The organism is Arenibacter flavimaris, assembly GCF_030291335.1.
In the GTDB taxonomy this organism is placed as follows: domain Bacteria; phylum Bacteroidota; class Bacteroidia; order Flavobacteriales; family Flavobacteriaceae; genus Arenibacter.
The window spans coordinates 1-57,671 of sequence record NZ_JASWIM010000020.1; the positions used below are offsets into that span (position 1 = coordinate 1).

The following is a 57,671-nucleotide window of genomic DNA, read 5'->3' on the forward strand; positions in this document are numbered from 1 at the left end:
ACGATTTCCCTTAGCCTTGCGCTGTTCCGATGGGCGCCCGGAAAATATTCTAGGGGAGCCGTTAAGGTCCATGCGCTTTTGGACCTGAGAGGGAACATCCCGTCCTTTATACTGGTAAGCGATCTGCACTTATTTGGTAGTGGCACACGTAAAACATTCCTTAAAAAGCGAGCTGTCTATTTATGAGATAATCCAAATATTAGGTATCTCCGCCATAGACAAGACTCCTTTGCAGGAGTTGCTCACCGAACCGAAATCAAATCAAAATGTCAATGAACAGATGAATTTATTTAGCGATTAAATTTTAACGCATCAGTACTAATCATAGATATTGAATGCTTCTTCTAGAGGAATCACGTTCAATCAAGGACGACTTCTGAATGGTTGTTTTGCCCACAGGAGCAGTAGCACTGGGTGTATTGTTTATTTCTTCCAATAATAATTTTGTAGCTATTTGCCCAATTTGAAAACCCGGCTGATCAATAGTGGTCAGGGAGGGATCTATTATCCCAGAAACAGGCTCGTTACTGAACCCTACAATCGCCACTTTTTCCGGAACTTTTACTCCTTTCTTCTTGAAATATTTCATTGCACCAATGGCTGCAACATCATTGGCAGAGAACAAACCATCTATTCTAGTTGGTAAGGAAAGTAAAGTTTTGGCACCCTCTGCCCCGTCATTTTCCATTAGGCTGGAACGCAGTACCAATTCGGGTCTAAAGGGAATTTTATGTTTTTCCAAGGCCTTTCTATACCCTTCAGTCCTATTTCTATAAATAGCCAATTCCTGGGGCCCGGAAAAATGCCCAATATTTTTACATCCGTTCAGAATTAAATGCTCCGTGGCATCAAAACCGCCTTGAAAGTCATCGATTAGCACGCTACTTATACCTTCAATCTCACAATGCCTATCAAAAAACAGAAATGGGGTGCCATTGTTTTTCATGTTCAATAAATGGTCGTATTCAACCGTTTCCATGGAGACGGACAACAATACCCCGGCTACCCGGTTTGCCAATAAGGTTTCCACAATCTTACGTTCCCGTTTCAATTGCTCCAAAGACTGACAGATAATTACATTATAGCCCGCGTCATAAGCGGCTTCCTCTATACCCGAAATAACGGATGAAAAGAAGTGCCGGGATATTCTAGGAACGATCACCCCAATGGTATTGGTTACGCTTTTACGAAGATTTGAAGCCAGTACATTCCGTTGATAACCTAATTCATTAGCCTTGGCCAAAATCTTTTCTTTGGTCTTCTGGCTCACCCTTGGACTGTTGTTCAAAGCCCGTGAAACTGTAGAGGCATCAATCTTCAAGGCCTTGGCAATATCGTGTATGGTTGTTTTATTTTCCATAAATAATGAGTATCTTGACGTTTTTAAGCAAATATACACATTCATTAATACAATCGATTGTATTTTGATTAATTTTTAATACCTTTACGAACTGGCCATAGAAATACTGCTTTATTCGCTGCGATTTAAAACTTTTAATTAGATATTTAGAAACATGAACAACAATTACGAGGTTAGATATGCCTGCTCTCCAAAGGAGACCAAAGAGTTGACCACCGAAGGACTTAGAAAGGAGTTCTTAATCCAAAATTTAATGGAAGCAGACACCATCAATTTAGTCTACACCCATTTTGACAGATTTATAATTGGAGGGGCCGTACCCCTTAAGACCTCATTAAAATTACCCACCATAGATCCATTAAAATCGGATTATTTTTTGGAACGAAGGGAGATTGGTATCATCAATGTAGGCGGGGCTGGTTCTGTCACCGTCAATGGCCAGAAATATGATCTGGATTATAAGGAGGCCTTATATATAGGAAAAGAAAATGAAGAGGTGAGCTTCAGCAGTAACAGTGCGGATAAGCCTGCCAAATTCTATCTTAATTCAACCCCTGCCCACAGGGTATTCCCTATCAAAAAAATAAGTCGTGCCGATGCGGAGATCGTGGAAATGGGATCTATGGAAACCTCCAATGCCAGAACTATCAGGAAACTGATCGTAAACAGCTTGGTAGAGACCTGCCAGGTGCAAATGGGAATGACGGAATTAAAACCTGGAAGTGTTTGGAACACCATGCCGGCACATGTACATGACCGGAGAATGGAGGTTTATTTCTATTTTGAGGTCCCCGAAGAGCAGGCCGTTTGCCATTTTATGGGACAACCACAAGAAACTAGACATCTCTGGATGGCCAATAACGAAGCGGTAATTTCCCCGCCATGGTCCATACACGCTGGCTCAGGAACCAGCAATTATACTTTTATCTGGGGAATGGCCGGTGAAAACCTGGATTATGGAGATATGGACCACTGCAAGATAAAGGACTTAAAATAACCCTAAGAAAACTTAACTATGTCATTGAATCTATTTGATTTAACAGCTAAGACCGCTCTGATTACGGGAGCTACGCATGGCCTTGGAAAAGCCATGGCCATAGGGCTGGGAAAAGCAGGTGCCACCTTGGTCATTAACGGCGCCTCCTCCCAGGCCAAATTGGACAAGGCCGTTGCCGAATACAGGGACTTGGGGCTAAATGCCCATGGCTACCTCTTTGATGTTACCAATGAGACCAAGGTCAAGGAAAATATTTCAAAAATTGAAAAAGAGGTAGGAAATATAGATATCCTGGTTAACAATGCCGGAATCATCAAAAGAATTCCTTTGGAGGAAATGGAGGTTTCCGATTTTGAAGAAGTGGTAAAAGTAGATTTGGTGAGTCCGTTCATCGTCTCCAAACACGTGGTAAAGGGTATGATTGCCAGAAAGGAAGGCAAGATCATCAACATTTGTTCCATGATGAGCGAATTGGGCCGAAATACGGTAGGTGCCTATGCCGCGGCCAAAGGCGGTTTAAAAATGCTCACCCGTAATATGGCCACGGAATGGGCCAAGCACAATATTCAGGTCAATGGAATAGGACCGGGCTATTTTGCCACGGCACAGACCGCCCCTATTAGAATTGATGGGCATCCGTTCAATGATTTTATAGTGGGCAGAACACCAGCCGGTAAATGGGGAGATCCCGATGACCTACAAGGTGCTGCCATATTCCTAAGTTCCAAGGCCAGTGATTTTGTAAATGGACAAATAGTCTATGTAGACGGAGGTATCTTGGCCACCATTGGGAAACCTGCCAATGAAAGTTAAAAAACAATCATGAAAGCAATTTATAAAACAGTTCTTTTTTCCGTTATGGCGGTGCTGCCCGTTGGCTGCTCCGAAAAAGAAATGTCCACTACCATCACGGTAAAAAATGTTCTTGACCGGGAAAGGGCTACGGAGACCGTTGAACTCACCAAGGCTATGTTAAAAGTGGACAACCTAACTACGGTGGGCATTAAGAATCTGAAAACCAATACCCTCGAAATTATCCAAATGGTGGATAATGATGGGGATGGGACTATGGATATGATCCTATTTCAACCCAGAATGAAGGCGAAAGGGGAAAGCAAGTTTGTAGTGGTCACAGTAGCACCAGGGGAAAACCCAACGGCGGAGGAGCTGTGTTACTCCCGGTTTGTTCCGGAACGTACGGATGATTACACCTGGGAGAACAATAAGGTTGCCTTTAGGGTGTACGGCCCCACCGCGCAGAAAATGATAGAATCAAATATACCGGGCGGCACTTTATCCAGTGGTGTAGATGCCTGGTTGAAGCGTGTAGACTACCCCATAATTGACAAATGGTATAAAAAGGAACTAAGTGGAACCGGCAGTTACCATAAGGATACGGGCGAAGGTCTGGATGATTTTCACGTAGGCGCAAGTCGTGGGGTTGGAGGAATTGCCGTCAAGGTAGACAGTACCTACTACTTTTCCAAAAACTATACGCAATGGCGTACCATTACCACCGGACCATTTAGAACCAGCTTTTATTTGGCATACGAGGCTTGGGATGCCAATGGAAAAACTATTAAGGAATCCAAAGTTATAAGCTTGGACCTAGGGCAAAATTTATCCAAATTCAAAATCAGCCTAGAGGGTGTAGACGATATTTATGCCGGACTCACCCTACATGAAAAGGACGGGGAAGTAAGCGGGAGTATGGAAAAGGGATGGGTTAGCTACTGGCAGCCACATGGGATTTCGGAATTGGGTACCGCCATCCTTGCCCCCACGGATACCTTCCTCGATTTTGAAAAGTATGATGTTTCCACAATTGACCTGAGCAATGCCTATGCCCATTTGAAAGTAAAAGACAAGGAAGTAACCTACTACGCCGGTTTCGGTTGGAAGAAAAGCGGGCAATTTAACAGCAAAGCGGATTGGGAGCAGTATTTGGACGCCTTTTCCGAACAGCTCCAACACCCCTTGGAAGTTACCGTAACTCCATAGGGATTCGCATTTAAAATACACTATATTGAGCCATACCTACATGCACATAACAATGTCTTGGGGGTATGGTTTTTTTTTGATAAAATCCCAGCTTTCCCACTTCTAAAAACAAAAATATTCCGAATTCTAAGTCATTGGAGATTGTGATTTGATAAAAATTCAGAATTTTCTTATATTTTAATCTGTTCATTATACTTTTTTTAGAATAATAGAGTTAAGAACTAACTAGACAAGGTTTTATATATTTCCATTGGTCCGTTAAATGAAATGCGAAGGATAAAGCTCATCTAAAAAAGGAAAATAAAGCCCGCTATAATATAGCAGAAATACTAACCTCGAAAAATATGAAAACAAAACTCGATTCCATACTCTTAATTGATGACGATAATGCAACAAATTTCGTGCACAAATTCATTCTTAAAAAAACAGAATGCGCCAAGAACATAGTTATTACCGAAAATGGTCAGGAAGCATTGGAATATCTCCATTCCAAGGAAAATGAAACTGCGCCAAAACCCAATATCATATTTTTAGACATTAACATGCCCATTATGGATGGTTGGCAATTTTTAGAGGAATATGAAAAATTGAATGAGAACACACAAGGTGACGTTGTTTTGATAATGCTAACCACTTCTTTAAACCCTGATGACATAAAGAAAGCCGAAAACTACACTACAATTAATGGTTACAGGAACAAGCCTCTAACTGTAGAAATGATTGAAGAAATAGTTGAAGAATTTTTTGTGCCCTCGATATAAAAATAGTGTTGCCCTTTACAATACAAGAGTCCGCATTGATTTATAAGTTGTTACAATTTGATAATTATAGTAACATACAACAGTTATAGGATCATACATACAGCTTTCGATATTTTTCCGCTTACCTAACAGCTTGGAAAATCACAACTTCATTTTAATCTTCACTAAAAATATGGGAAGTTAAAAAGTTATTTTTAAAAAATTATATGACCATAACATTAAAGGCCATTAAGTCCAGAAACATTAAAAATACTAGTTTATTGGTATTGGCAATAAGTATAACCGTAATTGGTTTATGGCTGTTTAATATTCAAGCAATTCTAAATATTGTACCAGGGGTTCCTCCCATGGCATTTATTACTGCACTTTCCTTCTTTCTATTAAGTGCAGGGGTATTGGCCTCACAAAGAAAATCAACTCCTTTTTTAATTATAAACAGGGCCACTATTACTTGTGTTCTACTTTTTGCCCTACTAACAATTGGTCAACATTTTTTTGGCAATTACTTTGGCGATAACATCTCGTTTGTGAATGACACCAATGCTATAAAATTGCTGGGTACAATGTCCCTTGCTACTGCAGTTTGTTTCTTTTTATTGGGAATTTCAACTTGGGGAATGGATTCGAAATCCGAAGGGCTAAGAAGATTTGCCAATTTCATTTATTTCGCAGTTATACTATTAAATTTTGTTATCATAATTAACTTCATATTAAATATTCCAAGAAATGCTGCCAGTTTTCTGATACCCATACCAATTCACACCTCTTTAATTATATTCTTGTATACTGGTTATTTATTCCACAAGAATGCCCCTGTAGGTTTGAACAAATTGATATTGGGAAAATATGCGGGCAGTAAGGTAATAAGAACGGTGGTTCCCTATAATTTTGCTGCAATTATGGGTATGGGTCTTTTATATTTATACCTAATCAACAATAATATAATTGATGTAAATACAGGTTTTATTATATATACCCTCATTGCTGTTTTTGCGGCCGGGGTATACCCTTTTGTAATAGCCATCCAATTGAACAAGTCACAATATGACAAGAATTTGTTTGAAAAAGCCTTTCGTACTTCAATACAAGAAACGAAACTATATAAAGAAGCTTTGGATAATAGTTCCCTTGTAGATATCACAGATGCGAATGGCGTTATTATTTCGGTTAATGATAAATTTTGCAAGGTTTCCAATTATGACCGGGAAGAACTAATTGGAAAATCGCATAGAATCATTAATTCCGGTCACCATTCAAAGCAATTTTTCACGGATTTATGGTCGGAAATAAAAAAGGGGGAAATTTGGATAGGAGGTATTAAAAACAAAACCAAGAATGGTAAATTCTATTGGGTACATACGGTAATCATTCCTTTTAAAAATGAACTTGGGGAAATTTACCAATTTTTAACCATTAGGCAGGACATAACCAAACATACCCAATTGTCTTTGCAATATGAGAACCTTAAATTAAAGAATAAGGAAATTGAACAATTTACATATATTGCCTCCCATGATCTACAAGAACCACTGAGAACCGTGAAAAGCATGATCTACATTTTACAGGAACAATACTCCGATAAATTGGATGAAGATGCCCAATTGTCGTTAAATTTCATGACCGAGGCAACCGATAGAATGAGCCAACTTATAAAGGGGCTTTTGGACTATTCCAGAATTGGAAAAGGAAAAGAGCTGATGACTTTTGATAGTAATGAAACCATTCGCGAAATTACCACTGATCTTACTACTATTATAGATAGGGAAAATGCCCAAATTACCACTGATAAGTTACCCATTATAAAGGCTTACAAGACAGAGGTCCGACTTCTGTTTCAAAACTTGATAAGCAATGCTATAAAATTCCAAAAAAAAGGAAGTTCACCTAAAATTCACATAGGTGTACAAGAAGATAATGACTATTGGAAATTCTCCGTAACAGACAATGGTATAGGAATTCCTGAAAAAGACCATCGAAATGTTTTTGCAATTTTCCAACGACTCAATAAACGAAATGCTTATGAAGGAAGCGGAATTGGCCTTGCCCATTGTGAAAAGATAGTTCATTTGCATGGAGGCGTTATTTGGGTAGATACCAATCAAAATGAAGGAAGTATATTTTACTTTACGATTCCGAGAAATTTAAATTAAGGAACTATTCTGCTTTTTTCATCCCACCTTCGCTTTTGCCCCCATATAAGTATTTCACCCTAAATCATAAGAACCATTAAAAACACAGGAAATAACTATCATGGACTTGAAGACATGGATACATATTAATCAAGAACGAACCAGTGGGATTTCATCGCTGGGGTCAGCCTAAATCATATATGCTTGGAAGTTCAAATTTGACAAACTTGCGCTTTCAGCAGGTCGGTATCCAATACCAAATAGGTTGCAGGGATATCCATTAGCTTACCTCCATGATACCCCATGATGGCCCCTGGATTGATCAGCAGGGTGTCGCCAACCATTTCACCGTTGACTACGGTATGATTATGTCCATAGCACACTATGTTATACCCTCCATTCTCCGCCATTGCCCTGGCTTTTTCAGGGTAGTGGTTCATGGCCAAGGATTTACCACCCAAGTCGCCTCTAAAATATTCTCCGTGAATATGAATATTCGGATATTTCTTAGAATTCCCTATGATAGCCTCAACATCCCCATCGTTATTGCCCAATACCAAATGGATGGGATTGGAATACGCACGCCCCAATAAATGTATGACAAAGGGCGAACAAAGGTCACCACAGAACAACATCGCTTCCGTAGCCTGTAGTTCCGGCATGGACAAGGCCTTTTGTAGGTTCCAGATATGGTCGTGAATATCGGAAATTACGGTAATCTTCATTTGCAGTATCTATTAGTATCATTAGTGTTCTAAAAAAGCAGCTCTACTTTTAATCCATCCATTAACTAAACTAAGCTCATTTTTTAGACATTTTAGGAAAAATTATAAGCATGTCTATTTTTATTATTTTGCCTATGCCACACCACTTACCTGAAAAACCATTAAATTCACTCTCGGGCGCGAGCCTTAGTTTCAGACACTTGGACAAGTATCTATCAAGGACAAACAAATGTAGTTAATTTTAATATGGGACCCTATAAGACTTTTGTGACCGAAAGGTTAACCCTAAAACCCACCTCCGCAGAGGACGCAGCTTTTATCTATGAACTGTTCAACACCCCCAAATGGCTTAAAAACATAGGTGACAGAAATATCAACTCGCCCGAAATGGCAAAAGAGTACATCCTAAGCAAGATGAAGCCTCAACTTGAAAGACTTGGATATTCCAATTATACCCTCATAAGAAAAACGGACAAGGTAAAAATTGGATGTTGTGGATTATATGACAGGGAAGGATTGGAAGGCATCGATATCGGTTTTGCCTTTTTACCCCAATATGAAGGTCAAGGTTTTGCCTTTGAAGCCGCCGACAAATTAAAAAATATAGCCTTTGATGAATTCGGGCTCCATTCCCTTAGTGCCATAACCTCCAAACACAATGTGGCCTCCCAAAGATTGCTGGAAAAACTTGGTTTGGCATTGGCGGGAACAACAACGCTTCCTAATGGTAAGGAAGAATTGCTCTTATATAAAATTGAAAAATGAATTTTTACCATTCCAAAGAACACCGTATTCTGGGCCAATGATGGCATTCAACTAAATAGGTAGAGACCTTTTTTGGAAGCCTTTCCTTATGTTGGATTTCATTATGAGCTCCAGTCCCTATGGATACAGATAGATTATGAGATTGGGTATTGGCCATGTCAAGGAATCGATTCTTGAAAGAATTCTTGCCCTAAACAGATATTATTTACCAAAAATAGTTGAATTTAGAGCTTACCTAAAAAGGGTACATCAACGCGATGAAAGATTTTTTTGAACACTTCAGACATGAATTTGAATTGCCCTTGGAAAATCCGGTGCTCATATTTTCTTTGATTCTGTTTATTATTCTGTTATCGCCCATTCTGCTGAAAAAATTAAATATCCCCGGCATTATTGGTCTAATTATTTCCGGGGTGGCAATAGGGCCATTTGGACTCAATATTCTGGAAAAAAATTCGGCCATTGACCTTTTTTCAACTATTGGACTATTGTATATCATGTTCATAGCTGGTCTGGAATTGGACATGAACCAGTTTAAATCCAACAAAAACAAAAGTCTCGTATTCGGATTCTTTACTTTTATTTTTCCATTGGCCATTGGTTTCCCTGTTTGCTATTTCTTTTTGGAATATGACTTTAATGCCAGTTTTCTTACTTCCAGCATGTTTGCTACCCACACCCTGGTGGCATATCCAATAGTGAGCAAATTGGGAGTTTCAAAAAACCAGGCCGTAGCCGTTACCGTGGGCGGCACCATCTTAACGGACACGGCCGTACTTATTATTCTAGCTGTAATTATGGGTAACAGTCAGGGGAGTCTGAACATGGCCTTTTGGATTCAATTGGGAATTTCATTAACTATCTTTTCTGCTATTATGTTCCTTATAATTCCAAGGATAGCGAATTGGTTTTTTCGCAAATTGGAAAGTGAAAAACACTCCCATTATATCTTTGTCCTTTCCATTGTATTTTTTGCCGCATTCCTGGCCGAAATAGCAGGAGTAGAACCCATCATTGGTGCCTTTGTAGCAGGATTGGCCCTAAATAAACATATACCCCATTCTTCGGCCCTGATGAACAGAATACAATTTATAGGCAATTCCCTATTTATACCCTTTTTCCTGATAAGTGTAGGAATGTTGGTTGACATTAGTGTTATACTAAAGGGGGACACAGCACTTATTGTAGCGGGAACACTTTCGGTGGTTGCCCTTTTTGGCAAATGGTTCGCGGCTTTGGTCACTCAACTAGCCTTTAAGTACTCCAAAACCCAACGACAACTTATTTTTGGATTGAGCAGTTCCCATGCCGCAGCTACCCTAGCGGTTATTTTAGTGGGATATAAAGCCAAAATTTTAGATGAAAACATTCTGAACGGAACCATAATACTTATTTTAATTACCTGTGTTGTTGCCTCTTTTGTCACGGAAAAAGCCGCCAAGAAACTCGTGGTCGGGACAGAAGACGATTCTACAGGACCCCTGAAGGTAAAGGGTTTGGATAGCGAGCATATTTTACTGCCAATTGCCAATATTGGAAATATGGATAAACTGCTCGAATTTTCCATTTTTATCAAAGGAAAAAAATCGGCCAATCCCTTATCGGTCCTCTCAGTAGTTTCCAATAATAATGAAGCCGAAAACAATATTCTAAAGGCTAGAAAAAAACTGGAGGAATATGTGGAACAGGCATCCGCCACTGAAACAAAAGTAAGTATCATTGCTACCATAGATCACAATGCAGCTAGCGGAATTTCCCGTATTTCAAAAGAAATAATGGCGGATATTATTGTTTTGGGGTGGCCAGAACGGACTGGATTTATAGACAAACTTATTGGGGAAAAGGTGGACAGCATAATAAGCAACACCGATAAAACGACTATTATTTGTCATTTTGAAAAACCCTTGGCAACTCACCAAAGAATGGTAATTGCGGCCCCTCCCTTAACCGAACACGAGAAAGGTTTTGGTCTTTGGTTTGGCAAGATGGCAAAATTGGCTCAGGAATTGAGTATCCCCCTTCAGCTGTACTGCAATGAACCAACTTTAAAATCCATACAAAAAATGGTCAAGGATGCTAAAATATCGGCTGCAATAACGGCCAGTCACTTTAACGATTGGGATAATTTTCAGGACCTCTCCGGCAACGTACTTGAAAATGATTTGTTTGTTTTGGTTTCTGCCCGTGAGGGAGCTGCCTCTTATATGGCTATATTGGAAAATCTCCCGTCCAAAGTGGAAAAATATTTCCCGAATAATAGTCGGCTTATCATATACCCACAACAGTTCGTATATAATATTACGAATAAGCGTTATGATCAGATCAACCCAGATCCCCTCAACAAAGGAATTGAAACCATACAGAAGATCGGCAAGGGCATTGGCAGTATTTTTAAAAAGGATAACAAGGAATAATTTACAGTATGTGTCCTATAACCTAGCAATTAGCCTTAGTATTCTGGAGGTCCTAGAAAGTTCCGCTTTGAAAACCACAAAAAGTTGCACTTCGCTATACTTCGAATCGACCCAATCAACCTAAACCACATCAGGGAGTGGCTGCGCCCATCCCTCAAAGCTCCGCTTTGAAAACCACAAAAAATTGCACTTCGCTATACTTCATATCCACACAATCAACCTAAACCACACCAGGGAGTGGCTGCGCCCATCCCTCAAAGCTCCGCTTTGAAAACCACAAAAAGTTGCACTTCGCTATACTTCAAAAAAGAAGCGAGCTTCATTTTTGAAGCTCGCTTGCACAACCACTTTTTTGTGGTTTATCCGTGACCACGGAGGGATTCAAACCCCCGACCGCTGGAGCCGAAATCCAGTGCTCTATTCAGCTGAGCTACGTGGCCATTGGTTAGTTCTCGGTGGGAAGTAACAGTAAACAGTCCTACATTTAGAAACACTGTTCGCTTCCACTGCCTACATTTACATTAAATTCTTTTTTACAATAGTAGATATAGTCTTCCCATCTGCCTGTCCGGCCAATTCCTGGGATACGATCCCCATTACCTTGCCCATATCCTTCATCCCTGATGCCCCTATGGCATCAATGGTCTGCACCACTACCTTTTCTATCTCTTCCTCGGTCAATTGCTCTGGAAGAAATTTTTCGATGATCAGGGCCTGTGCCAATTCCGGCTCCGCCAGATCTTCGCGTCCCTGCTCTTTATAGATGGCCGCACTATCCTTGCGCTGCTTTACCAATTTCTGGACCAGCTTTACTTCTTCTTCTTCAGACAGTTCCGTACCTGGTCCAGTTTCTGTCTGTGCCAACAATAAGGCTGATTTTATAGCTCGTAAAGACTCCAATGCCACACTGTCCTTGGCCCTCATTGCCGCCTTCATATCTTCCATTACCCTCTGCTGTAAACCCATATCTTTTTTTTAGCCCTGCGAAGATAAAAATAAACCCGAAAATAAAAGCTATTTTCGGGTCTAAACTTTAGTATTTATAGTTCTGCAAACAGTACTAGTCTACATTGTCATGCAAATACGAGTTGTTGGAACGCAATTGTATATCATCATTACTATCCTCACTTAGGCTTGTTCTTGAGACTTTGCTTTCCTTGGGATTCTCATTTAAGTTTATCCCTTGTCTCTTATATGCCGGCTGTTTGGATATTTCATCCAAATTGCTGAGACTATTCTGGAATTTATAATTAAAGTCCTTCAGTTTTCTTCTACGTTCGTCTGCGCGTTCCTTTAACAATATTTCAATGGGGGTATTAACAGGATCTTCGTCCTCCACATTCACCCTCTGTTGGTTCGATTCCTCTCTTGCAACGGTACGCTTTTCAAATATCAACTCGTCCTCGATAATTCGGGGCTCAAACTCCTCCGCCTTGGATTGGGCACCAGTAAGTTTCTTTTCCAACTCCATATAATCGTCCAAACTATAGCGCTTCTCCCCGTTCTTATTATATTCCAACACAGGTATTACCTCTACGTGGTCCTTTACCTCAAAATCCTTTACCTCTTCATCCAAATCGAATGTAATGATGTTCTGTGCCTCCTCTTCCTCTTCTACAGGCTTTTTGGCCAAAGGCATATCAAAGCTAAATTCGAACTGATCTTCCTCCTCCAACTTGTTGGATACCACCCTTGGATCCACCACTTCCATATCCTTGATCTCATCAGAGGCATTTATAATGATAAAATCGTCCTGGACATTTTCCGCCACCACTTCTTCATAGAACACATTAAAATTCCTAATAAAATTAGTGGTTGGTATCAAATCCATTTTTGATTCCTCCTGTACCTGGCTGGCATTAACCGGAGTCGTTTTAATTTCCTCTTCTTCGACCAACTGGTGAACAACATTCTTTGGAGTAAGGTTGTGCTCCGCACGTTGTTCATCTTCTAACGTATGAATGATTTTCTTGGATTCCGTATTTACTATATCATCCTGTTGATCTATATTAAAACCCGTGGCAATAACCGTAACTGCGATTGCCTCGCCCAGTCCCTCATCTTCACCGACCCCCATAATGATATTGGCCCCAAAACCAGCCTCATTTTGAATATGGTCATTAATCTCTCCTATTTCATCTATCGTAATTTCCTGAGCTCCGGAAACGATCAGCAACAATACATTCTTTGCCCCAGTAATTTTGTTGTCGTTCAGCAATGGGGAGTCCAAAGCCTTCATTATGGCCTCATGCGCCCTTGAAGAACCAGAAGAAATGGCCGATCCCATTATGGCCGTTCCACTACTGCTCAATACAGTCTTGGCGTCACGTAAATCTATGTTCTGTGTATAGTGATGTGTAATTACTTCTGCAATACCACGAGCGGCCGTAGCCAACACTTCATCCGCTTTGGAAAAACCAGCTTTGAAACCCAAATTACCATATACTTCCCTTAATTTATTGTTATTGATGACAATTAAGGAATCTACATTGGCACGTAATTTTTCTATTCCCAACTGAGCCTGTTGGCAACGCATTTTACCTTCAAATTGAAAGGGCATGGTAACGATCCCCACTGTAAGAACATCCATTTCCTTTGCCATTTTTGCAATGACAGGGGCAGCACCAGTACCTGTTCCCCCGCCCATACCGGCAGTAATAAAAATCATCTTTGTGGTAGTATCGAGCATTTGCTTGATCTCTTCCATACTTTCAATAGCGGCCTGTTCCCCTACTTCAGGATTGGCACCAGCGCCCAATCCTTCCGTCAATGAAACCCCCAATTGTATCTTATTGGGGACGGGACTATTTTGAAGTGCTTGTGAATCGGTATTACAAATCACAAAATCCACACCGTTGATACCGGCCTGGAACATGTGATTTATGGCATTGCTACCGCCACCGCCAACACCTATGACTTTTATTACGTTACTCTGATTTTTGGGTAAATCAAAGGAAATACTTTCAAATTCAGTGTTCTTGCTCATATTTTCTATTTTACTGGTTTACTATACTTTTCTATTTTATAATCTATTCCGCATTATCCAAGAAATCCTTCAATTTCTCGGACCATTTATCGAAAATAGATTTACGCTCCCTTTTTGGAGCCGTTTTGGTGTGGGTGTGTTCTTCCCCCGTAAAAACTCCGTGATCATCTTCCTTATCCGCGACTTCTTGACGCGCCTCACTTACTTTGGCCTTGTTCTGCACAGCATTCATCAACAGTCCCACCGCCGTGGCATATAACGGACTGGCTATTTCCTCATCCGAATCACCTGCCAAATGCTCATTTGGGTAACCGATCCTAGTGTCCATTCCGGTTATATACTCTACCAATTGCTTCAAATGTTTCAACTGGCTCCCACCACCCGTAAGTACAATTCCCGCAATCAATTTTTTCTTTTGTTCGTCGTGACCATAATTTTTGATCTCAACATACACCTGTTCTACGATTTCCACCACCCGGGCATGAATAATCTTGGAAAGGTTTTTCAACGTAATCTCCTTTGGCTCACGTCCTCTCAATCCAGGGATGGAAACAATTTCATTGTCCTTGTTTTCCCCAGGCCAAGCCGAACCAAACTTGATCTTTAAAAGCTCTGCCTGCTTTTCAATAATGGAGCAACCTTCCTTGATATCTTCGGTAATTACATTGCCTCCAAAAGGAATTACAGCGGTATGACGTATAATTCCATCCTTAAAAATGGCCAAATCCGTGGTACCCCCGCCTATATCTATCAGCGCTACACCTGCCTCTTTTTCTTCCTGACTTAAAACTGCATTGGCCGATGCCAATGGTTCCAAGGTTATATTACCAAGGTCCAGTCCCGCACTCTTTATACATCTCCCCACATTGCGGATAGAGGAGACTTGGCCTACAACTACATGGAAATTAGCTTCAAGCCTTCCCCCATACATCCCCATAGGCTGTTTTATCTCGGCCTGTCCATCTACCTTGAATTCCTGTGGTAGGACATGTATAATCTCCTCCCCAGGAAGCATCACCAATTTATAAACCTGGTTACAAAGCTTTTCCACATCATCCTCATTGATGACTTCTTCAGATTTGGCCCTAGTTATATAATCGCTATGTTGTAAACTTCTTATATGCTGTCCTGCAATACCCACTACCACCGAACTGATCTTGAGACCGGAATTGCCTTCCGCCAGTTCTACAGCTTGTTGGATCGACTTAATGGTCTGTGTAATATTATTGACCACCCCGCGGTGTACACCCAAACTTTTAGATCTGCCAATACCCAAGATTTCAATCTTGCCATACTCATTTTCCTTACCAATAATGGCTACAATTTTGGTGGTTCCAATATCCAACCCCACTGAATAATTACCTTGTTCCATATCTTAAATTTTGGTGCACACTACTTGGTTATTAAATTCTAAACTCACCCTGTTATAATCGTTCAACGTTTTATCCTTATTCGCCTTCGTATAAAAAGCTTTAAAATTGCTGAACTTTTTCTCCAATTCTTCCACATGTCCCAAATCCACCACAAAATCCTCCATTCTAAACTTCAATTGATACTTTTCCTCCTCTGTAATATGAACGCCAATTATATTCTTTCTCAAAAATTCATCAGAATTTATATAAGTCAAAATCTCGTACACTCCCTCCGTACTTTTATTGGTTATTATTCCTGTAATTATTGGTACCCTCGCGGAATGGTATTTAGAAAATGGCATACGTTTCCCATCCTCATCTATATAAAATTTTGCAACTCCCTCAACTCTTCCGATTGGTTTACGCTGTATGACTTTAGCCACTAGATCCCCGTTTACCGTAAGGTAAACTTGGGCTTTTTTCACCATTTCATTAGCCTCGATAGCTTTTTCTATAGTATTCAAAACTATATCTTCTTTGGGCAGGTTTCTAAGGTCTCCAGAATTTTGTATTAACAATTTATTAACCGTTTCCTGGGTCATGTAAAGATTCTGGTCCCCGACAAAAACAATTTCAATATTATCTACTTTTTTATGCTTGTTCCTAGTACTGGAAAATGCATAAAGACCCGTAACCACAAGTAACAAAGCCCCGAATTTTATGAAATTCCAATTAATTTTCATTTCTATTATTTTTATTGTTTGTTATGGACAAGATTTAATTCCCTTTTAATTTTGGGCACTTCCAATCCAATATCTCCAGCTCCCAAGGTTATTAAAACATCGGGGGCTTGGGCCATTATTTCTGAAATCAACTCTGACTTTTCAATTAATTTTTTCTTTGGACATGTAATTTTATCCAACAGCCATTGCGAGGTAACCCCTTCAATTGGTTTTTCCCTGGCCGGATAAATATCCAACAGCAACAGACTCGGAAAATTGGACAGACTTCTTGCAAATTCATCCACAAAATCCCTTGTTCGGGAAAACAAATGCGGCTGAAAAACGGCCAATACATTTTTACCGGGATGCATTTCGGAAACTGCCTGGAATGCAGCATCCAATTCCGTTGGATGATGTGCATAATCATCTATGAACACAAAATCGGAATTCCTTATCTGGTAGGAAAAACGTCTTTGCACCCCTTTAAAAGTAGCCAACGCCCCGGCCAAACCTATTGGCGACGAACCGGCCTGAATTGCCATGGCATAAGCCACCAGACCATTGAGCAGGTTATGCCTACCCGGTTTATTAAACCTGACCGATTTAAGATTGGCCTCCGGAGAGTCCAAATCAAAAATATAGGTGCCCTGATCAATTTTAATGTTTCTGATACAATAATCGGAACCATCCTCAATACCGTAAGTGATTCCCTCTAAAGGCAAACCATTGCGAACAAACAGCTTCCCATTTGGCTTTATTCGTTTTACAAAATCTGCAAACGACTTTTGAAGCTCCCCACTGTTGCCATATATATCCAAGTGATCTGCATCCATTGAAGTAATACAAGCCACATTTGGCGATAACCGAAGAAAGGAGCGGTCAAATTCATCCGCCTCTACCACCGAATATTCCGAACCTTCCAACAAAAAATTGCTATTAAAGTCTTCCGAAATCCCTCCTAAGAAAGCCGTAATGGGTGTCCCGGTCTCTTTCAATAAATGAGCCAGAATACAAGAAGTAGTTGTCTTGCCATGAGTGCCGGCAACTGCAAAGCAAAAGGTATCACTGGTAATCAATCCCAAAACCTCGGAGCGCTTTTTCACTTGAAAGCCATGGTCCATGAAATAATTATACTCCCCGTGATCATTAGGTACGGCTGGGGTATACACCACTAAGGTATTGCGGGGATCCAAGTACGCCTTGGAAACCAATTCCAAACGATCCACATAATGCACATGGATACCCAAATCCACCAAATCCTGTGTAAGCGGAGTTTCGGTCTTATCATAACCCGCCACATTCTTACCTATAAATTTAAAATATCGCGCAAGGGCAGACATACCAATACCTCCAATACCTATAAAGTAGACGTTATGTATTTCTTTTATACCCATTTTCTTATTGTTGCACCAATAATTTTTCTATTTCATTTACAATCTCCCTGGTAGCATTGGGCATAGCCAAATTCTTGATATTGGCCCCCAACATATTGCTCAAGGTCTTGTTGTGTATCAAATCCGTAAAGACCTTTTCAAACTCAACATCCAACTCTACCTCTTTGACCATTATGGCTGCATCCTTTTCTACCAAGGAATTCGCATTTTTTGTTTGATGGTCCTCCGCCACATTTGGGGAAGGGATAAATATCACGGGCTTGCCCACGATACATAGCTCGGAAACCGAACCTGCCCCTGCCCTGGATATAATAATATCTGCTGCCCCATAGGCTAAATCCATCCGATCTAGGAAGGCAACTACCTTGACATCCGCACTTTCATATTTCTTATATTCCTCATAATAGAGCTTGCCACTTTGCCAAATAACCTGAATTCCCTGTTCCTGAAAAAAAGGCAGACTCTGTTCAATAAGCACATTTACACGTCTTGCGCCTAGACTACCTCCTAAGACCAACAATGTGGTCTTACCCTTCTGCAATCCAAAGAAATCCAAGGCCCCAACTTTATTTTCCACCATTGAGACCAAATCGCCCCGTACAGGATTACCTGTCTTTACGATTTTATCTTTTGGAAAAAATTTCTCCATGCCATCATAGGCAACACATATTTTGGCCACTTTGTTCGCCAATAATTTATTGGTCATCCCAGCAAACGAATTCTGTTCCTGCAACACACACGGAATTCCCTTTCCCGATGCCACCTTCAAGAGGGGACCACTGGCAAAACCACCGGTACCCACAACGGCATGGGGTTTAAAATTCCGTACTATGTTTGCTGCTTTTATCAAACTACTTATCACTTTAAAAGGAAACAATAAATTTTTCAAAGTGAGCTTCCTTTGCAACCCACTTATCCACAAACCTTCAATTTTGTACCCAGCCTGGGGTACCTTTTCCATTTCCATTCTATCTTTTGCCCCTACGAACAAAAATTCAGCATCGGGATACCTCACTTTCAACTCATTTGCAATGGCAATGGCAGGATAAATATGTCCGCCCGTTCCTCCTCCCGATAATATAAACCTATAACTGCCCACTTAACACTTCTAAAGGGTTGGTCTCATCAATTTCCTCCGATTCGGATTGCACCTGTTTGTTGCTGGCACTCAAAATAATTCCTATAGCCAAACAGGTCATCCAACTTGAGGTTCCTCCACTACTGATTAAAGGCAAGGTCTGGCCGGTAACCGGAAAGAGTTCCACAGCCACTGCCATATTGATCAACGCCTGAAACACTATAGGAAGTCCAACCCCCAAAACCAAAAGCTTTCCAAATACGGTTCCATTACCATTGGCCACAACCACAATTCTAAAAAGCAACAACAAATAGAAGAACATCAGCACAAAACCTCCCAAAAGTCCGTACTCCTCTACAATAATGGCATAGATAAAATCCGAGGAACTTTGTGGCAAAAAATTCTTCATTACGCTCTTTCCAGCGCCATTACCCACTATTCCGCCCGTTGCAATGGCAATTTTGGCCCTCTCTATTTGATAATCGGCCTCCGTATCCTCCGGGTTGGAAAAGCTTTCTATTCTGCTCATCCAAGTATCCACCCTATTCGGAAATAAATCCGGCACTGCCTTGGCTGTCAAAATAAACAGCGTAAGACTCAATATCCCGGCCCCAACGATACCCAACAGGTATTTAAAGGGATACCCTCCTATAAAACAGAGCAATAACACCATGGAGAATATAATCCCGGCCGTTGAAAAATTTGCAGGTAATATTAGCACTACCACTAAAAAAACCGGCAACCAAAGAGGCAGAATACTCTCTTTAAATGTTATGGTCCTATCCTTTATTTTTGTTAAATACCTTGCCACGTAGATCATTAAAACTACCGCTGCCAAGTTGGATGTTTGAAATGTAAACCCAACAATGGGAATACGTATCCACCTACTGGCATTGGCCCCACCTATGACCTGTCCTTGCGCAAGCGTATAAAGCAATAAAAGCAGTACCACGGGCATTGCAATCAAGGATAATCCCTTAAAAAAGTGCGTGGGAATACGGTGAACCCCGTAAATAATTCCAAATCCCATTAAGAGAAGTATGGCATGTTTTACCAGGTAACCAATGGCAGTGCCATTGCCCACCACATATACCAAGTTACTGCTGGCACTATAAACAGGCAAAAACGAAAATAAGGCCAAAAGGGCAACCACTGCCCAAATAGCTTTATCTCCATTAATTTTGTTTAAGAATCCGAACACCTCTTATAATTTTTTAATTGCTGCTTTAAACTGATTTCCCCTATCTTCATAATTTTGGAACAAATCGAAACTGGCACATGCCGGCGAAAGCAAAACCGTATCTCCCCGTTCCGCTATCTTATAGGCTACCTTCACAGCCTCGTCCATTGCAAATGTTTCCACAACAAGGTCCACTACGTTTCCAAAAGCATCCTTTATTTTTGAATTATCCATCCCCAAACAGATAATAGCCTTCACCTTTTCACGGACCAAAGGCATTAACTCCTTGTATTCATTTCCTTTATCCACCCCTCCTACAATCCACACTGTAGGGGTTTTCATACTGTCCAAAGCGTAATAGGTAGCATTTACATTGGTAGCTTTGGAATCGTTTATATACTGAACATGATGAATTTTAAGTACCTTTTCCAACCTATGTTCCGCTCCTTGAAAATTTTCTATACTTCTGCGTATAGTCTCCTTTCTAATGCTAATTAATTTAGCCGCGGTAATGGCAGCCATGGTATTCTTTACGTTATGTTTTCCTTCCAAAGCCAAAGCATCTGTACTCATCTCTATAGTGTTATTATGTATCTTAATAATTATTTTTTCATTCTCTAAATATGCCCCTTCCTCCAATTTCCTTTTAATGGAAAAGGGCAGTAATCTTGATTGGATCGGGTTCTTTTGCAACCACTGAACTATTACGTCATCATCGGCATCGTATATTAAATAATCTTCCTTGGTCTGGTTTTTAGCTATTCTAAACTTGGACGCTATATAATTTTCAAATTTGTACCCATACCTATCCAGATGATCTGGAGTTATATTGGTAAGGATGGCGATGTGCGGCTTAAAATCCACTATCCCGTCCAATTGAAAACTACTTATCTCCAACACATAGTAATCAAGGTCCCTTTCTGCAACCATTCTTGCATAACTATCTCCAATATTCCCTGCCATTCCCACAGCCAACCCAGCTTCTTTCAAAATGTGGTTCGTCAGCATGGTAGTGGTGGTCTTTCCATTACTACCGGTAATCCCAATAATGGTTGCCCCAGTATACCTTGAGGCAAACTCTATTTCGGAAATAATGGGAATTCCCAACTCCTTGAGCTTTAACACCAAGGGAACCGTATCCGGGATGCCGGGACTTTTCATGACCAGATCGGCATTCAAAATTTGCACCTCAGTATGTTGCTGTTCTTCCCAATCAATCTCAAAATGTTCAAGAACTTTTTTATATTCCTCTTTTATGACGCCCTTATCGGAGACAAAAACTTGAAACCCTTCCTTTTTACCCAAAATAGCCGTTCCAACACCACTTTCTCCACCTCCCAAGACAACCAAACGCTTCATTCTAACGCACCTTTAAGGTTACAATCGTTATTACCGCCAACAGAATTCCAACAACCCAAAACCTGGTCACGATTTTACTTTCGTGGTATCCTTTTTTCTGGTAATGATGATGCAGTGGTGCCATTAGAAAAATTCTTTTCCCCTCTCCAAATCTCTTTTTGGTATACTTAAAGAACCCCACCTGTAACATCACGGAAATAGACTCTGCAAAAAAGATTCCGCACAAAACGGGTATCAGCAATTCCTTTCGGATAATGATGGCGATAACCGCAATTATCCCACCAATGGTCAAACTTCCCGTATCTCCCATAAAAACGGTCGCAGGATAGGCGTTGTACCAAAGAAATCCTACCAAGGCCCCTACAAAGGCCGCGATAAACACCACCAATTCCCCTACTCTGGGAATAAACATGATATCCAAATAATCCGAAAAGATAATGTTACCTGAAACTAGGGTAAAAATGCCCAGGGTAAATACGATAATAGCCGAAGTCCCAGCAGCCAATCCGTCTATACCATCGGTTAGATTTGCCCCGTTGGAGACTGCCGTTACAATAATTATGATTATGGGAATAAATACCAGCCAGGCATATTCTTCCATGCCATCTCCCATCCAGGAAATAAAACGGGCATAATCCAGCTCGTTGTTTTTAATAAATGGCAAGGTGGTCATGGTAGATTTAATTTCCTTGCCAGGTACTTGCTGCACCGTATAGTCCTGGCTAATTTCGGTCCTAGCGTGCTCTTTCATGGTTACCTCTGGATGGAAATATAAGGTTGCACCCACCATAAGGCCCAAAATTACCTGCCCCATTACCTTGAACCTTCCTTTTAATCCTTCCTTATCCTTTTTAAAAATTTTGATGTAATCGTCCACAAATCCAATAATCCCCATCCAAATGGTAGTGACTATCAACAGGATGACATAAATATTGTCCAAGAAACGCGCAAACAATAGTACCGGTATCAAGGTGGACATAATAATGATCAACCCACCCATGGTAGGGGTTCCCGCTTTTTGCTTTTGGCCTTCCAGGCCCAGATCCCTTACGGTTTCGCCAATTTGCTTATATCGTAAATAATTAATTATTCTTTTTCCATAGACTGTTGCCAACAACAACGAAAGCATAACCGCAATTGCTGCCCTAAACGTTATAAATTGGAAAAGCCCTGCCCCTGGCAGTTGATAGTGTTTTTCCAAATATTCGAACAAATAGTATAACATTCTTGGGTTTATTGTTTTTTGTTGTTTTCTTTAATATTGGCGACTTCCATTCTATTTATTTAAGTTGACCAACAACTCCTTCACTATTTTATAATCATCGAAGTCCTCCCTAACCCCATTTGTTTCCTGATAGGTCTCGTGGCCTTTGCCAGCAACCAGTATAATATCGTGGGCGGCAGCCAATTGACAGGCGGTTTTAATTGCCTGCTTACGGTTGACGATAGACAGTGTTTTATTTACATTTTGCGCTTCCACACCAGCTTCCATCTCCTCTATAATAATGGTGGGCGACTCCGACCTGGGGTTGTCAGAGGTAAAAATGACCTTGTTACTCAATGTTGTTGCGATATGACCCATAACCGGACGCTTAGACTTATCTCTGTCACCACCACACCCCACGACGGTGATGACATTTTCATTTCCAGTCCTCAATGTATTGATTGTATCAAGTACATTTTTCAAGGCATCCGGTGTATGGGCATAATCAACAATAGCTGTAATTTTTTCTTTAGATATATAATGCTGAAACCTTCCGTCTACATTTTCCAATTCGCTTAGCAGACGAAGAATTTCCAATTTTTCCAACCCCAACAAATCCGCAGTGGCGTAAATTGCCAACATATTATAGGCATTAAAATCCCCTATCAGTTTGGACCAAACCTCATTGTCATCGATCTTCAACAATTGGCCATTGAACTGATTTTCCAATATTTGGGCCCTATAATTGGCATAGGATTTTAAAGCATAGGTATACTTTTTAGCACTGGTATTCTGCAACATTACCAAGCCGTTCTTATCATCGATGTTGGTAAGTGCAAACGCCTTTTTGGGCAACTGGTCGAACAATTTCTTCTTAGTATCCCTATACTCTGCAAAAGTTTTGTGATAATCCAAATGATCGTGGGACAGATTGGTAAAAATAGCTCCTTCAAATACCAGGCCTTCCGTTCTTTTTTGATGTATTCCATGGGAACTGACCTCCATAAAGCAATACTCTACCCCTGCATCGTTCATCAATTGCAGGTGCTTATTGATTGCTAGGGCATCGGGAGTGGTATGGGTGGTGGCATATTCCTTATTATCTACCATTATCTTTATGGTGGATATCAATCCTACCTTAAAACCGGCCTTTTTGAACAATTGATAAAGCAAACTACTAACAGTGGTTTTCCCATTGGTTCCAGTAACTCCCACCAATCTTAAGTTCTTGGAAGGATTACCATAAAAATTGGATGCCATAATAGCCAAAGCTTTATTGCCGTTATCAACCTCTACATAGGTTACCCCATCGTCCAACTTCTTGGGCAGTTCTTCACAGACAATTGATGTTGCTCCAGATTCAATGGCCATTTCAATGAACTGATGGCCATCGGAAACAAGACCTTTTATAGCCACAAAAACATCGTCCTTTCCAACCTTTCGGGAATCAAAACAGATATGGTTCACCATGATGGAGGTAGATCCGCTTACCGCAGATAGACCAACCCCGTACAATATGTCCTTTAGCGTCCTCATGATAGCACCAATACTATTTTATTAACCTTTTTCAGATCTGTTCCCTTGGCAATTGATTGTTTCTTCACCTTTCCGTTCCCCTTCACCTCCACTTCTATTCCCAAGTTTTCAAGGATCGATACGGCATCCATTCCACTCATGCCTTCTACATTGGGGACTTCATTATATTTTTTATTGGAAGCTGCAAAGTATCGTTGAAAGTCTTCTTCCGAGTGCTCGGTTTCCACATCATTAACATCTACCTCATCCACTAAAGGAGAACTTGCATAGATCTTTTGGGCAACCGATTTGAACACCGGACCCGAGACATCGGCTCCATAATAACCCACACTTTTGTCCGGCTCATGAATTACCACAATACAAGAATATTTAGGATCGTCCGCAGGAAAGTAACCCGCAAATGTGGAAATATATTTCATGACCTCCGGATCTTTGGAGACATAATTCTTCTGTGTGGTTCCTGTTTTTCCTGCCATGGAAAAATTGGGCGAATACAGCCCATGCCCGGTACCGTGCTTTTTTTCCACAACATTTTTCAGCAGTTGTTGCACCTTGTGCGCTGTTTCCTTGGAACAGATAGAGGGATTGATAACCTCTTTCTCAAATTTCAAAATGGTCTTATCCCACTCCTTCACCGCTTTTATAAGCCTGGGCTTCAACATTTCCCCGTCATTGGCAATGGCATTGTAAAAAGTTAGGGTCTGCAAAGGCGTAAGCGAAACTTCATACCCATGGGACATCCATGCCAAGGAAACACCGGACCAACCTTTATCCCCAGGATATCGGATTACCGGGGTCCCCTCCCCATTGATCGGCAATCCCAATTCCCTATGAAGGTTCATATTCATTAGACGGTTGACAAATTTTTCCGGATTGTCCTTATAATTGTTATTGATGATTTTTGCAAAAGCGGTATTGGAAGACACCTCAAATGCCTTGGCAGCAGTTATTTTACCATAACCACCGTGCTTGGAATCCCTAACGGTCCTGTTATAGACCTTAAAGGTTCCCTTTTCGGTATCAATGACGGTATTGGTATCTATAACCTTATCTTCCAAGGCTACCACCATGGACATTAACTTAAAAGTTGATCCAGGCTCATGGGACTCCCCAATGGCATAATTCAGTCGCTCATAATATTTACCTTCGCTTGTTCTTCCCAAATTGGAAATGGCCTTGACCTCCCCCGTCCTGGTTTCCATTACGATTACGCAGCCATGTTCCGCGTTATATTTTTCCAACTGCCCCAATAGGGCATGATGAGCAATATCCTGTATATTAATATCGATGGTGGAAACTACATCATAACCATCTTTGGGCTCTACAATATTATCCCAACCAATAGGCTTCCATTGTCCTTTGGCTATTTTTTGCTTTAACCTCTTACCTTCCACTCCTCTCAGATATTGTCCAAAGGCCCCTTCCAAACCAACCCTGGTATAGTACCCGTCCTCATCTACCCTTTCATACCCAACACTCCGCTCCGCAATCTTCCCCAAGGGATGCTCACGTACAATTTTCTGCTCTATAATAAGGCCTCCTTTATACGGACCTTTATTGAAAAGCGGAAATTGTTTTACGGCGACATATTCCGAATAATCCAGATTTCTGGCGATCAAGGCGTATCTATTCTTATTGGCTTTCGCTTTTCTCAACAATTGCTGATAATGGGAAGACGAATTGCCCAACAATTTGGCCAAGGCCTCGGACAAGGGCTTAACATTCTCCTCAAAATCCCTTTTCCCAACTGTTTCCGCATCAAACCGAATAGTATATCTTGAAACCGAGGTTGCCAACAAACTACCATCATCAGAGTATAGATTGCCCCTTTTGGGAGCAATGGTGAACATTTTCTCCGTACGGTCCATAGCCAGTTTTCGATACTTCTCCCCTTCCACCATCTGTATACTGACCAATTTGACCAAAACGGCAATTGCGAACAGGAAAAGGAATCCCGCCACAATATATAATCTGGTCAATATGTTTTTTTCCGTTACAGGCACTATTGTTCGGTTTCGGTTTTAACTTTTATTTTTTTTGGGGGAGTTTCAGACGGAAATAAGCCATCTTGCTCCAAAATTCTCAATACAGTGGACTCCAGTTTTAACTCCTGCATATCGGACCGCACATCCACAAACTCACTTCTCAATTCCTTAACCTGTTCGTCAAGGGCAGCAATTTTATGAACCTTTCCATCGGCACTATGGGAACTGGCAATCATCACCGTTGCCAAAAAGGAAACATAAATGATAAACATCCAGTTCTTGGGAGCTCCTCCGCTCACCAAAAACTTTCCTTTTAAAATATCCAATATCCCGTTTTTCATTACTCAAAAATTATCCAACTTTATACCTTCTTATACTATTGCATTACTGCTCATGCTATTGCGAACAATCCATTTATGCCATATTTCGATCTCAAACCCGCTCCGCAATTCTTAGCTTGGCACTCCTAGCCCTATTGTTCAACTTTATTTCCTCCTTGGAAGGAACCACCAAACCTCCAACCTTTTTTAAAGGAACTTCTATGTTACCGTAAAAATCCTTTTCCGGCTCCCCTTCAAACTGTCCTGCCCTAATAAACCTTTTCACCAGTCTATCTTCCAAGGAATGGTAACTTATTACGCTCAACCTCCCCCCTTCGTTCAACAATTCCGGCACCTGTTCCAAAAACTCCTTAATCACTTGTATTTCCTGGTTCACTTCTATCCTTATAGCCTGATAGATCTGTGCCAAAATCTTATGCTCCCTATGCTTTGGTAAATACTGCCCAAGCACTTCTTTCAATTGATCGGTAGTTCTTATCGGTGTATTTTCCCGCTGCCCGATAATGGTTTTTGCCATTGCATTGGCATTTCGCAGGTCTCCATACTCAAAAAGCACCCTCCTCAACTCATCATACCCATAAACATTTACCACATCAAAGGCCGATATCTGGTTCTTTTTGCTCATCCGCATATCCAGATCGGCATCAAAACGGGTAGAAAATCCTCTCTCCGCCTGATCAAATTGATGGGACGACACGCCAAAATCGGCCAAAATCCCATCCACTTTCCTTATGCCATAGAACTTCAAAAATTGTTTTATATATCTAAAATTTTCATTGATCAACTGAAATCGCCCATCATCAATTGCATTGGGCAATGCATCCTCATCCTGATCAAATGCCAACAGTCTTCCATTCTCCCCCAGCCTTTTCAATATCTCCTTGGAGTGTCCGCCTCCGCCAAAGGTCACGTCCACATAAACTCCATCCTGTTTTATATTTAGCCCCTCAACGGACTCCGTCAGCAATACTGGGTTATGATAGATCATCATCGTCGTCCCCCATTACTTCCTCGGCCAAACTTGCAAAGTCCTCGGCTGTTTCCTCCAATACCTTTTCATAATTGTCCTTATCCCAAATCTCAACAATGTTAATTGCCGAACTCAACACCACCTCTTTTGTAATTCCAGCAACATCCACCAAATTTTTCGGAATCAACAACCTACCGGTAGCATCTATCTCCACCACCTTTACCCCGGCAGAAAACCTTCTTATGAAATCGTTGTTCTTTTTCTTGAACCGGTTCTTTTTGTTCATTTTTTGCATCAGTAAATTCCACTCTGCCATGGGATACAATTCCAAACAGGGTTGAAAAACCGAACGCTTTACCACAAAACCATCATTAATTACGGGAGACATCTGATTTTTGAGCGCCACAGGAAGCATCACCCTTCCCTTAGAATCGGCCTTACAATCATATGTTCCTATGAAATTAATCACTTAAAGTAGCTGGTTTTTAATTTAATAACTCAAATATATAGAAATTATTACCACAATTTACCACAAAATACCACTTTGTTAATAAAATACCTACTTTATCGACCAATGACACCCAATTACGCCTTAAAAATTCCACCGAGCCACCACAGCAACAAAACTTTCAACAAAAAATTTATCATTAAATATCACCGTTCCTAAAACTTGTCTATACTTGCATAATAATGAAATGCCTATATTTGCCAACTAAGATCAGAAGCTATCCTTAATGGAAAAAAAGATAATTAAAGAGGGGAAATACCGATATATTGAAATGGGCGAAGGAACGCCTATTATAATATTACACGGTCTTATGGGGGGATTGAGTAATTTTCACGGGGTCATGAATTATTTTCCACCCAAAGGCTATAAGGTATTGGTGCCCGAGCTTCCTATTTACGACATGCCTTTGCTAAAAACAAACGTAAAGAGCTTTGCCAAATTCCTGGAAGGGTTTATAGAACACAAAGGCCTTAAAGATGTAATTCTACTGGGGAATTCCCTAGGGGGACATATTGGTCTCCTCCACACAAAATTGTACCCCAAAAAAGTAAAGGCACTAGTCATCACAGGTAGTTCCGGACTATACGAAAGTGCCATGGGAGATGGTTATCCCAAGCGTGGCGACTATGAATTTATTAAAAAGAAAGCCCAGGACGTATTTTATGATCCTGAAGTAGCTACCAAGGAAATTGTGGACGAAGTATTTGCTACGGTAAACGATCGTATTAAGCTGGTAAAAACGCTGGCCATCGCAAAAAGTGCCATTAGGCACAACATGTCCAAAGATTTGCCACATATGTTGACCCCTACCTGTATTATATGGGGAAAAAACGACAGTGTAACGCCTCCCAATGTAGCTGAAGAATTCCATTCACTGCTTCCTGATTCCGATTTGTACTGGATAGAGAAGTGCGGGCATGCCCCAATGATGGAACATCCTGAGGAATTCAACACTGTCCTGGACGCCTGGCTGCAGAAACGAAATTTCTAAACCAGTCAATACCAATAACCTATAAAAGCGAACCAATGAAAATTAAGTCGGCCGACTTTGTTATGAGCAATTCCAACGTAGCAAATTGCCCTAAGGACCATTTGCCGGAATATGCATTTATTGGTCGCTCCAATGTTGGCAAGTCCTCCTTGATCAACATGCTGACCCAGAGAAAAAATTTGGCCAAAACTTCGGGCAGACCTGGAAAGACACAGCTTATAAACCATTTTAAAATAAACGAAAATTGGTTTTTGGTAGATTTACCCGGCTATGGCTATGCCCGTGTATCCAAAAAAGACAAAAAAACCTTTCAAAAATATATCACCGATTACTTTATTGAGCGTCAGCAATTGGTATGTGCATTTGTTCTGATCGATATAAGACATGAACCCCAAAAAGTGGACATGGAATTTTTGGAATGGATGGGGGAAAACCAGATTCCTTTTTGTATGATTTTCACCAAGGCGGATAAATTGAAACCAAAGGCCATAGAAAATCACGTCAATGCCTATATTAAGGAATTATTGGATGGAGTTTGGGAAGAGGCCCCCAATTATTTTGTTACCTCCTCCAGCAATGGCATGGGCCAAGAAGAATTGCTCGGTTTTATTGATGAATTAAATACCAACTTCTTCAAGACAGTAACCTAGATTTACTTGGCGTTTACCGATGTCTTTATTTGTGCCAACTTGGTCTGAACGGTCAGAATAAGATCCTCCTGACTTTCCATGGCATTGATCTCCGCTTTACGTATAAACCCTGTAAGTTTACCCGCTTTTAAAAAGAACACCTGCGGAAAGGCTTCTTTGTTCTGTTTTTCTTGCGAATACCGTTTTTTAAACTCGTCCCTGTGAAGAAATTCCATATCCACACCGGCATGCCGCCTAAATTCCTTCCATTTCTTATTTTCGGAAAAAAAGCCATAGGTTATGGCGCACAGCTTACAATCGTACGAATTGGGATCCAAGGTTTTATGGATACTGTCCAAAAGGGCATTGCCATATCCGGAATTGGCATTATACACGAACACAAGTCGCTCCGCTTGATTACCATCCATCATTTTAAATTAAGAATTGTTGTTACCAACTTAGTCGGCCAACATCTAAAATACTTAATGGAATAGTGCTTGAAAACACCGGGAAGGGTAAACAACCCATATGCCACTTACTTTTTCAACTCCAATTTTTCGGCAAAATAATCGCAAAAATCTTTCATCGTTGCCGTCATTTTTTCATCTTGGGTAGCCTTCATGAAAGTATCGGACAGGGAAACCAATGTTTGATGAAAAAACACTTTCATTTCATCGACCGGCATATCCTTTGTCCATAGATCAATCTTTAATGATTCCTGGTTTTTACTATCCCATACGGACAGGAGCATTGCTTTGGCTTTTTCATTATCTATACCACCATCCTGGGCAGACCATGTCAATTCCTCAGGAACCCTATTCTCATCCAATCCAACTTTTAATGTAATTTCTGATGTATGTAGTTTTGCCATTACTTTTTTTGATATGTTTGATCTTCTACAGTTTTCTGGGCTTATATCCCGATCTTTTAAACAATTCCTCTTCAGGTAAGTTCAACATTTCCTGTAAGGTAATATTATTATTGCCCATGAAGGCTTTTACTATTTGCCAGCCAATATAACGCCCTATTTTACCTGGAGATTCATTATCCAATTCCAGTTCAAACTTGGAAAAAGGGGCCGGGTCCAAAAATTTTGGCCCCAATTTACTATTGGTACTGTACAACAATTCGCGTTCTATGAAATAACGCCAAATCTGTTCTTCGTTGACATTCGCCCATTCCAGTTCCTCCGGGGCATAACCAATTATGACCGCTTCATTTTTCCGAGGCATAAGCTGCTGCATTAAATACAGCTCTTTCCCGTAATAAACAAGTTGTGACAAAAAAGTGCGGTCACGTGGTTGCACTACCACTGTTTTGGCAAACGCGCTTGCCATATCCCGGGTCATATATTGTTTATCCAAATCGTTGGCGATATATTTGGAAATACCCTGATAAAACTTATGGGAACTTCCCAAATAATTATCGAGACCAATAAGAAGTAGGCTATCCGTTAAAATTATCCTGTTGTTGTAATCCACTTCCGAGGTAACCGTAACAACCTTTGGTACCGTATAATCCGGGAAATAATATTTTATATACCTAAACAACCACTCTACATCTTCCTTTTCACTTACAAAGTCGGGAAAGGACTTCCCTACCTCCTCCATAACTTCCAATTGCAGGGAATCCTGCAATTTGGCTACCCAAACACTATCCGAATACATCGCAGGAAAAAGATATGGGTACTTTTCTTTTAAAATCGGAATATCCCCAGGCTCCGCTTGGGCAAATTCCCTATCGAACCGAAAAACCTTTACATCCACGTTTATTTTAGCAACCTCATCGGCCACTTTATCGCTACCCTCACAACTGCAAAAAATAAAAATTGGAAGAAAAATGAGTAAAAGTACCTTTCGCATGCTAAAGTAATTGGGTTAATGTTTTAAATATTAAATTCTAGGCTTTATTTTTACCGTGCAAAGTTAAGTTTTTAAACCTTATAAATTGTTCAGATGCAGACCGAAAAAGTTATAGACTATATTGTGACCTGGTTACGGGATTATGCCAATAATGCAAATATAAAAGGATTTACAATAGGAATTTCGGGAGGTATAGATTCTGCGGTAACTTCAACCCTATGTGCCAGAACCGGCCTACAACTTTTATGTCTGGAAATGCCCATTCATCAGGCCGAAAACCAAGTTACCCGTGCATCCAACCATATTAAATGGCTTAAAAAGCAATATCCCAATGTTGAAAGACTGGAGGTAAACCTTACGCCCACTTTTAATAGTTTGGTGGAGGCACTGCCTGCCGTTGAAAATGAGGAAGACCGATTTATGTCCTTGGCGAATACCAGGGCCAGGTTGAGGATGACCACCTTATATTACTTTGCCGCATTGAACAAACTATTGGTGGCAGGAACCGGTAATAAGGTGGAAGATTTTGGCGTTGGCTTCTACACCAAATACGGGGATGGCGGTGTAGACTTAAGTCCGATCGCCGATCTACTTAAAACCGAAGTATACGAAATTGCCAAGTTCCTTGGTATTAATGAGGACATTATAAAGGCTGCGCCTACAGATGGCCTGTGGGGCGATGACAGAACCGACGAAGACCAAATAGGAGCTAGCTATCCAGAATTGGAATGGGCCATGCAAATGGAAGAAAAAGGAAAACTGGATACGGATTTTTCCGATAGGCAAAAAGAAGTTTTTCAGATTTACAAAAGATTTAACCGCGCAAACAAACATAAGATGGTTCCTATTCCCGTTTGCGAAATACCAAATTCGCTAAAATGAACCTCTCACCTAAGAACCAAGTGATTAAATCGAAAAAACATGCAAAAATTTTTAATATTCATTAAAAAAATCAAGCTTTGCTTATTCAATTAGATATTTTAACCCTACATTGCATGTCAGTATTTTTAGACATGATTATTGATGTTGAAATCTAGAAAAATAACCTAAAATGATCAAAATATTAATTGCTGATAATCATCCTATAGTTCGGATGGGTGTAAAACAAGTCTTGGAGTCGGTTTCCGATATTCAAGTAATCGCCGATGCATCTACAACCACGGAATTATTCAAAAAACTGGAGCTTTTTACCCCAGACGTAATTCTATTGGAAATGGACATCCCCGAAATTAATGGTATTGCAACCCTTAGAAGAATAAAAAAGGAGTATCCCAATATTCGAGTTTTGATCTACAGCGGTCAGTCTGAGGATGTTTATGCACTAAGTACCATCCGTGCCGGAGCCTTTGGCTACTTGTCCAAAACATCGGATATAGATTATATTATCAGTGCTATAAGAAAAGTTAGCGAAGGCAATATGTTTATTACCAACGAACTGGCGCAACGTCTTGCCTTTGATGAAGGCACACAAAAACCAAGAAGGTTCTTTAGAAAGCTTTCCACTAGGGAAGTTGAAGTCCTTAAACTCTTGGCAAGCGGGAAGCGAAATAAGGAAGTAGCATTGGGCCTTGATCTCAATGAAAAAACCGTTAGCACCTATAAGGCACGTTTAATGCGTAAACTAAATGTTGACAACTTAGTGGATTTACTACAGCAGGCCAAAGCTCTGGAACTGTACTAGATATAATATAACCAATCAAGAACAAAAAAGACGGTTTGCCTACCTTATAGGACTTCCGTCTTTTTTTTATTGTATTCCTTATACTTAAGAAAGAACCCTGTTAAGTTTTTTGTTCAACAATACATTCAGCTGTATATAGTTCATAATCTCTTCCATGATTTCCGTATTTCCTTCCTGATTATTCAAGGTATTTTCCTGAAGGGAGCCTATCCTCTTTTTGATCAAATAGCATCGCAGGGTTAAAATAGTTTCGCTCACCAACTGGGAAATGCCTACTTTTTTATCTTTTGGATATATATCCTTTCGCTCCCACTGATGCAGAACGTACTTTTCCTCTTCCATTAAAATAGAGGAAATTTCCGATGCCAGCTCTTGGTCCAAATTTGCTATAAAAGTGGTAATGGAAAACATTTCCTTCTCATTCAGGTCTTCCATCAATCTATAGTAGATATTTCTGAACTGCTCATTTGCCAGCTCAATTTCATCATCTTGGAGATCCAGGTAAATCTTTTCGTATACTTTGGCATCCAAGGACTCGGGCTCCAGTTCCAAATCGCCCTTTTCATTTTCCTTTAAAACCAGGTCCTCAAATTGTTGCTCCAAATCCCCATACAGCAGCAACATCTCTATGATCTTACGTTCCAGTTCATATTGTACGTCTACCTTTTGCCGTAAAGGTTCGTTTTTTACCACGTCAAAAGCCTGTTGCTCCTGTTTCACCTTTTTATTGGCGTCCGCTACATCTTTTTTTCCAATCTGAGCTAGGGTGTTGAACAGAACAGCCTCGGAAATATTCATAATCTGCGCACACTCCTGTATATATATTTCCTTTTGTATCCTATCCGGAATCTTAGAGATGCTGTTAACTATATCCCTTACCGTATCGGCCCTTTTAATAGGGTCGTTAGCCGCTTCCTCTACCAACAGGGATGCCTTGAATTGAATAAAGTCTTTTGAATTTTCTTGAAGATATAATACTACATCCTCATAATCATTGTTCTTGGAAAAACTATCCGGGTCTTCCCCTTCAGGAAAAGTACACACCTTTACGTTCATTCCCTGTTCCAGGATGAGGTCTATCCCCCTGAGGGATGCCCGTAACCCTGCTGCATCCCCATCGAACAAAACCGTTATATTCTTGGTGAGCCTATTGATCAATCTGATCTGATCTGAGGTCAAGGCCGTTCCACTGGAAGAGACTACATTGTGAATACCGCGTTGGTACATCTGAATAACATCCGTATATCCTTCTACCAAGTAACAATTATCTTCCTTGGCAATGGCCTGTTTTGCAAAGTAGATACCGTACAACACCTTGCTTTTGTGGTAGATGTCGCTTTCAGGAGAGTTTAAGTACTTGGCTGCCTTTTTATCATTGGTCAATATTCTACCTCCAAAACCGAGTACCCTACCGCTCATACTGTGTATAGGAAACATTACACGCCCTTTAAAACGATCAAAAGTCTTTTTGTTATCCCTATCGGCAGCATCTTCCTTGACAATGGTAAGGCCTGTTTTCTCCAAATAATCCAATTGATATCCCTTACCAAGGGCGGCTTTGGTAAAACCGTCCCATTGATCCAGACAATAGCCCAGATCAAACTTCCTTATGGTATCATCCGTAAATCCACGTTCCTTAAAATAGCTTAAACCAATAGCCTTGCCCTGTTCCCTTTCCCACAAAACCTCCGAAAAGTATTTTTGTGCATATTCGGAAACCAAATACATACTTTCACGTTCATTGGTCTGCTCTTTTTGCTCGTTGCTCAGCTCGGTCTCCTCGATTTCAATATTATACTTTCTGGCCAAATATTTAATAGCCTCCGGATATGAAAAGTGTTCGTGCTCCATAAGAAAGGCTACAACGTTCCCTCCCTTGCCGCTACTAAAATCCTTCCATATCTGTTTTACTGGCGAAACCATGAAACTGGGGCTGCGCTCATCCGTAAACGGACTTAATCCCTTGAAGTTGGAGCCCGATTTCTTTAATTGCACAAAATCCCCGATCACCTCCTCCAAACGGGCCGTTTCATATACTTTGTCTATGGTGGATTTCGAAATCAATCTTTACATTTTTAAGCAGGCTAAAGATAGTACTTTAGGGGCTGTTGAAAAAAGGAAAAGCCATGCTTATAACATAAATATTAATTAAATTGCGATTTTCATTTAGAAGTATAAACAAATAGGAAATGATATTATTTCTAGGAACCAAACCCGGAAAAACAACTTCAACATTGCTTCAAAACGTTGCTTGTCCCTATTGTGAAAACAAGGACACCTTAACAGCGGTAACAAGCAAAACTTATTTCCACCTGTTTTGGATTTCCCTTTTTAAAGTGGGTACCCATACTACCATTAGCTGTTCCCATTGTAAAAGAACTTATTTCCAGGATGAATTTACGGAAGAAATGCAACACAGTATTCAAACCACCTTAAGCATAGGACCAAAAAACTAAAATCGCACTGTTTTACAAATCAAATCGCAAGCCCAAAGAGATGTTGTGCTGTTCTACAAGGGCATTGTTAAAAATAGGGTTCAAATCATACTTCACATAAATCAATGCCTCACCAACCCCAGTATAAGCACTTAACCCATAGACAAAATCGTTGGTATTATAATCCCTTTTAAATTTATCCTTCACCCGATTCCCATCCCTATTATATTTTAGTTTTTGGCGACTACCAATATTAAATCCTGCGTACCCCCCCAAACCAAGCCTAAATTGTTTGTGTAGGGAATACCGAATGGTTTTATCGGTCGTCTTTTTACGAGAGGGGCCAAATTCCAGATGAACGGGAAAAACCAAATTATCCATTCTGAATTTGGACTTGTCCAAATCATATTCAAATTCCTCCAACATGGTTTGGTCGCCGCTGGACACGAAGTAGTTGTTCCCCTTTGGCTTAAGCCCATTGAACTGAAAGGAAACTCCATAATTAAACCTTACTAAATTGGTGTTTTTAAACACCCTAGTCCGCCAGGCATAGCCCAATTCAAAGAACCTACTCCCTCCAACCTTATAGGGTGTGTCCTGTAAAGATTCACCATCTATCAATGCATTGTTCAGGCCTACGGCAATTATAAGGCTGGAATAGGTACGGAGATCATATTTTTCCTTATGTTGGTTTCCAGAATTCACCTTAACGCCAAAAATCTTGTCTCCCCCCTCTTCTTCGGCACCAAAACCTATCACAATCCTCTCCATATCCATATTTAAATCCAATTCCCCGTTTCGCTTCAGCAAATCAATATAGTTATCTATAATAACCAACTTGTTTTCTATGTTTCTAGCATGATTGTCCGCAGCCTTTCTTTTGAGTATATCCGCTTCCTCCCTATTTAATCCTCCATTATCCATCCGTTTGTTGATCTGCTCTACTTCCAATTTCAGTGCCTCCCTTTCCGAGTTTTTAATCGCCTCCTTTTTCCTCTCCAGTTCTTCTATTTTATAATTCCTTACATCCACATCCTGGGCCGGTAAATTTTCAGCGCATAATAAAACTAACAATACCACTAGGTACAACGTCAATGTTCTCATAATAAATTTTGATTTGGTTATCCCTGGCCCCGCACTCCTAGAGGAGCGGGGCTAAGGATATTGATTAATGATTGATGAATTTTTATTTATTTCTTGTAGCTACAGCTGTCCTTACTTTTATGTATCCCGCCTTCAGGATTTCAAACAATTGCTCACGGGAATTTTGATCCAATTCACCTTCAACATCGGCAAGTAGGGCCATAGCATCCACGGAGTGACCCTCCAAATACTTACTTTCCGCAAACAGCTCTTTCTGCGCTTGTTTTAATAAGGAATCCACTTCCGCATCTGTAAGGGAGATATCAGTCCGTTCCATGAGATCTACCTGTTCAACTACCTCAATAATTTTAGCATTGATAAGGGAATCCTGACCATTCCATTCTTTTTCAACCAATTTGGTCTCTCTGTGTTCCACACCCCTAACTAGCTTCTCATTTTTTTCCTGAGCTGTAATTGGGGTATGGGCTATGCTGGGTACAATTTTATTGGCCGTTTTATTGGTTTTTTCCACAAGCACGTCGGAAGGTTTTTTGGTTGTAGCTACTTCTCTGTTCCCTTCAACACCTATATTATTGGGAAGGGTCGCGGGAGCCCCCTTAACCACTGGGGCGGGAGCGCTTACCGTTTTAATATCCTCCTTTTTCATTACCCTATTACGGTTTATGTAAACCATGGACACAATCAATAATCCAATAATGGCGGCAGCTATGCCCAACCGGAAGAATTTTGTTTTCACATTATCTCTCCCCTTGGAAGACAATTGGCTAGATAACTGATCCCAAGCTCTATCCGAAGGCGCTATTTCCCTTTTATCCAATTCCTCCTTAATATGTTCCTCAAATTTTAATGGTGCCATATTACCTAATCTTTTTTTCTTACCTGGAACTTCAATTGCCGCTCCCCTTTGTTTTATTTCGCACCCCTAGCTCACTTAACTTATCCCGTAACACCTTACGTGCCTTAAATAATTGTGACTTGGACGTACTTTCCGTAACCTGTAAAATATCTGCTATTTCCCTATGGCTATACCCCTCTACGGCATACATAATAAAAACCATTTTATATCCATCCGGCAAGGCGTCGATCAACAATTGAATTTCTTCCACATCCAAATAGGAGGTTTCTGAAATCTGGTTAGCTGCACTCCTCTCATACAGTTCGTCATCATAAACAACGGGTTGATTCTTTCTAAGGTAGGTAATGGACTCCCGTATCATTATTTTTCTGATCCACCCCTCAAAACTCCCTTCATTCCTAAACGAATCCAAATTTTTGAACACCTTAACAAATCCATCTACCATTACATCTTCCGCAAACTGGAGATCCTTAATATATTGTCTACAAACACTCAACATCCTAGGCGCGTATTTGTTGTACAACCACTTTTGCGCTTCCCCGTTCCCGGATTTGGCCTTCTTAAGCAGTAACTTTTCGTTATTGTAAAAGGATATTATTTTCAAACTCCAAAAATTTGTCTGTTATAAAGATAGACGACTATTTACACAGAATAGTTGCCCAGGATCCTGAGAAAATTTAAAATAAAAAGTAAGGTATTGAATTACAGTGGGTTAAATTTACTTCTTTCGATCTACCACGTAATTTACCATAAGTTCCAGCGAACTTTTATATTCTGAATCCGGGTAAGTATCCAATAAGGCCAACGCTTCTTCCTTATAGGCCAGCATTTTTTTTACGGCGTATTCAAGACCGCCGTTCACCTTTACAAAGGCGATGACTTCCTTGACCCGTTTTTTATCCTTATTATGGTTCTTTATGGAATTGATCAACCATTTTTTTTCGGCTTTGGTACACTTATTCAACACGAATATAAGTGGAAGGGTCATTTTTTGTTCCTTGATATCGATCCCTGTAGGTTTCCCGATTCTCTCTTCCCCGTAATCGAAAAGGTCATCCTTTATCTGAAAGGCCATCCCAATAAGCTCCCCAAACTTTCTGAACTTCTCCACATCATCGGAATCCGGTTTAACGGAACAGGCCCCCAAACTACAGCATGCTGCAATCAAGGTTGCCGTCTTCTGTCTTATAATGTCGTAATACACCTCCTCGGTAATATCCAAACGCCTTGCTTTCTCAATTTGCAACAATTCTCCCTCACTCATTTCACGAACGGCGACAGAAATAATCCTAAGAAGATCAAAATCGCCATTATCTATGGACAAAAGAAGTCCTTTTGAGAGAAGATAGTCGCCTACCAAAACGGCAATTTTATTTTTCCATAAAGCATTTACAGAGAAAAAACCGCGACGTTTATTGCTATCGTCCACCACGTCGTCGTGGACCAAGGTAGCGGTATGTATCAGTTCTATGACCGATGCCCCCCTATAAGTCCGTTCATTTACCTCCCCTTTATTCAACAACTTAGCGGTAAGAAAGACGAACATTGGGCGCATCTGCTTCCCCTTTCGATTAACGATATAGTAAGTAATCCTGTTTAACAAGGCAACCTTGGAAGACATGGATTCATAAAACTTTTTTTCAAAAAGTTCCATTTCCTGATTAATCGGTTCCTTTATTTGGGATACAATTTTCAAGGGATAGTTTAGGCTATTTTGGATTGCTAGTTCTGTTGCGTAAAATTAGGTAAAAAAACATAGTAATTATCAGCCAACCGTGGTAATGTAACCCTAATTTATAGATTTCAGCGAATTTGTATTGGGAATCGACAAAAGACGAAGTTGCCTTTACTTTAATAAGATACTCTATGATTTATTGGCCAACTGTCCGCAGGCAGCATCAATATCCTTACCTCTAGAACGCCTTACGGTCACCGTTATACCATTTTTCTCCAAGGTATTCACATACTTTTCAATGGCTGCGTTATCGGCTTGTTGAAATTCCCCATCATCTATGGGGTTATATTCAATGAGATTGACCTTGGAGGGCGCAAACCTACAGAAATCCACCAAGGCGTCCACATCCCTTTGGGTATCGTTAATACCATCCCAAACCACATATTCATAGGTGATCCTACTTTTTGTTTTTTGGAACCAATATTCAAGTGCCGCCCTTAAGTCGGCCAAAGTAAAGGTTGCATTGAAGGGCATTATGGAAGTCCTTATTTCATCGATGGCGGAATGCAGGGAAACCGCCAATTTGAATTTCACCTCCTCATCTGCCATCTTCCGTATCATTTTGGGCACGCCCGAAGTGGATACGGTAATACGTTTGGGAGACATCCCCAATCCTTCCGGAGAGGTAATCTTATCTATGGCCTTAAGTACATTGTTATAGTTCATTAAAGGCTCCCCCATCCCCATAAAAACAATATTGCTCAAAGGGCGATCAAAATACAACCTACTCTCGTTGTCAATGGCCACCACTTGGTCATAAATCTCGTCAGGATTAAGATTTCGCATCCTTTTTAATCGGGACGTAGCACAAAATTTGCAATCCAAACTACAGCCCACTTGGCTGGACACACAGGCGGTGGTTCTTGTTTTTGTGGGGATCAAAACAGATTCCACAATAAGATCATCGTGTAGTCGTACCGCATTTTTTATGGTTCCGTCACTACTGCGTTGCATTTGATCTACCTTTATATGGTTGATTACAAAATTTTCCTCCAACATCTGCCTGGTTTCCTTGGAAATATTGGTCATATCCTCAAAGGAATGGGCCGATTTTTGCCACAGCCATTCATAAACCTGGTTGCCCCTAAAAGCCTTGTCTCCCTTGGATTCAAAGAACAACCTAAGCTGATCTTTGGTAAAGGCCCTTATATCCCTTTTATTTTTTGCAACTTCCACTTTCTAAAGATAAATGATTCTATAAAAAAATCCCGTCAATCCACAATTATCTGCGATACTGACGGGATCCTAGTATTTATTTGGATACTTATATGATCAACATAGCATCCCCGTAAGAATAAAATTTATACCCTTCCAATATTGCTTCTTTATATGCTTTTTTCATCAAATCGTGCCCCATGAAAGCCGAAACCATCATTAACAGGGTGGATTTTGGCAGGTGAAAATTGGTCACCATGGCATTGGCAATACTAAAATCGTAGGGAGGAAAAACAAATTTGTTCGTCCAACCATCAAAAGTGTTCAAGGTCTGTTGGGAAGATACTGCGCTTTCCAAAGCCCGCATAGCGGTAGTACCTACAGCACAAATACGGCGCTTCTTAACTTTAGCGCCATTGACAATTTCCGTTGCCTTTTCATCTATGATCAATTCCTCACTATCCATCTTGTGCTTGGAAAGATCCTCCACTTCCACAGGATTAAAAGTACCCAAACCTACATGTAGGGTAACCTCGGCAAAATCGATTCCCTTTATTTCCAATCTTTTCAACAAATGTTTGGAAAAATGCAAACCGGCCGTTGGTGCCGCTACTGCACCTTCGTGCTTGGCATAGATAGTTTGATATCTTTTTTCGTCTTCGGCCTCTACCTTACGTTTAATGTATTTGGGCAAAGGAGTTTCACCTAGTTCCTTTAATTTTCTTCTGAAATCGGTATAGGAACCATCGTAAAGGAACCTCAAGGTTCTACCTCTAGAAGTAGTGTTATCTATAACCTCTGCTACCAAAGTTTCATCATCACCAAAATAAAGTTTGTTGCCAATTCTTATTTTACGAGCCGGATCTACCAAAACATCCCAAAGACGTTGTTCCTCGTTTAGTTCACGCAATAAAAAAACCTCTATTCTAGCGCCGGTCTTTTCTTTGTTACCATATAATCTTGCTGGAAAAACCTTGGTGTTGTTAAGCACCATAACATCGCCTTCATCAAAATAATCTATAAGATCCTTGAACATTTTGTGTTCAATTTTACCAGTATCCCTGTGAACCACCATTAATTTGGACTCATCTCTGTTCTCTGCCGGATATTCTGCCAATAATTCGTTTGGAAGTTCAAAATTGAAGTGCGATAATTTCATTTAGTATATTCCTTAAATTTAGATTAATGTTTAGCGGCTGCAAATATACGACGAAGCAAGGGGCGATGTCAAGTAAAACCCCATTTAAATAATAATCAAGCAGTTTGCACCTTGAATTTCAGATTTTTCATGTCCTCCCAAAAGTCCGGATACGATTTGGATACCACTTCCGCATCGTTCACGAACATTGAAGTCTTTAGGGCCAGGGGGGCAAAGGCCATGGCCATTCTGTGGTCGTTATAGGTGTCTATAGCAATTTCTTTTTTTATTTCCTTGGATGGCTCCAGAGTCAATGTTTTGTCGGTGACGGATATGGATGCTCCCAACTTGGTCAATTCTGTCTTTAATGCTTCCAGCCTATCGGTTTCCTTAATTTTAAGGGTATGTAGGCCTGTCATATGACATCCTAGGCCCAAACCTAAACAAGTTACAGCAATTGTCTGCGCTATATCCGGGGCATTTGCCAAGTCCAAATTGAAAGTGCTATTGTTGGGTGCTGCAATTTTTTTCAAAATAACCTCATGATCGCAAAAACTAGTTTCCACCCCAAAATCCTGGTAGATTTCCTTAAGGACACTATCCCCCTGAAGGCTATTCTTATTATAGGCCGATAAGGATATTTCCGTACCTATATCACAGAGTGCCACTATACTATAAAAGTAGGAGGCGGAACTCCAATCCGATTCCACTACCTGGGTGGTAGGTTCAATGTTGGATTTTGCTGAAACCTTAATGGTATTCCCCTGAAAAGTACTCGCTACCCCAATTTGGGAAAGCAGGCCCAAGGTCATTTTTATATATGGCACCGATGTAATTTTACCTACCAATTCCAACTCAATTCCATTTTCGAGACCTGGTGCTATAAGCAATAAGGCCGAAATATATTGGCTACTGATATCCGCTGGGAGACTAACTTTATGTTTCGTTAGCTTTTTACCTTTTATGGCAATAGGCGGATACCCTTCATCGTTTAGGTAACTTATTTCCGCACCCAGACTCCTGAGTGCCTCCACCAATACCTTTATAGGCCTTTCGGTCATTCTTTTGGATCCGGTGAGTGTTACTTCCTTATTCTCCTGAGACGCAAAATAAGCGGTTAAAAAACGCATAGCCGTACCGGCATGATGAATGTCCACTACTCCATTGCTGATCTGCAACCCCTTTTGCATAACCTCCGCATCATCGGAATTGGAAAGGTTATCTATTTTTATAGAGGGGAACAAGGCCTGTAGCAATAACAACCTATTGGATTCACTTTTGGATCCCGTGATTTTCACTTTTGATTTTATCAGGGATTGCGGAGGGGCAGATAAATGTAGCTTCAATTTTTATGGAATTTTTAAGACGTATTTACATTATTATTTGTTTCTGAACGAAGAAACAAAGACAAGCTACAAATATAGCACTATTTCAGCTTTTTATTATTGTGGTGCCGATTGTGATCCCGTTTGGTTTTTAGGTTTAATTTTTTATCAAAAGATTCCTGTAGGTTTATTCCTGTCTGATTGGCAAGACACAATACCACGAATAGTACGTCTGCCAATTCTTCCCCTAAATCCTTATCCTTGTCCGACTCCTTCTCACTTTGCTCGCCATAACGTCGAGCGATAATACGGGCCACCTCCCCTACTTCTTCCGTCAACTGGGCCATATTGGTAAGTTCGTTAAAATAGCGTACCCCATGGGCCTTGATCCATTCGTCTACGGCTTGCTGTGCGTTTTCTATATTCATTATTCCTTTTTTTTAGTATCTATTTGAATAGTAACCGGCCCATCATTAAGTAGCGCCACTTTCATATCCGCCCCAAAAATACCCGTTCCAACCTTTTTTCCAAGATCTTTTTCCAATTGTGCCACAAAACTTTCATACAAGGGAATAGCCCGCTCCGGCTTTGCCGCTTTGATATAACTGGGCCTATTTCCCTTTTTTGTGGATGCATGTAATGTAAACTGACTAATTACCAAGGCCTCCCCTTCCTTCTGATGCAGGGACAAATTCATGACCCCCTTACTATCATTAAAAATCCTGAGGTTCACAATTTTATTGGAAAGCCACTTAATATCCTCTATTGTATCCGCATCCTCTATTCCCAAGAATATAAGAAGTCCGTTCGAAATTTTTGAGATTTCCTTCCCCTCTACCGTTACACTGGCCGTAGTGACCCTTTGTATTGTTGCACGCATTATTTTTCCCCGTAAATATCCGTTCTGTAATTTTCCTGTTCCCCGCTCAACATCTGTACGTAACTTTTATACCTGCTCCAGGCCACTTCGTTATTCTCCAGTGCCTTCTTTACTGCACAGTGGGGTTCATCCAAATGCAAACAATTATTAAACTTGCACTCCCCCTTTAACCTAAAGAATTCAGGAAAATAATCCCCTATTTCCTCTTTCTCCATATCCACTATTCCAAACCCTTTGATTCCAGGGGTATCAATAATCTTGGCCCCACATTCCAAATCGAACATTTCCGCAAAAGTGGTAGTGTGTTGCCCCTGCATATGCTGGGAGGATATTTTTTTTGTCTTTAGGTCCAATTGCGGTTCAATGGCATTGACCAAAGTAGATTTTCCTACCCCGGAATGCCCGGAAAACATACTTGTCTTACCAATCATCAGTTCCCTTACCTTATCCACATTTTTTCCGGTCTTGGCCGAAATCCCAATACACGTATACCCAATTTCCCTGTATAGGTTTGCCAGATATTTTATCTCATCCAGTTCCTCTTCATTATAAGTGTCTATTTTATTAAATAACAAAATAGCGGGAATATGGTATGCCTCCGAGGTTACCAAAAATCGATCTATAAAACTTGTGAATGTAGGAGGATTATTTAAGGTTACCATTAAGAAAACCTGATCCAAATTAGCGGCAATAATATGGGTTTGTTTAGATAGATTTACCGACTTTCTAATAATGTAATTCTTCCTATCCTTGATTTCGGTAATAATGCCCTGTAATTTTTCATCGGCTCCATCCACCTCAAATACTACCACATCCCCAACAGAGATAGGATTGGTACTTTTTATTCCCTTGAGCCGAAATTTCCCTTTTATCCGGCATTCGTAGAAAGCGCCTTCCCCAGTTCTAACACTGTACCAACTTCCGGTGGATTTATATACGGTTCCTTCCATTAAAATGTTCTGACATATTAGTTTACAAAGAAACAACTTTAGTTTTATACTAGCTTTTAAAATCCGTCGTTGTTAAACAATCATTAATCGTAAAAAACACAAAAAAATGAAAAAAATGAAAAATTTTATGCTCTTTACCTGCTTAGTAATTATGGGCATTACGGATGTAAATGCACAACAATTCAAAGTAATCACCAGTGTCGAATCCATAATTCCCAGTGGTCTGGGAAGATCTAGGATCATTAGCGCCACAGAGGATAGGGATTATAAGGAATTTACCAGCGAACAAACAGAGGAGGACAATACAAGGAATAAATCTGACCGGGGTGATATCCGGGTGAAAAATTTTGAAGAAACCAAACTTTTAAATTTTTACAATATTGGGGGCATCAGATTCCAGAACATTGCAGCCAATGACGCCTTGATATCGTCTAAAATAAATGCCATGGTAGCGGAAGGATGGGAATTGGCCTTTGTTACCAGTGCCGTTGAGAGTGATAGTGGGAAAGACGATGGACAGGGAATTTTTATTACCCGGTACATATTTAAGAAGTAATCTTCCTGTTCAAAGAAAACCAAACCCGGCCGCTTTGGCCGGGTTTGGTGTTTAAAGTCCAATGTAAAGAGGCGTCTAATCCATAACCTTCACCCTTCCGCCCGCAAAGGTATTCTTATTGACCGATCTTGGGTTTCCATAAACGTACACATCCCCGCCAGCTTTAATATTAATATCTACTGCTTCTGAAACATACATTTCCGCCTCCCCAGCAGCCGTTATCTTAATGCTGGCTTTCTCACTCCGTAGCGGTTTCCCTTCAAAAACCCCTCCTGTATTTAAGACCACCTCTTGGTTTATAGTCTTTCCAGAAGCCTCAACAATGCCACCGGTAACACATCGTACGACCAAATGGTGCACATCTAGTCCGACTTTTATTTTAGCCCCTTCCTGAGTCTTTAGTTCTATCTTTTCTTGACTCAAGGTTTCATTGACCGTAATTCTAGCTCCCTCATTTCCGTCGATTAAGTCTATATTTTTGAAATACACCTCTACAAAGGTATTTTCACCGTGAAACTTTTTGTCCAGTTCCATTTTTATTTTAAGGACTCCATTCTTATTTATTATTTGGATGTCATCAACATTATCCCCTTTTACCAAGACCTTATTTTCATCGGATTTTATAAGGTTAACCTCTATTAGATCATAGACCTTCACCTCGTTAAAATCACCCACGGATTTATCAACTATTCGCTGTGAGACGCCTACAAGCGATAGAAATAGAAAACCAATTACCAAAACATTTTTCATTACCCTTAATTTTTTATTAAACTTATACCTTAATATTTGGGAAACTTTGAACTATTAGTTCCATACACTTGGTAAAGATGGTACAAAAGTAGATTTGTTACACTAAAAGGTACAAACAATTAACTTTATAAAATATCCATCATCCAATTCCAACCTCATCCAGAATTTCATGGAGAGAAGATGCTACAATTTATCCCTTAAAACGGGAAGAAAACATTGAGTATAAAAAAACCACGCCCAAGGGCGTGGTTTTAACGGTATACCAATAAAATAGTTTATGTATTAATGATCTTCTCTTGGTGATTTATGGATTCCTGGTGTATTGCCTTAAACATCTTTAAAACAAATTCCTCGCTTAATCCCTTTGCTTCCCCTTCCAAGATCATGGCACCCAAAATCTGATTCCATCTATTGGATTGCAAAACAGCCACATTTTTTTGTTTCTTCAACAATCCTATCCCATCGGAGATCTTCATTCTTTTACCTAGCATTTCTATCAACTGACTATCCAAGACATCTATTTGCGCCCTTAAGTTGCTAAGTTTACTATTGTACTCGGCCTCCGAATCGGTTTCTTTTCTAATTTTCAAATCCCTCATAATCTGGATCAATTTATCCGGAGTTACTTGCTGTGCGGCATCGCTCCATGCATTATCCGGATCAAAATGGGTTTCGATCATGAGACCGTCAAAATTAAGATCAAGGGCAGTTTGTGAAACGTCAAAGATCATTTCCCTATTTCCTGTGATATGTGAAGGATCATTGATTAAAGGCAAATCCGGAAATTTATTTTGGAACTCAATCGCCAATTGCCATTCAGGAATGTTCCTGTATTTTGTCTTTTCATAAGTAGAGAAACCTCTATGTATAGCTCCTAAATTTTTAATTCCGGCGGTATACAATCTTTCTATTCCTCCAAGCCATAAAGCCAAATCTGGATTAACCGGATTTTTTACCAATACAATTTTATCGGTTCCCGCTAGGGCATCCGCAATTTCTTGCATTATAAATGGGCTCACGGTTGATCTGGCACCAATCCACAATAAATCAATGTCATGTTCCAATGCCAACTTTACATGGGCAGCATTAGCTACTTCGGTACAAGTTTTCATCCCTGTTTCCGCCTTAACTTTTTGTAACCACTTTAAACCTAAAGCTCCAACCCCTTCAAACATTCCAGGACGTGTTCTTGGTTTCCAGATTCCGGCACGGTAGTAATTTACATCGGTATCTTTTAAATCATTGGCAATTCGAAGCACTTGCTCCTCTGTTTCCGCACTACAAGGCCCGGCAATTACTAACGGATGGTCCAATTTCATATCGTCCAACCATGTTCTCATTTCTTTTAAATTTTCCATTTCTATACTCTATTTTTTGTTAAGTGGTATTCCGTTTAATATTTCCTTTATTTTATTGGTACTATTCATTTCCTCATAAATGCCTTCATAATCGTCGGCTATCAACATTGCTTTAAACTCCTTCAAATTTTGTATATATTCTCCCAAAGTCTCAACTACATTTTCCTTGTTCTGCTTAAAAATGGGAGTCCACATGGCCGGTGAACTCTTTGCCAATCGCACAGTACTTTCAAAACCACTGCCCGCCATATCAAAGATATCACGTTCATTCCTCTCTTTTTCGATAACTGTTTTTCCCAGCATAAAGGAACTTATATGTGACAAATGTGAAACGTATGCGATGTGTTTATCATGTGCCTCTGGATTCATATATCGTATTCTCATCCCCAGTTGCTGAAAAAGTTCCAGCGCTCTTTCCTGTAATTTAAAGGCTGTTTTCTCTATTTCGCAAATAATATTGGTCTTTCCCATAAACAAACCCTCAATGGCCGCAGAGGGTCCTGAAAACTCGGTTCCGGCAATTGGATGGCAAGCCAAGAAATTTCTTCTCTTGGGATGATTTTCCACAACTTTACAAATAAGTGCCTTTGTAGATCCCGCATCAATAACTACGGCATCATCATCAATGGCATCCAGGATTTTGGGCAGTTCCTGCACCATAACATCCACAGGGATCCCCACTATAACAAAATCGGCCTCGTGCAATTGACCATAATGAGCCTTTTCATCTATTATAGACAACGACAATGCTTCATCCAAATGCCCTTCATTGGCATCAATGCCATAAATTTTGGAATCCGGCCTATGGCGCTTAATATCCCTGGCCAGAGATCCACCGATTAATCCAATACCAATTACAAATACATTCATACTATCTTATCATTAGTTCCAAACTGGACAGGAAATATCTACAATGTTCCAACTTAAAACTGGGAATTTCAATTATTATCGATTAACTATAAAAAGACCTCGACCCCCAACCAATATTTGGAAATAAGTTGGTCTTCATTTACACTATTTCTCAAAACCTATTGATGGCTTCTTTTATCTTATCTGCCTCAACACACAGGGAAAAACGAATATACCCCTCTCCATTTGAACCGAAAATGGTTCCGGGAGTGATAAAAATATTCTTATCGTAAAGCACCCCGTCAATAAACTTTTCAGAAGACGTGACCCCCTTAGGTAATTTGGCCCATACAAACATCCCTACCGCATTTTTATCATAGGTGCAATCCAGCTTATCGGCCAAAGCGAACATTAGATGGCGCCGCTCATGATACACCTTATTTAACTCACTGAACCATGATCCACTACTGTTTAGAGCAGCGATGGCCCCCTTTTGAATACCGTAGAACATCCCGGAATCCATATTGCTCTTTACCTTTAAAACGGCATTGATATGCTCACTGTTCCCCAACACCATTCCCACGCGCCAACCTGCCATATTAAAAGTCTTGCTTAACGAATTTAATTCCAAAGCCACCTCCATGGCTCCCTTTATCCCCAAAATACTTATCGGATCATGGTTCAACACAAAACTATAGGGGTTATCATTAACCAATAAAATGTCGTGCTCCTTGGCAAAAGCCACCAACGCTGTCAATTGTTCCCTGCTTGCTGTAGCCCCTGTTGGCATATGCGGATAGCTGGTCCACATTAACTTTACTTTTGTAAGGTCTTGCTTCTTCAATCCTTCCAAATCCGGAAACCAACCATTTTCACCTATCAGATCATAATAGTGTGGCACTGCCCCGACCAAATTGGTTACCGATGTGTAGGTAGGGTACCCTGGATTGGGAATCAACACCTCATCCCCGGGATTCAAAAAGGCAAGACTAACATGCATTATCCCCTCTTTAGACCCCATTAATGGAAGTATTTCGGTTTGTGGGTCTACAATTACACCAAATTTATCCTTATAAAAAGATGCAAATGCCCCCCTTAGTTCGGGCAGGCCCTGATAACTTTGATACTGATGTGCACCATCATGGCTCAAAGCATCTTTAATGGCATCCTGCACCCCAGTGGATGGCTGTAAATCAGGACTTCCAATCCCCATATTTATAATAGGCCTTCCTTCAGCCATTAACCCCCTAACTTCCCTAAGCTTTTTAGAAAAGTAGTATTCTTCAACTGTATTCAATCTATTTGCAACTTTCATAATATTCTGGCATTTTTATATTCTCCCAAAACTTTAAATTCTTCGGCCATAATTTCCAATAGAGCCTTTGCTTTTTCAAAATGTTTGTACTTTTCAAAGGTTACATCCACAAAGAATGAATACTTCCAAGGCATCTCTATTACAGGTAAAGACTGGATCTTGGTAAGGTTCAAGTTGCAATCGCTCATCACGTTTAGTATAGCAGCAAGACTTCCGCGTTTATGGTCTGTTATAAAACGGACGGAGGCCTTGTTTATTTCATTTTCCGGCAGGACAGTGTTTTGGGTCTTAACTATTATAAACCTGGTGGAATTATCCTTTATAGTCTGAATTTCCGAGTGTATAATTTCCAGATCGTACAATTCGGCAGCCACTTTTGGCGCAATTGCGGCTATTCCCTTTAGCTGATTTTCCTGGATCCTCTTTGCCGTTTCGGCAGTATCTATATCCTCTACCAGTTTTATGTGACCGTAATTCTTAAAAAATTCATTACACTGCAATAATGCCATCGGATGCGAGCGGACCTCCTGAATATCACCTATGGTCTGCCCCCTTAAAGCCATCAGGTTATGATGTATGTTCAAATATTGTTCCCCTATAATATGAAGGTTCTTATTGAATACCAGAGCGTAATTTGGAATGATGGATCCCGCAATGGAATTCTCTATGGCCATTACCCCTTGATCAGCCGTTTTATTGATCAAATGATCTACCAAGATATCGAAGGATGAACATTCCACTAATGTAACATCATCGCCAAAATAATCCTTTGCCACTTGATGATGGTTAGAACCTTTAATGCCTTGTATTGCAATTTTTAATTTCACCCCTTATTAAATTATCTTCGGGTCCGGCAAAGATTTACAGTTAAACTTTATTGTAACTCCTACACCTTTTCGAGAGTTATACCCAAAAAAAAAGTCCTGGTTTTCACAGGACTTTTATCTATATATATATTTCATAATATGCTAGAATAGTCCTTTGCCTCCTTTAAAAAAGAAGTAAAAATAAAAACCATTCCAGAAATATTGCTTTGTCATTTTTCTTGTAAAACTCCGGCTAAATTAATAATTAAATTTACAAATCGGCATTTAAGCTTACATTTTTTTATTTAATTCAGTTTAAAGTAACAAATAATACGGATTAAACCCCTAAGTAGTGGTATTTTTTGAGAATTAAGAATAAGATGCCTAACAAACCAATTTAGTAACACTGAAAATTGGACACCTTTTCCTAATAACAATTAAAATTAGGTTTCACTAATTTGCATTATTTTTGATAAAAAAGTAAACGCATGTCCATCATAGCAAATAACATTACCAAGTTTTTTGGAAAGCAAAAAGCATTGAACAAGGTATCCTTTACCATTGAAAAAGGGGAAATAGTAGGCTTTTTAGGTCCCAACGGTGCAGGGAAATCCACTATGATGAAAATATTGACCACCTACCTCACTGCGGATGACGGCCAAGCTATGGTTAATTCATTTGATGTACAAAGTGAGAAGAAAAATGTCCAAAAGAGCATTGGTTACCTACCAGAACACAATCCACTGTATTTGGATATGTATATAAAGGAATATCTGGCGTTTAACGCGGATGTCTACAAAGTAAACAAAAACAGGGTCCATACGGTAATAGAACAAACGGGCCTAACCCCCGAGGCGAACAAAAAGATAGGGCAACTTTCCAAAGGCTATAGACAAAGGGTTGGACTGGCCGCCGCACTTCTTCACGATCCGGAGGTTTTGATCCTTGACGAGCCCACTACGGGGCTAGATCCCAATCAATTATTGGAAATAAGGAAATTGATCCGGGAAATTGGAAAAGAAAAGACCATCTTACTGTCCACCCATATTATGAAAGAGGTAGAGGCTGTCTGTGACAGGGTCTTGATCATAAACAAAGGCACCCTTGTGGCAGATAAAAAACTTTCGGAATTACGCGACGGGCAGGACCAAGTCTTGGTGGTCGAATTCGACTTTAGGGTAGAAGAAGCATTTCTGAATAAATTGCCGCATGTAATTTTGGTTAAAAATATTGGTGGTTTTGTTTACGAAATCACCTTTAACACCTCCAAGGATATGCGCCCTGTGGTGTTCGACTTCGCACATGACAACCAATTAAAAACCTTGCAATTAAGCAGAAAGAACAAGAACCTGGAGAGCCTGTTCAGTGAATTGACCCTATAAATAAAATACTTTATAAGCCTGCAATTTTGACCTATATTTTTTGAATAATAGGATTAAAGGCCTTTGATGCTACCAAGACCTGATCCCCTATCTTAAATTCATCGGCCTCCGTACGATCTGCAACCACCTTAATAATATCATTTCCGATCAGTACAGAAATTACATATAATACATCTTCCCTGTGTATTTTTAATATTTCCCCTGAGAACCTGAATTTAGCACTGGTCTTGTTTAGTCCAAAAAAATCGGCAGCAGCCCCTTTTTTGATTACGCGACCATTTTGAAGTTCAAAGACCTTATCCGATAGTTTTACTATTTCCCCTATATCATGGCTGACCAATATAGTGGTCAACTTAAATTTCTTGTGAACCTGCAAAAGATATTCCTGCAACTTTATCCGCATTTTTAAATCCAATGCCGACAAAGGCTCGTCCAGAATTAAAATTTCAGGTCGTTGTACCAAAGCTCTAGCCAGAGCCACTCGCTGTTTTTGACCTCCAGATAGGGTTTCTGGTTTTCGCTGTTCCAATGGGCCGAGTTCGGCAAATTGCAACAACTCCCCTATGATGGTTTTATCCTGACCTTTCCGAAGGGCATATTCCAAATTTTGACGAACGTTCATATTGGGAAAGAGCGCATAATCCTGAAACACGTACCCCACCTTACGCTGTTGGGGTTTAAGGTCAATATTTTTACAACTGTCAAACCATGTTGTTCCACCCACTTCTATAGTCCCACTATCCGGCTTTAGCAAACCACTTAGCATTCTTAAAGTAGAGGTTTTCCCAGCCCCGGATTCTCCAAATAAGGTAACAAATTGTCCCTTTTCAACTATCAATTGCAAATCCAGGTCCATTTTGCCCCCAGCAGACCCCAACGTTTTTTTAAGGTTTAAATTTATCATTGGCCATAGCGTTTAAAAAATCCCCCGTTGGTTAGATAAACCAGTAGCAGAATTATAAAAGTTACGGAAAACAAAATCAACGAATAGCTATTGGCAGCAGCATAATTAAGCGCTTCCACTTCATCATATATTGCAATAGAAGCCACTTTGGTCTTTCCCGGCATGTTCCCGCCAATCATCAGCACTACCCCAAACTCACCAACCGTATGGGCAAAGGAAAGTACAATACCTGTTAGTAGGGATGGTTTAATATTAGGCAACAAAATTTTTAGCAGTGTAGTTGTATATGATTTTCCCATTGTAAAGGAAGCCTCCTTTAAGGTAGATGGCAGTGAGGAAAGCCCGGCTTGAATTGGCTGGACCATAAACGGCAAGCTATAAATGACCGAAGCCACTACCAGCCCCCCAAAGGAAAATATCAGTCTGATCCCCAACCATTCATCAAGCCAACTACCAAAGGCATTTTCCGGGCTAAAGGCCAACAGCATATAGAACCCCAATACGGTAGGAGGCAGCACCAATGGCATACTTACCAAGGTTTCCAAAACGGGTCTTATTTTGGATTTGGTACTTGACAGCCAACTGGCTATTGGAATAGAGATCACAAATAATATTACCGTGGTAACCACCGCAAGTTTAAAAGTGAGCATTAAAGGTTGCCAATCCATTATGGAGCCAGTATTATCTCGTTCATCTTAACCATGATCATGACGTTCATTTTTTCAGCCAATCCCATCTGACCTGCACTTAAAGTGCTCAATATAGCGATGATTTGGCCTATTTTGGTCTCGATGGTCAATCTACTCAACAAAACACCCTTTTCCACATCTACAATTTTCCCTGCAATCCTATTTTCTATGCTAATGTCCAAATCCTTTTGGGTGGTCACTGCAACCTCCATTTCCTTAAACAGGACCTTGACGCTACGGTCCTTTTTCAAATAAGGGGCAGATTCAGGAGTGTCAAGTAACACGGAAATAAATTCCACATTTCCATCAACCTGAACACTAACAACGGACATGGTTCCATTGGTTTTAACGTCTGTTATATGGCCCGAAAAACTATTCATCCACCAAATATCCAAATTCTTTTAATATCTCCTTGGCCTCATCCGAAAAAAGAAAATCATAAAAGCCCTGGCTATCTTGTTTATGGTCTTCCTTCCTGTTTACAAGCACTGCTCCTTGATCAATATTGGAGTAGAGCGATGGATTTATTGGAATCCAATTCCCTTTTCCTTTCATTTCTGGCGATAGCACTGTTGATATAGCTGTAAAGCCAATCTGTGCAGCTTGGGAAATAATGAATTGATCGGTCTGCCCAATACTTTCCCCATAAACCAATTTAGGTCCTAAGATTTCACTTAACCCATAATACTGCAACACTTCTTTGGCGGCAACGCCATATGGGGCAGTTTTGGGATTTGCCAAAGCAATATGCTCTATGAGGGGATCGGTTAGCGCGTCAATTGAAACGGGGACATTCCCTGCCATTGACCATAGCACCAATTTTCCCTTGGCGTAGACTCTTGGGTTGTTTTTTGCTTTTCCCCCTGCATAAACAGCTTCTGGATATTTCATATTGGCGGCAACAAAAATATCATAAGGAGCACCTTCCATAATCTGTGCGGTCAACTTGCCCGATGACCCAACAATTAATTCGAATTCCACTCCAGCTTTAAGGGTATAGGCCTTTGTTAAAGCCTCCATAGGAGCTTCCATATTGGCCGCAACGGCTATTACAATTTTCCTGGCGTGATTTTCCTGACATCCACCAAATATGATGGCCAACAGCATTAACCCCAGCCAAGGACAAATGAAACCTTTAATTGTTCTTTTGCCGTTGCACATTTTTTGTTGGATAAATTTTAATTGCCAAAGTTGGAAGGGGTCAATATTAATCTAGTTTACCTCCCTTGAAATAAGTTTACGCACACCTATCCAAAACATGTCCAGTGCAGCAGTGGAGTCCGCGGACAGCTCTGATAACAACAATAAATTTCTTTCAAAATTTTTCATTTCCCCGCTCACAGAATTTTCCTTGGTATCCGTAAAATAGGCCATATTCCAGTCACCAAAATTTCTACCGCTATTCTTGCCCTCCCACAATAATGTTACATCGCGGTGTCTTTTGTCCCGTCTTATATCCCGGAACAAGGACTGTATATGGCTTTTTTCACCTTCAATTATTTGAACAAAGGAAAATTTATGAAAAACTAGGCAACCGGTAACACCTATGGCTTTATTACGCTCACGGGAAGTTTCCAGTATACCACTAATAACTTCTTCGCAAATTTCTTGGGTTGCTCTTGAAGAATAAGATAGTTGGTACATTAGAATTATTTTGGAGCAAAATACAAAAATTATGGTATACTACTGGCTGCTACAAGGCGGTAATAAATGCAATAGATCCCATTTATGCCATAAAGGTCAAATAAGGGCGATTCAATCCGCTATTTGGGCGTACTCTGTCCACGAGCCGTCATAAACCTTATTTTCGTTTTTTAAGCAGATTTCACTTGCCAACAATACGATACAGGCCGTTACACCGGAACCACAACTAAACACCAGTGGACGTCCCTCCATTTGCAAGTCAACAAAAACTTCTTTCAACTCGTTCAGGGATTTATACTTTCCGTCCTCAAGAACGGATACGTAGGGGATATTGATCGAGTTAGGAATATTCCCCCTTCTCAGCTCCTTCCTCGGTTCCGGAACAAGACTGTGATACCGATCAGAAGATCGGACGTCAATGACCAAGGCCGTTTTATTTTTCAGGTTATGCCTAATACCATCGTAGTTCACTACCATATCCGGATTGAAATCCGATTTAAAATTGCCTGTATCATAAGGCATTGGAACTACCTCTTCAAAACCATAGCCCATATTCCTCCACTCCGGAAAACCACCGTCTAAAACACTAATATTGTTATGCCCCATAATTTTGAACATCCACCATACCCTAGGGCTTAAATAAATTCCACGATGGTCGTAAACCACTATCTTACTAGAATTATTGATCCCCAATTTCTTACAGGACTTTTCAAAATCTTCCGGACTTGGAAGCATATTGGGAAAAGGGCTATTTTTATCGCTAAAATCGTTTTCAAGATCAAAAATACGAGCACCGGCTATCCTTATCTCTTTTTCTGCAGATGTAGGGTCATAGCGCAAACGGGCGTCCAAAATTATAATTTCCGGCATTTCCAAATGTTGGTACAACCAAGTTGCAGATACTAGTCTTCCATTCTTTTCCATATATTTTAATCTCCCGTTATTTTCAAATATGCCATAACGGCCCCATCTCCTTGAAGCGCATTTTTCGGCCTTGGATTTTCCTTAGTAAAAACCATTAATTCCTCTGCAGGTAAAATGGTGACAAAATCTTCCTTATACCCTTCCTTATAAGGAATATTACCAGCGTTTAGATCTAGGTGATGGTCAAAGAAATTGTAGAGGGCCGTTCTTTTATTATAACCGTAATCGTGCCTTTCGGACGGCAAATGAACATTTTCCACTTTGTGTTCGGCATTATATAACGCATATACTTTTTGTATGTAAGGGTACTCAACTCTTGGTGTATTTCTAGTCCAGTCGGCCCCATCGGACACCAATAATAATGGTCTTGGGGCACAAAGTGAAGCGATCTCCACATTATTGGTTTGATGGTCGTCACTTTTGTGAATTGGCATTCCGCTCTCACATACGCATCCCCCAAAAAAGTGGGCAGAAACTTGTACCACTGGGGCTGCTACTTTTATTCGATCATCTATGGCCGTTAGCACAAATGTCTGGGTACCGCCTCCAGAGGCACCTGTCATTCCTACACGTTCCGAATCCACATCGGGCCTTGACAGTAAATATTCCAAGACCCGTTTACTATTCCAAGTCTGCAATAACAGGGCAATTGGCATCTTGTGGTTTACCTGGGTACTTTCCGCATATCCCACCATATCATAGGCAAACACCACGGCTCCCATTCTTGCCAATGTTGCACAACGCCACTGTATGTAATCTGTATATCTCTTGTCCTTCATATGGCCATGCGGACTCAGAATTGCCGCATGCCTACCCTTTTCTTCCAAAGGCCTATACAAGTTGCCCGTAACAAAGAAACCTGGAAAACTCTCAATGGCAATATTTTCTACAATATAACCGTCCATAATCCTACTATTTCCAATAATGGGATTGAAATTGCCCTTTATTTTTGGCATTTTGTCCAGTTGCATCCCCTCTATTATACCCTTCTTAATTCTCAACGCCCTTTGTTCCCATGATTCCACATCGCTCCACTCCGAGGCAAATCTTTTCATTACAATATTTGCCTCATCCTCGGACCAATATTTCCCTACACACAACATACTGTCCTGACCATAAACCATTGAACCAAAAAAAGTAATTACAATAAAACTGAATATTTTTTTCATTTATTTCAAAAGTTAATAGTTCCTGCTATTGGTTATATACACTCCGACAATCTATCAGAAAGAGTTCCGGTCCTATCGTGTCACCAAAAAAAGCTCTTGTTAAGGATATTTCCCAATCTATCCCGATAACTAAAATACTGTTTTTCCGCCATTGTTTTCACTATTTTGTATCAAGTTCAATTAAAGCCATCCCCAACTTCTATATGTCCCTAGGTTAAGGGGAAGAATTTTTAGCCCACCTATGTATATAATTATTTCCACTATGGCCTATTCCTGTATTTTTATATTGTTGAAACTTTTTTTTTGGTAAATTGTGGAACAACAACCAAAAACCTTCCAATGTTTAAAAACCAAATTGCCACCAAAACCTTAATTATTATTATAACCTTGGGCTCTCTTACCTCTTGCAGGGAAAAACTTAAAAACAATATTAATTATCCAACACTTTCAGAACAGGAAAAAAGAAATCCAGAGAACGCCTTGGCCTCCATGGAGATAGCGGAGGGGTTAAACCTTGGGTTATTTGCTTCGGAACCCATGGTCACAAACCCAACCAATATGGCTATAGATGCCAAAGGTAGGATATGGGTGTGCGAAGCTCGGAATTATAGGTTGTTCGCCAACCCGGACAACAACTATGACGATAAGGGAGATCGAATCTTAATTCTAGAAGACACCAATGGAGATGGTATAGCGGACACTTCCAAAGTTTTCTACCAAGGCGAGGACATCAATGCCGCCCTGGGCATAGCCGTGCTGGGAAACAAGATCATAATCTCCGTAAGTCCCAAGGTTTTTGTTTTTACCGACACCAATG

Annotated in this window: 57 protein-coding genes, 1 tRNA gene and 1 pseudogene (1 of these 59 running past the window's edge); 16 read left to right on the forward strand and 43 right to left on the reverse strand. The window is 40.3% G+C overall.

The window, feature by feature from the left end; all coding sequences use genetic code 11:
* Positions 1-123, forward strand: a pseudogene (locus QSE00_RS14950) (IS4 family transposase); the annotation flags it as partial.
* Positions 124-322: 199 nt separating this feature from the next.
* Here QSE00_RS14950 and QSE00_RS14955 read toward each other — a convergent pair.
* A complete protein-coding gene (locus QSE00_RS14955; RefSeq protein WP_286106562.1) occupies positions 323-1,360 on the reverse strand; it encodes a LacI family DNA-binding transcriptional regulator in 1,038 nt (345 codons plus the stop codon).
* A gap of 154 nt (positions 1,361-1,514) precedes the next feature.
* Here QSE00_RS14955 and kduI point away from each other — a divergent pair, with 154 nt between their 5' ends.
* From kduI to QSE00_RS14980, 5 genes are all read left to right on the forward strand, one after another.
* On the forward strand, positions 1,515-2,357 hold the full coding sequence (kduI, locus tag QSE00_RS14960; protein ID WP_286106563.1) for a 5-dehydro-4-deoxy-D-glucuronate isomerase: 843 nt from the start codon (positions 1,515-1,517) through the stop codon (positions 2,355-2,357).
* Between the two features lie 18 nt (positions 2,358-2,375).
* A complete protein-coding gene (locus QSE00_RS14965) occupies positions 2,376-3,170 on the forward strand; it encodes a gluconate 5-dehydrogenase (RefSeq protein ID WP_286106564.1) in 795 nt (264 codons plus the stop codon).
* A gap of 9 nt (positions 3,171-3,179) precedes the next feature.
* Positions 3,180-4,358 carry a DUF4861 family protein gene (locus QSE00_RS14970; RefSeq protein WP_286106565.1) on the forward strand — a complete coding sequence of 393 codons (1,179 nt, stop codon included), beginning with the start codon at positions 3,180-3,182 and terminating at the stop codon, positions 4,356-4,358.
* 344 nt (positions 4,359-4,702) lie between these two features.
* A complete protein-coding gene (locus QSE00_RS14975) occupies positions 4,703-5,119 on the forward strand; it encodes a response regulator (RefSeq protein ID WP_110355644.1) in 417 nt (138 codons plus the stop codon).
* Positions 5,120-5,325: 206 nt separating this feature from the next.
* Positions 5,326-7,269 (forward strand): sensor histidine kinase, encoded by a 1,944-nt coding sequence (locus QSE00_RS14980; RefSeq protein WP_286106566.1) that lies wholly within the window; start codon positions 5,326-5,328, stop codon positions 7,267-7,269.
* 191 nt (positions 7,270-7,460) lie between these two features.
* Here QSE00_RS14980 and QSE00_RS14985 read toward each other — a convergent pair whose 3' ends face one another.
* A complete protein-coding gene (locus tag QSE00_RS14985) occupies positions 7,461-7,973 on the reverse strand; it encodes a YfcE family phosphodiesterase (RefSeq protein ID WP_286106567.1) in 513 nt (170 codons plus the stop codon).
* Between the two features lie 246 nt (positions 7,974-8,219).
* On the opposite strand from QSE00_RS14985, the gene QSE00_RS14990 reads away from it, so the two are divergent.
* Both QSE00_RS14990 and QSE00_RS14995 read left to right on the forward strand, forming a co-directional pair.
* Entirely contained in the window at positions 8,220-8,738 is a 519-nt protein-coding gene (locus tag QSE00_RS14990) for a GNAT family N-acetyltransferase (protein ID WP_110355641.1), read from the forward strand.
* Positions 8,739-8,995: 257 nt separating this feature from the next.
* Complete coding sequence (locus QSE00_RS14995; protein ID WP_286106568.1) at positions 8,996-11,152, forward strand: cation:proton antiporter; 2,157 nt, start codon at positions 8,996-8,998, stop codon at positions 11,150-11,152.
* A gap of 366 nt (positions 11,153-11,518) precedes the next feature.
* Here QSE00_RS14995 and QSE00_RS15000 read toward each other — a convergent pair.
* The 15 genes from QSE00_RS15000 to mraZ all read right to left on the reverse strand — a co-directional run bounded on the left by QSE00_RS15000 (position 11,519) and on the right by mraZ (position 27,728).
* Positions 11,519-11,592 (reverse strand) — tRNA-Arg (locus tag QSE00_RS15000).
* Between the two features lie 76 nt (positions 11,593-11,668).
* A complete protein-coding gene (locus QSE00_RS15005; RefSeq protein ID WP_110355639.1) occupies positions 11,669-12,118 on the reverse strand; it encodes a GatB/YqeY domain-containing protein in 450 nt (149 codons plus the stop codon).
* A 94-nt stretch (positions 12,119-12,212) separates the two neighbouring features.
* Positions 12,213-14,138, reverse strand: a complete 1,926-nt coding sequence (ftsZ, locus tag QSE00_RS15010) for a cell division protein FtsZ (RefSeq protein WP_110355638.1) — start codon at positions 14,136-14,138, stop codon at positions 12,213-12,215.
* Between the two features lie 43 nt (positions 14,139-14,181).
* Positions 14,182-15,510 (reverse strand): cell division protein FtsA, encoded by a 1,329-nt coding sequence (gene ftsA, locus QSE00_RS15015; protein WP_286106569.1) that lies wholly within the window; start codon positions 15,508-15,510, stop codon positions 14,182-14,184.
* A 3-nt stretch (positions 15,511-15,513) separates the two neighbouring features.
* On the reverse strand, positions 15,514-16,233 hold the full coding sequence (locus QSE00_RS15020; RefSeq protein WP_110355636.1) for a cell division protein FtsQ/DivIB: 720 nt from the start codon (positions 16,231-16,233) through the stop codon (positions 15,514-15,516).
* Positions 16,234-16,244: 11 nt separating this feature from the next.
* A complete protein-coding gene (gene murC / locus QSE00_RS15025; RefSeq protein WP_286106570.1) occupies positions 16,245-17,606 on the reverse strand; it encodes a UDP-N-acetylmuramate--L-alanine ligase in 1,362 nt (453 codons plus the stop codon).
* 4 nt (positions 17,607-17,610) lie between these two features.
* On the reverse strand, positions 17,611-18,705 hold the full coding sequence (gene murG, locus QSE00_RS15030; protein ID WP_286106571.1) for an undecaprenyldiphospho-muramoylpentapeptide beta-N-acetylglucosaminyltransferase: 1,095 nt from the start codon (positions 18,703-18,705) through the stop codon (positions 17,611-17,613).
* Positions 18,692-19,885 (reverse strand): FtsW/RodA/SpoVE family cell cycle protein, encoded by a 1,194-nt coding sequence (locus QSE00_RS15035; protein WP_110355633.1) that lies wholly within the window; start codon positions 19,883-19,885, stop codon positions 18,692-18,694. Before QSE00_RS15035 ends, murG begins: the two co-directional genes overlap by 14 nt.
* Before the next feature lie 3 nt (positions 19,886-19,888).
* On the reverse strand, positions 19,889-21,223 hold the full coding sequence (gene murD / locus QSE00_RS15040; protein ID WP_286106572.1) for a UDP-N-acetylmuramoyl-L-alanine--D-glutamate ligase: 1,335 nt from the start codon (positions 21,221-21,223) through the stop codon (positions 19,889-19,891).
* A 1-nt stretch (position 21,224) separates the two neighbouring features.
* Positions 21,225-22,448 (reverse strand): phospho-N-acetylmuramoyl-pentapeptide-transferase, encoded by a 1,224-nt coding sequence (gene mraY, locus QSE00_RS15045; protein WP_286106573.1) that lies wholly within the window; start codon positions 22,446-22,448, stop codon positions 21,225-21,227.
* A gap of 51 nt (positions 22,449-22,499) precedes the next feature.
* Entirely contained in the window at positions 22,500-23,963 is a 1,464-nt protein-coding gene (locus QSE00_RS15050; RefSeq protein WP_286106574.1) for a UDP-N-acetylmuramoyl-L-alanyl-D-glutamate--2,6-diaminopimelate ligase, read from the reverse strand.
* Complete coding sequence (locus tag QSE00_RS15055; protein ID WP_286106575.1) at positions 23,960-25,966, reverse strand: penicillin-binding protein; 2,007 nt, start codon at positions 25,964-25,966, stop codon at positions 23,960-23,962. Before QSE00_RS15055 ends, QSE00_RS15050 begins: the two co-directional genes overlap by 4 nt.
* Complete coding sequence (locus tag QSE00_RS15060) at positions 25,966-26,289, reverse strand: FtsL-like putative cell division protein (RefSeq protein WP_110355628.1); 324 nt, start codon at positions 26,287-26,289, stop codon at positions 25,966-25,968. Before QSE00_RS15060 ends, QSE00_RS15055 begins: the two co-directional genes overlap by 1 nt.
* 91 nt (positions 26,290-26,380) lie before the next feature.
* Complete coding sequence (gene rsmH / locus QSE00_RS15065) at positions 26,381-27,277, reverse strand: 16S rRNA (cytosine(1402)-N(4))-methyltransferase RsmH (RefSeq protein ID WP_286106616.1); 897 nt, start codon at positions 27,275-27,277, stop codon at positions 26,381-26,383.
* Positions 27,264-27,728: a division/cell wall cluster transcriptional repressor MraZ gene (mraZ, locus tag QSE00_RS15070; protein WP_031442632.1), complete on the reverse strand. Its 465-nt coding sequence runs from the start codon at positions 27,726-27,728 to the stop codon at positions 27,264-27,266. Before mraZ ends, rsmH begins: the two co-directional genes overlap by 14 nt.
* A gap of 265 nt (positions 27,729-27,993) precedes the next feature.
* Here mraZ and QSE00_RS15075 point away from each other — a divergent pair, with 265 nt between their 5' ends.
* On the forward strand, positions 27,994-28,758 hold the full coding sequence (locus QSE00_RS15075) for an alpha/beta fold hydrolase (protein ID WP_110355627.1): 765 nt from the start codon (positions 27,994-27,996) through the stop codon (positions 28,756-28,758).
* Positions 28,759-28,793: 35 nt separating this feature from the next.
* Positions 28,794-29,408: a ribosome biogenesis GTP-binding protein YihA/YsxC gene (gene yihA, locus QSE00_RS15080; protein ID WP_110355626.1), complete on the forward strand. Its 615-nt coding sequence runs from the start codon at positions 28,794-28,796 to the stop codon at positions 29,406-29,408.
* Between the two features lie 2 nt (positions 29,409-29,410).
* Here yihA and QSE00_RS15085 read toward each other — a convergent pair whose 3' ends face one another.
* The 3 genes from QSE00_RS15085 to gldB all read right to left on the reverse strand — a co-directional run bounded on the left by QSE00_RS15085 (position 29,411) and on the right by gldB (position 31,249).
* Positions 29,411-29,818, reverse strand: a complete 408-nt coding sequence (locus tag QSE00_RS15085) for a GTPase (protein ID WP_286106576.1) — start codon at positions 29,816-29,818, stop codon at positions 29,411-29,413.
* Positions 29,819-29,922: 104 nt separating this feature from the next.
* A complete protein-coding gene (gene gldC, locus QSE00_RS15090; RefSeq protein WP_110355624.1) occupies positions 29,923-30,258 on the reverse strand; it encodes a gliding motility protein GldC in 336 nt (111 codons plus the stop codon).
* Between the two features lie 25 nt (positions 30,259-30,283).
* Positions 30,284-31,249, reverse strand: a complete 966-nt coding sequence (gene gldB / locus QSE00_RS15095) for a gliding motility lipoprotein GldB (RefSeq protein WP_286106577.1) — start codon at positions 31,247-31,249, stop codon at positions 30,284-30,286.
* A 93-nt stretch (positions 31,250-31,342) separates the two neighbouring features.
* Here gldB and nadE point away from each other — a divergent pair, with 93 nt between their 5' ends.
* Together nadE and QSE00_RS15105 are read left to right on the forward strand one after the other, a co-directional pair.
* Positions 31,343-32,131: an NAD(+) synthase gene (gene nadE, locus QSE00_RS15100; RefSeq protein WP_286106578.1), complete on the forward strand. Its 789-nt coding sequence runs from the start codon at positions 31,343-31,345 to the stop codon at positions 32,129-32,131.
* A 169-nt stretch (positions 32,132-32,300) separates the two neighbouring features.
* Complete coding sequence (locus tag QSE00_RS15105; RefSeq protein ID WP_110355621.1) at positions 32,301-32,930, forward strand: response regulator; 630 nt, start codon at positions 32,301-32,303, stop codon at positions 32,928-32,930.
* Between the two features lie 84 nt (positions 32,931-33,014).
* Here QSE00_RS15105 and dnaG read toward each other — a convergent pair whose 3' ends face one another.
* Positions 33,015-34,994, reverse strand: a complete 1,980-nt coding sequence (gene dnaG, locus QSE00_RS15110; RefSeq protein ID WP_286106579.1) for a DNA primase — start codon at positions 34,992-34,994, stop codon at positions 33,015-33,017.
* Positions 34,995-35,119: 125 nt separating this feature from the next.
* Here dnaG and QSE00_RS15115 point away from each other — a divergent pair, with 125 nt between their 5' ends.
* Complete coding sequence (locus QSE00_RS15115; protein ID WP_286106580.1) at positions 35,120-35,386, forward strand: zinc-ribbon domain-containing protein; 267 nt, start codon at positions 35,120-35,122, stop codon at positions 35,384-35,386.
* Positions 35,387-35,398: 12 nt separating this feature from the next.
* Here the strand turns inward: QSE00_RS15115 and QSE00_RS15120 are convergent, their stop codons facing one another.
* The 10 genes from QSE00_RS15120 to rsgA all read right to left on the reverse strand — a co-directional run bounded on the left by QSE00_RS15120 (position 35,399) and on the right by rsgA (position 44,508).
* Positions 35,399-36,469: a porin family protein gene (locus QSE00_RS15120; RefSeq protein ID WP_110355618.1), complete on the reverse strand. Its 1,071-nt coding sequence runs from the start codon at positions 36,467-36,469 to the stop codon at positions 35,399-35,401.
* 82 nt (positions 36,470-36,551) lie between these two features.
* A complete protein-coding gene (locus tag QSE00_RS15125) occupies positions 36,552-37,325 on the reverse strand; it encodes a hypothetical protein (protein WP_286106581.1) in 774 nt (257 codons plus the stop codon).
* A gap of 31 nt (positions 37,326-37,356) precedes the next feature.
* On the reverse strand, positions 37,357-37,929 hold the full coding sequence (locus QSE00_RS15130; protein ID WP_286106582.1) for an RNA polymerase sigma factor: 573 nt from the start codon (positions 37,927-37,929) through the stop codon (positions 37,357-37,359).
* A gap of 114 nt (positions 37,930-38,043) precedes the next feature.
* A complete protein-coding gene (locus tag QSE00_RS15135) occupies positions 38,044-39,021 on the reverse strand; it encodes a polyprenyl synthetase family protein (RefSeq protein ID WP_110355616.1) in 978 nt (325 codons plus the stop codon).
* A 168-nt stretch (positions 39,022-39,189) separates the two neighbouring features.
* On the reverse strand, positions 39,190-40,236 hold the full coding sequence (gene rlmN, locus QSE00_RS15140) for a dual-specificity RNA methyltransferase RlmN (protein WP_110355615.1): 1,047 nt from the start codon (positions 40,234-40,236) through the stop codon (positions 39,190-39,192).
* Between the two features lie 88 nt (positions 40,237-40,324).
* Positions 40,325-41,374, reverse strand: coding sequence for a tRNA preQ1(34) S-adenosylmethionine ribosyltransferase-isomerase QueA (gene queA, locus QSE00_RS15145; RefSeq protein ID WP_110355614.1), 1,050 nt, complete (start codon positions 41,372-41,374; stop codon positions 40,325-40,327).
* A 95-nt stretch (positions 41,375-41,469) separates the two neighbouring features.
* Positions 41,470-42,699 carry a 3-phosphoshikimate 1-carboxyvinyltransferase gene (locus tag QSE00_RS15150; protein WP_286106583.1) on the reverse strand — a complete coding sequence of 410 codons (1,230 nt, stop codon included), beginning with the start codon at positions 42,697-42,699 and terminating at the stop codon, positions 41,470-41,472.
* Positions 42,700-42,779: 80 nt separating this feature from the next.
* Positions 42,780-43,106 (reverse strand): nucleotide pyrophosphohydrolase, encoded by a 327-nt coding sequence (locus tag QSE00_RS15155; protein WP_110355612.1) that lies wholly within the window; start codon positions 43,104-43,106, stop codon positions 42,780-42,782.
* Entirely contained in the window at positions 43,106-43,558 is a 453-nt protein-coding gene (gene dtd, locus QSE00_RS15160) for a D-aminoacyl-tRNA deacylase (protein ID WP_286106584.1), read from the reverse strand. Before dtd ends, QSE00_RS15155 begins: the two co-directional genes overlap by 1 nt.
* Positions 43,558-44,508, reverse strand: coding sequence for a ribosome small subunit-dependent GTPase A (gene rsgA, locus QSE00_RS15165; protein ID WP_110355608.1), 951 nt, complete (start codon positions 44,506-44,508; stop codon positions 43,558-43,560). The genes dtd and rsgA overlap by 1 nt, the downstream gene beginning before the upstream one ends.
* Before the next feature lie 115 nt (positions 44,509-44,623).
* Between rsgA and QSE00_RS15170 the strand changes: the two genes are divergently transcribed.
* The gene (locus QSE00_RS15170) at positions 44,624-45,064 is read left to right on the forward strand and encodes a hypothetical protein (RefSeq protein ID WP_110355827.1); all 441 of its coding nucleotides are present in this window, start codon (positions 44,624-44,626) and stop codon (positions 45,062-45,064) included.
* A gap of 75 nt (positions 45,065-45,139) precedes the next feature.
* Here the strand turns inward: QSE00_RS15170 and QSE00_RS15175 are convergent, their stop codons facing one another.
* The 5 genes from QSE00_RS15175 to QSE00_RS15195 all read right to left on the reverse strand — a co-directional run bounded on the left by QSE00_RS15175 (position 45,140) and on the right by QSE00_RS15195 (position 50,163).
* A complete protein-coding gene (locus QSE00_RS15175) occupies positions 45,140-45,814 on the reverse strand; it encodes a head GIN domain-containing protein (protein ID WP_110355607.1) in 675 nt (224 codons plus the stop codon).
* A gap of 275 nt (positions 45,815-46,089) precedes the next feature.
* Entirely contained in the window at positions 46,090-47,172 is a 1,083-nt protein-coding gene (locus QSE00_RS15180; RefSeq protein WP_110355606.1) for a bifunctional 3-deoxy-7-phosphoheptulonate synthase/chorismate mutase type II, read from the reverse strand.
* Positions 47,173-47,181: 9 nt separating this feature from the next.
* Complete coding sequence (locus QSE00_RS15185) at positions 47,182-48,042, reverse strand: prephenate dehydrogenase (protein WP_110355605.1); 861 nt, start codon at positions 48,040-48,042, stop codon at positions 47,182-47,184.
* A gap of 151 nt (positions 48,043-48,193) precedes the next feature.
* Entirely contained in the window at positions 48,194-49,339 is a 1,146-nt protein-coding gene (locus QSE00_RS15190; RefSeq protein ID WP_286106618.1) for a pyridoxal phosphate-dependent aminotransferase, read from the reverse strand.
* Positions 49,333-50,163 (reverse strand): prephenate dehydratase, encoded by an 831-nt coding sequence (locus QSE00_RS15195; RefSeq protein WP_110355603.1) that lies wholly within the window; start codon positions 50,161-50,163, stop codon positions 49,333-49,335. Before QSE00_RS15195 ends, QSE00_RS15190 begins: the two co-directional genes overlap by 7 nt.
* A gap of 467 nt (positions 50,164-50,630) precedes the next feature.
* Between QSE00_RS15195 and gldA the strand changes: the two genes are divergently transcribed.
* Positions 50,631-51,524: a gliding motility-associated ABC transporter ATP-binding subunit GldA gene (gldA, locus tag QSE00_RS15200; RefSeq protein ID WP_286106585.1), complete on the forward strand. Its 894-nt coding sequence runs from the start codon at positions 50,631-50,633 to the stop codon at positions 51,522-51,524.
* 31 nt (positions 51,525-51,555) lie between these two features.
* Here gldA and QSE00_RS15205 read toward each other — a convergent pair whose 3' ends face one another.
* The 7 genes from QSE00_RS15205 to QSE00_RS15235 all read right to left on the reverse strand — a co-directional run bounded on the left by QSE00_RS15205 (position 51,556) and on the right by QSE00_RS15235 (position 56,854).
* Entirely contained in the window at positions 51,556-52,428 is an 873-nt protein-coding gene (locus QSE00_RS15205) for an ABC transporter ATP-binding protein (RefSeq protein WP_110355601.1), read from the reverse strand.
* Positions 52,425-53,096 (reverse strand): molybdate ABC transporter permease subunit, encoded by a 672-nt coding sequence (modB, locus tag QSE00_RS15210; RefSeq protein WP_110355600.1) that lies wholly within the window; start codon positions 53,094-53,096, stop codon positions 52,425-52,427. The genes QSE00_RS15205 and modB overlap by 4 nt, the downstream gene beginning before the upstream one ends.
* The gene (locus tag QSE00_RS15215) at positions 53,096-53,497 is read right to left on the reverse strand and encodes a TOBE domain-containing protein (protein WP_110355599.1); all 402 of its coding nucleotides are present in this window, start codon (positions 53,495-53,497) and stop codon (positions 53,096-53,098) included. Before QSE00_RS15215 ends, modB begins: the two co-directional genes overlap by 1 nt.
* Positions 53,490-54,278 carry a molybdate ABC transporter substrate-binding protein gene (modA, locus tag QSE00_RS15220; protein ID WP_286106586.1) on the reverse strand — a complete coding sequence of 263 codons (789 nt, stop codon included), beginning with the start codon at positions 54,276-54,278 and terminating at the stop codon, positions 53,490-53,492. Before modA ends, QSE00_RS15215 begins: the two co-directional genes overlap by 8 nt.
* A 51-nt stretch (positions 54,279-54,329) precedes the next feature.
* Positions 54,330-54,761 carry a BLUF domain-containing protein gene (locus QSE00_RS15225; RefSeq protein ID WP_110355597.1) on the reverse strand — a complete coding sequence of 144 codons (432 nt, stop codon included), beginning with the start codon at positions 54,759-54,761 and terminating at the stop codon, positions 54,330-54,332.
* A 111-nt stretch (positions 54,762-54,872) separates the two neighbouring features.
* Positions 54,873-55,685, reverse strand: a complete 813-nt coding sequence (locus QSE00_RS15230; protein ID WP_110355596.1) for a sulfurtransferase — start codon at positions 55,683-55,685, stop codon at positions 54,873-54,875.
* Positions 55,686-55,690: 5 nt separating this feature from the next.
* Positions 55,691-56,854 (reverse strand): alpha/beta hydrolase family protein, encoded by a 1,164-nt coding sequence (locus tag QSE00_RS15235; RefSeq protein ID WP_286106587.1) that lies wholly within the window; start codon positions 56,852-56,854, stop codon positions 55,691-55,693.
* Positions 56,855-57,193: 339 nt separating this feature from the next.
* Between QSE00_RS15235 and QSE00_RS15240 the strand changes: the two genes are divergently transcribed.
* A protein-coding gene (locus tag QSE00_RS15240; protein WP_286106588.1) for a PVC-type heme-binding CxxCH protein crosses the window boundary here: on the forward strand, positions 57,194-57,671 show its start. 2,576 nt of this gene lie beyond the right edge of the window; only the first 478 of its 3,054 coding nucleotides appear in the window; the start codon lies at positions 57,194-57,196; its stop codon lies off the right edge, out of view.

Coding starts and splice junctions, on each gene's coding strand:
- QSE00_RS14955 (WP_286106562.1), bottom strand. CDS start 1,360: ATGGAAAATAAAACAACCATACACGATATTGCCAAGGCCTTGAAGATT.
- kduI (WP_286106563.1), top strand. CDS start 1,515: ATGAACAACAATTACGAGGTTAGATATGCCTGCTCTCCAAAGGAGACC.
- QSE00_RS14965 (WP_286106564.1), top strand. CDS start 2,376: ATGTCATTGAATCTATTTGATTTAACAGCTAAGACCGCTCTGATTACG.
- QSE00_RS14970 (WP_286106565.1), top strand. CDS start 3,180: ATGAAAGCAATTTATAAAACAGTTCTTTTTTCCGTTATGGCGGTGCTG.
- QSE00_RS14975 (WP_110355644.1), top strand. CDS start 4,703: ATGAAAACAAAACTCGATTCCATACTCTTAATTGATGACGATAATGCA.
- QSE00_RS14980 (WP_286106566.1), top strand. CDS start 5,326: ATGACCATAACATTAAAGGCCATTAAGTCCAGAAACATTAAAAATACT.
- QSE00_RS14985 (WP_286106567.1), bottom strand. CDS start 7,973: ATGAAGATTACCGTAATTTCCGATATTCACGACCATATCTGGAACCTA.
- QSE00_RS14990 (WP_110355641.1), top strand. CDS start 8,220: ATGGGACCCTATAAGACTTTTGTGACCGAAAGGTTAACCCTAAAACCC.
- QSE00_RS14995 (WP_286106568.1), top strand. CDS start 8,996: ATGAAAGATTTTTTTGAACACTTCAGACATGAATTTGAATTGCCCTTG.
- QSE00_RS15005 (WP_110355639.1), bottom strand. CDS start 12,118: ATGGGTTTACAGCAGAGGGTAATGGAAGATATGAAGGCGGCAATGAGG.
- ftsZ (WP_110355638.1), bottom strand. CDS start 14,138: ATGAGCAAGAACACTGAATTTGAAAGTATTTCCTTTGATTTACCCAAA.
- ftsA (WP_286106569.1), bottom strand. CDS start 15,510: ATGGAACAAGGTAATTATTCAGTGGGGTTGGATATTGGAACCACCAAA.
- QSE00_RS15020 (WP_110355636.1), bottom strand. CDS start 16,233: ATGAAAATTAATTGGAATTTCATAAAATTCGGGGCTTTGTTACTTGTG.
- murC (WP_286106570.1), bottom strand. CDS start 17,606: ATGGGTATAAAAGAAATACATAACGTCTACTTTATAGGTATTGGAGGT.
- murD (WP_286106572.1), bottom strand. CDS start 21,223: ATGAAGCGTTTGGTTGTCTTGGGAGGTGGAGAAAGTGGTGTTGGAACG.
- mraY (WP_286106573.1), bottom strand. CDS start 22,448: ATGTTATACTATTTGTTCGAATATTTGGAAAAACACTATCAACTGCCA.
- QSE00_RS15050 (WP_286106574.1), bottom strand. CDS start 23,963: ATGAGGACGCTAAAGGACATATTGTACGGGGTTGGTCTATCTGCGGTA.
- QSE00_RS15060 (WP_110355628.1), bottom strand. CDS start 26,289: ATGAAAAACGGGATATTGGATATTTTAAAAGGAAAGTTTTTGGTGAGC.
- rsmH (WP_286106616.1), bottom strand. CDS start 27,277: ATGATCTATCATAACCCAGTATTGCTGACGGAGTCCGTTGAGGGGCTA.
- QSE00_RS15075 (WP_110355627.1), top strand. CDS start 27,994: ATGGAAAAAAAGATAATTAAAGAGGGGAAATACCGATATATTGAAATG.
- yihA (WP_110355626.1), top strand. CDS start 28,794: ATGAAAATTAAGTCGGCCGACTTTGTTATGAGCAATTCCAACGTAGCA.
- QSE00_RS15085 (WP_286106576.1), bottom strand. CDS start 29,818: ATGATGGATGGTAATCAAGCGGAGCGACTTGTGTTCGTGTATAATGCC.
- gldC (WP_110355624.1), bottom strand. CDS start 30,258: ATGGCAAAACTACATACATCAGAAATTACATTAAAAGTTGGATTGGAT.
- gldB (WP_286106577.1), bottom strand. CDS start 31,249: ATGCGAAAGGTACTTTTACTCATTTTTCTTCCAATTTTTATTTTTTGC.
- nadE (WP_286106578.1), top strand. CDS start 31,343: ATGCAGACCGAAAAAGTTATAGACTATATTGTGACCTGGTTACGGGAT.
- QSE00_RS15105 (WP_110355621.1), top strand. CDS start 32,301: ATGATCAAAATATTAATTGCTGATAATCATCCTATAGTTCGGATGGGT.
- QSE00_RS15115 (WP_286106580.1), top strand. CDS start 35,120: ATGATATTATTTCTAGGAACCAAACCCGGAAAAACAACTTCAACATTG.
- QSE00_RS15120 (WP_110355618.1), bottom strand. CDS start 36,469: ATGAGAACATTGACGTTGTACCTAGTGGTATTGTTAGTTTTATTATGC.
- QSE00_RS15125 (WP_286106581.1), bottom strand. CDS start 37,325: ATGGCACCATTAAAATTTGAGGAACATATTAAGGAGGAATTGGATAAA.
- queA (WP_110355614.1), bottom strand. CDS start 41,374: ATGAAATTATCGCACTTCAATTTTGAACTTCCAAACGAATTATTGGCA.
- QSE00_RS15155 (WP_110355612.1), bottom strand. CDS start 43,106: ATGAATATAGAAAACGCACAGCAAGCCGTAGACGAATGGATCAAGGCC.
- dtd (WP_286106584.1), bottom strand. CDS start 43,558: ATGCGTGCAACAATACAAAGGGTCACTACGGCCAGTGTAACGGTAGAG.
- rsgA (WP_110355608.1), bottom strand. CDS start 44,508: ATGGAAGGAACCGTATATAAATCCACCGGAAGTTGGTACAGTGTTAGA.
- QSE00_RS15170 (WP_110355827.1), top strand. CDS start 44,624: ATGAAAAATTTTATGCTCTTTACCTGCTTAGTAATTATGGGCATTACG.
- QSE00_RS15175 (WP_110355607.1), bottom strand. CDS start 45,814: ATGAAAAATGTTTTGGTAATTGGTTTTCTATTTCTATCGCTTGTAGGC.
- QSE00_RS15180 (WP_110355606.1), bottom strand. CDS start 47,172: ATGGAAAATTTAAAAGAAATGAGAACATGGTTGGACGATATGAAATTG.
- QSE00_RS15185 (WP_110355605.1), bottom strand. CDS start 48,042: ATGAATGTATTTGTAATTGGTATTGGATTAATCGGTGGATCTCTGGCC.
- gldA (WP_286106585.1), top strand. CDS start 50,631: ATGTCCATCATAGCAAATAACATTACCAAGTTTTTTGGAAAGCAAAAA.
- QSE00_RS15205 (WP_110355601.1), bottom strand. CDS start 52,428: ATGATAAATTTAAACCTTAAAAAAACGTTGGGGTCTGCTGGGGGCAAA.
- modB (WP_110355600.1), bottom strand. CDS start 53,096: ATGGATTGGCAACCTTTAATGCTCACTTTTAAACTTGCGGTGGTTACC.
- QSE00_RS15215 (WP_110355599.1), bottom strand. CDS start 53,497: ATGAATAGTTTTTCGGGCCATATAACAGACGTTAAAACCAATGGAACC.
- modA (WP_286106586.1), bottom strand. CDS start 54,278: ATGTGCAACGGCAAAAGAACAATTAAAGGTTTCATTTGTCCTTGGCTG.
- QSE00_RS15225 (WP_110355597.1), bottom strand. CDS start 54,761: ATGTACCAACTATCTTATTCTTCAAGAGCAACCCAAGAAATTTGCGAA.
- QSE00_RS15230 (WP_110355596.1), bottom strand. CDS start 55,685: ATGGAAAAGAATGGAAGACTAGTATCTGCAACTTGGTTGTACCAACAT.
- QSE00_RS15235 (WP_286106587.1), bottom strand. CDS start 56,854: ATGAAAAAAATATTCAGTTTTATTGTAATTACTTTTTTTGGTTCAATG.